Source organism: Alteromonas sp. KS69, assembly GCF_003989595.1.
GTDB lineage: Bacteria > Pseudomonadota > Gammaproteobacteria > Enterobacterales > Alteromonadaceae > Alteromonas > Alteromonas naphthalenivorans.
Window position 1 is genome coordinate 1 of record NZ_PYHU01000003.1, and the last position, 57,671, is coordinate 57,671.

Below are 57,671 nucleotides of genomic sequence, written 5' to 3' on the forward strand. Positions count from 1 at the left end.
ATTCGTGGGGATCCCTCAGGGGCAGAGTACATTATCACCTAAGAGTCAACGTAGCTGACTCCGGCGTGTAAACCTTTGCGTTATAGTCTCCAGATTTACATACGGTTAGCAGAATTAAAGTACTCTGACCCTCATTCCGACCCTAATTCCAAAAAAGGCTTAAACCCTACTTTTGAATTCCTTTATAATTGTGCGTACTAAGGAGAAAGTAAAGTGAGTGAATACGCACGATATTTTAATGGCTACCCACAGACCGTTGTTGAGCAAGCACTGCAACTAATAGCCGAAAATAAGTTAAGCCATTACCTCGTTAAAAAGTACCCCAATGTGCATACTATAACGACCGACAAGTTACTTTATAATTATGCAACCGACCTAAAAAACCGTTACATAAAAAACGCGCCACCTTTTGGGCGGGCGGCGTTTAAAAAGCAAGGTGATATGGTCACGAATGCGTTGGGTACACATACCTATCGAATGCAGGGCAAAACACGTAAGCATGACTTAGCCATTAACAGCGACTTATTGCACGCCCCCGAGCCTTTATTAAAAGCGCTAGTGGTACATGAACTCGCTCACTTTAAAGAAAAAGACCATAACAAAAGTTTCTATCAACTTTGCTGTTATATGGAGCCGCAATACCATCAGTTAGAATTAGATTTGCGATTGTTTTGCGTTGCCGTTGCTATGGGCGAAAACCCTTACCTATAAGTGCTCTCGCTACCGATAAGTGCTCACGCCAGAATGTCGCTATGGTGGAGGTATTTATCCGACGTTGCAGTCATCATATCTTACTAAGGCACCACTCATTTATGTGCATTACAGCACTGACGAAATGTGCAATTACTGTGAAGTTTTCCTTTCATACGATTCAAGTTTAACAGTAACCTATTTAATACCCGTCACCCCAGAATTTCGCTCTGAAGCGTATTATATTCCCACCGTTGGCAGTATCGGTTTAGGTATTAATGGTATTCCAATTAAAGGCGATCCGCCTAGTGTTACGACTGCTGAAGCCGGTATTGGTGGCACGGGTAGCGGAAATATCCCCGCGTTAGATCATTGCGGTGGACATGCCGATCCTGCCGGATATTATCACTGGCACTTTATTCCTCAATCTATCAATACCGTGTTCGATGCACCAGAATACAATTTCACGAATCTGTACGGCATTAGTTGTACCAATACTTATATTGAATATGAAGATCACGCGGCGTTTGCTGGCTTAGCGAAAGACGGTTTTCCTATTTACGCCGCTTACGATTTGATTGACGGCGCCAATACCCTTCCTGCTGATGTAGCCACTACTGATGAGTGTAATGGTCATACTCATGCCACGGAAGAGTTCCCAGATGGCGCATACCACTACCACGCCTTAGAAACGGGGGCGCCAACGGTACCGGTCTGTTTGATGGGAAGTTACGTCGATAGAAACGATTTTACAGTTCAATGACCATGACTGTTCAATCGCCATCACTGTTTAAAACGTAAAGGGTTGATGCCTTATGCCTTTAAATATATCGGCATAAGGCTTATGGGTACTGCATATGCGTAAAAAAGTTAAATTTATCTTATTGGTTGGTGTATTGATGTTTTCAGGCGTAAGTAATGCGCACGATAGCAATATTGCCACTTTTCAAATTCGCCATTTAGATGATGGTCGCTGGATATATGAAGTGATGACGCCATTGTACGGTATAGATCAATCGCTTATTGCCAGCAGTAGCAATAAAGCTAAGCTCAAGGCAATACCAAAAGGCAGCACCGCTTATAAGCAACGTTTAGTGGCCCACATTAAACAAGCCTTTGATGTGAAGGCTTTTAGCCGAGGTGAAAAAACGCAAGAAGTGACCACAAGCCAATTGCGTTTGGGCGAGGGCAAAATAAAACTCGATGATCATTTGTCGGTGTTTATCTTTGAAATTCTGGGCATGCCAGAAAATGTAACGCAGTTGAAGTTTCGTATTAGCAACATGGCTAACAAGGACTCGCAGAACAATATCTTACGATTGATAGATGGCGCGAAGAACAAAAAGTACTTGTTGAACCATAAAAACAATTTTAGTGGGGTAGATAAAGGCTTCTTTTTCGCGCCTTAGTGCTTGTTAAAACGGGTTTAGCCGTAGCAAGTTATCCTTAGCTTACTTGCAACCCAAAGCGGCTAAACCATTTTAAGCAGAGCGTTAGCGTGGGGGAGTACATCGTCTAGTCAATAACATACTCACACGTCACTTCCCTATTTTAAATAATCAAAAACAATGTAGCAGCCGTGGCGGCTGCCATGGTGAAGTTGAAGCGCTTTCTGCGCATGGGCGAGCTAAGCCAAATTTTTATTTTTGCACCAACTGCGACCCAAATAGAAATACACGGAAATCCAATAAGCGCAAAAGCCATAACAATAGCAAGCCCCGATTCTGCGTAGTGTTCACCGGGAACCGAAAATGTGCCTACGCTAGCCAATGCCATCATCCACGCTTTAGGATTAATTAATTGAAACAGTGCGCCCTCCCACCATTTTAGTGGTCCTTGGCGGGTGGTTTTCTTGATTTCAATTTCATCAGTTGGGGCAGTGGCAATTTTAACGGCCAGCCACAACAAATACGCTATGCCTAGTACTTTTAGTACGGTATACAAGGCGGGAAATAATGTGAAAAGTGCGCCCACGCCCATCAGCGTACTTATCATTAAGCCTGCAACGCCCACAACAATACCAAACATATGTGGAAGCGATTTTTTATAACCATACTGCGCCCCAGATGCCAATAGCATTAAGTTATTAGGCCCGGGCGTTACTGTACTAACAAAAGCAAAGGTAGCGAGTGCAAAAAGTAACGAAGTTTCCATGGTGGTCCTTTTCTCTAATCTTCTATTTAAGCCAATAAGCGACGGTTGAGTTGCAAATTTATAGGCGTTACTAAACAACGCTACAGAATGGTACATTTAAAAGTTTGTATGTATTAGGGCCAAAAGCCCTAAAAATATGCCATACAGATGAGAGGAAACAATGACTGTATGCTCATTTATTATTGCAACTGTATGGTAAGTTATAGCGATAGGTTAGGGTATAGTTATCTGTATGGTTTTTGTCTGTATCGAGTAGAATGAATGACACTGTATGAGTCGCTTGCTTGTGAACTAAAAGCGCAAATAGATCGTGGGCTATTTGAACAAGGAGATAGACTTCCCTCGGTAAGGCAATTGTCTAAAGAGCACCACGTTAGTATCGCTACAGTACAAGAAGCCTATCGGGTTCTAGAGTCTCAAATGTACGTTGAAGCGAAGCCTAAATCAGGCTATTTCGTATCGTCAAATACCACATTGAATAACACGCCCAAAATGACTAAGCCGCCGCAACGGCCGATGGATGTGTCTCAGTGGGAAGATGTACTCAACATGCTGTTGAATACGTTTAACAAAGACAGTGGTATTGAAACGCGATGTCAGTTCCAGCACGCCATGCCTAACATGACCGCAAAAACCCTAAAGCCACTAACAAAACGCCTGCATGAGTTAACAAAGAACAGGCCGCTTGATGGCATGGTGTACGGTGATGTGAAAGGTGATCAGAGCCTTAGAAAACAGCTTAGCAGGCTTACTGCTGCCTCGGGCTGTAGACTGCAGTCGGATGAGTTTATCGTTACATCAGGTTGCCAAGAAGCATTATCGGTATGCCTTCGTGCGGTGGCCAATGCAGGGGATGTAATAGTGGTTGAGTCACCGGGCTTTTACGGTGCCATGCAAGCCATAAAAGGTGCGAATTTAAAAGCACTAGAAATACCTACAGACTCTGAAACTGGCCTGAGTTTAGATGCATTGAAACTGGCGCTAGATCAATGGCCGGTAAAAGCCATATTGGTAGCACCAACGGTCAATAATCCTCAGGGCTTTGTTATGCCCGATGATAAGAAAAAAGCACTTTACGATATGGCAAGAGAATACGATGTCGCCATTATTGAAGATGATATTTACGGAGACATCGCGTATTCCTACCCGCGCCCCAAAACGGTTAAATCGTTTGATGAGGATGGTCGGGTTTTATTGTGTTCGTCATTTTCCAAAACCTTAGCACCAGGGTTTAGGGTGGGGTGGATAGCGCCTGGAAGTTTCAGGAACAAAGTACTTCATGCGAAGTATGTTAGCAGCTCCATGTGCCCCACATTGCCTCAGCTCGCCATAGCAAGTTATATCGAACAAGGCGGTTACGATAAGCACATACGGGCAATGCGCCATTATTATTTGAGTGCACGAGACGCACTTCGCGCTGATATTAAACGCTATTTTCCACAAGATACGTGCGTAAGTTATCCGCAAGGCGGATACGTACTGTGGGTTGAATTAAATGCGAAATACGACGCGGTTAAACTGGCTGATAAAGCCAAAGAGCATGGTATTTATGTTGCCCCTGGGCAAATGTTTTCAGCGACTGGAAAATATCGAAATTGTTTGCGGTTCAATTTTATTGATGGCTCGCAGGAAGTTCGTACACAAAGTATAAAGTTGCTTGGCGAATTGATTGAGTCATTAGCTGAATAAGGGGAAAAGCATTGTGCGTTTGGTAAAAAAGTGTAGCAAACACACAATGCTGGGGGCGGTAAGTTAGTCTTTACTATCACACTCGCTTACGTCACCACCCATTTTTTCCTTCATCGCGATACATGCTTCACGCACTTTTTCAGCACCAGCATCCATCATGTCAGCACTTTTTTCTTTACCATCTTCGTACGCGTCAGAGGCCATATCTTTGCCGTCTTCATATGCATCGGAAGCCATGTCTTTGCCGTCTTCATAAGCATCAGAAGCCATGTCTTTACCATCTTCATAGGTACTTGATGCAGAGTCTTTAGTTTCATCCCAAGCATCAGCTGCTTTTTCTTTTCCTTCTTCGTAGCCGTCAGCTGCCTCGTCGCCAGCCTTCTCCATTTCCATCATGGCTTCTTTTTTGGCTTCTTCCGTTGCCTCTTTATTAGACTCAGAACAACCTACTACAGACAGTAATAATGCTAACGCAATTGCTTTGTTTTTCATGGTAAAACTCCTTTTGCCGAATTTAGTGCAAATGTTAAGGTTAGTGAAAATGTTACATTCATCTATTAGCGCTAAACTAGATTATGCTGCTAGCCTATTTATAACTAATATTTGATGGTTCCAGTCTAGCCTAAATATTCGTCAAAGTGTAAAGAGTATTTATGACCCCACTTACTTTTGAACTCACTGATTCATTAAGAGGGTTGAATTTCAATTTGTGGGTCGCAGTTAATTTTATCTACAGTAAATTCCTTGGTTAATTGCGAGCGGTAGGTGTGGTGTACCCAAACATCTAGCGCCAACTCACAGGTGTTTACGTTTACCCAGCCCTTAGTCGTTTTGTATTGCATTTTACCGGTTAACAGAAATGAAACTTTGTCATTTTGCCAGCTTTCCATTTCGAATCTCTGCCCCCGTCCTACATATTCTTCTTTATCACCCGCTCGGCGTGCATGGATCCAGGCAAATTTATAGCCCGCCGGTCCGTGCTTGTGAGCTGATGCAGTTTGATTCAGTAAGATAGTGATCCTCACGTCCCCATCGGCAAAATAACTTTGGGGTATTGATAATATTCCGTTTGAAAAGCCTTTCCCCTCATACTTAAAAAAGTAGGTTTCGCCTTCTGCAGTACCTTCGCCTTCTTTCAGCGTTTGCTCCAATAAATTGTCAGTAAATACTGATAAATTTAAGGTGTAGCTATAAGCTATTTTACGACATTGATCATCATGTTCCATCTGAAGCTCCTTTCAGGGTTTAAGTGTCGTCTTTAGCGCGATTAATTGCGTCTGTTAATTGGGGATGTAAGTACCCTTGCTTTTCCAGACTCAATAGCACATCTCTAGCCGCACTTCGCTTAGATGACACAAGTAAAAAATAGAATTCAGTTAGTGAAGCATTCATATCGTTCGACGGTTTCTCGGTGTTCGCTAACGTAAAATGCGTGAGGGCTAAGCTTTTACGTTCACCTTTCCCAACCTCTTTTCGTATATCCTCACCAATGGTGCAGGGGTGGTTGCGGCATTTTAAATGTAACTCCCACAGTAGACGCGGGGTGGATTCACTATTGAACTCAAGGGATGGTTGGGCAATATCTGTCATCACCTCTGAATTTTCGCGGTTTTCGAAACCCAATTTCACACTGTAAATTTTCTGTTTTATAGGCAGGTTTTTGGTTTTGTTAAAAGCAGCGCGAGTAAGGTTAAGTAGTGCTGGATTAGGGGGGCTGTCTTTTGTGTCGAAGAGCAAATAATAATCCCAATAGAAGAACATTAATGTGGCAACTTTGGTCATCCAGGCTTCATTTTCGGGTTCTTGTTTAGCCAGTTTCTGCGCCAGCATGACACCGTCGGTTATTGTTTTATCAGCACCTGATTTGTTGCCAACGGACATTTGCGCTTGTATTAGCAAATTAGCGGATGACAAAGTTTGATAGATAATGTTGTAGTCGTCAGGATTTTCGAGCAGTAATTTAACCGCAAGGGTATAGGCTTCTTCTGCCAATTTTTCTGCTTCATTGAATTCAAAAGTTTGAAAGGCCACTGCTACTAGTCCTAACAAAGAACCCCGCAGCGAGGCTTGTACTTCACTATGGTTAGGTTGCGAGATTAACATTTTGCGTTTTAAAGCGATGGAGTCACGAAAATTTTGGCTGGCGCTTTCGTACTGGGAAATACGAAGCGCTAAACTACCAATATTGTGTTGAGCCGAACTTACTTCCAACATCCATTTGGGGTTTAGCTCATCAAGCACTAACAGTTGTTGTGAATAGTTAAGGTACTTTGTCCATTCTTCGATGGTAGTGGTATAGTCTTGTTTGAAGTAGGCGATGACGCCAATCCAATAGTGAATGTTCCCTTTTAAGAACAACACTTGCTCGCTAGTTTGCGTTGTACTTTGTGAATACGCGTTTGCTGATGCAATGCCATTCGGTGCTGTTTCTTGTATTTTTAGCTGCTCTGCGTCCTGTTTATTTAAAATATTTAACGCTTGAGATAACTGTTCACCGGCATGTTCAAACTCTCCTCGGTTAATGTTTATCTCGGCTAAAAGCTTCAACGAGTTTGCTTGCCTTAGCCCATCACCGGTTTCAATACCTGCATAATAATCTAATGTTTTCTGCCCAACACCTTCGAGCACGTCCAGTTTCCCTATGGGCTCTAGCTGGCTGCGTAAGTCGCCCAACATGTAATCTACTAAGCTTTCAGCTTTGTTTCGAAGTACCTGTGCTTGGTGGGTTTGTTCAACAGCGAGTTGAGTTTGATTATTGCTATAAATGGCCAACCCCGTTGTGGACACAGCCAATATCGCCAGGGCGGCAATGGCCGACGTTTTATAGCGCTGCGTTTTTTTATGCTGGCCTTCAGAAAGGTGAATGAATAATGTTTCCTGCGGTGTTAAGTGCAAGTGGGGTTGCTTTGCCATCCAGCGAGCGTCGTCTAACTTTCTACCAGAGGGCAGTAACATGTCTTGAGGTTTACCCGCATTTAACCAGCGGCTGCAATCGGTATTGAGCTCCGTTCTTTTTAGTAAAGCCGCACGATTTTTTTGTGCCCAGTCGGTAATGCGATCCCAGTGTTTTAATAAGGCTTCATGGGCAACGCAAACACGCTTATTCCTCTTCGCATCAGGGGCTGATGTATTATAAGTAAGTTCATTTGCACCAAGGTCTGATTCGGTAACGAATAATCGTGCATCAACAAACTGCTGAATAAAGGCTAAATCGTTCTCGTCACTAAACTGCTCAATGGGTACTTTTCTAGCAATTAAGCCGGTTTGATTCACATCGTTAATGGTCACCAATTCGTGCATCACGCTTTTCCAACTTGCTTTAGCCGTTTCGCTCATACCTTGATAAGTGGTTTCGGCCTGTTGTGCTATTGCACCTTCTAAACCGCCAATGTTGGCAAAGGCAGAAAACAGCAACGTGTTCTCTTTGTCGCGGCGCTGGTAGAGCAAGTCTAGAGTGAACTCCATTAAGGGCAGCGCATCGGGGTGACCAATCGCTGCTTCTAGCAAAACCTCATCGAGTTTTTCTCCAGTTTGTACGTTTTCTTCGAAGCTTAGGCCTGCAGAAAGCGCTGGCAGGCGTATCATACGGGCTATATCGGTGGCGTTAGGAGGTTGAAGGTCGTATTGCTGGCCTTCGTCTTTGAGCCGTGCGAATCCTTCTAATTCCATACTGTTGGCATAAAAGTCGTTTCGTAACGACACAATTAGAATAAGGCGTTGAGTTTTTACAAGCACGGTTAAAAAGCTCATTAAGCTAGCCGCGTCTTCTTTCGACAAGCTTGAGTCTTGCAACACTTGCTCAAACTGATCGATAACAATGAGGTTGTGGGGGCGCGCTACTGAGTGAGTTGAGGTCGCGCCATCATTCAATTCAGTTATGCTCTCACTTTCTTTAAGCAGGGCTTTTAGATGGGAAGGGTGCTGGCTTAGGTCACAGGCATGCGCGTCTAAATTCCAAGTATCAACCAGCATGCTCATATCATTAAGGGCACCTAATAGCTGCCTGAATATACTGCTAGCTTTGCCGCGGGTGGGGGTGATAACTGTGTAGTGCTGCACTTTTATACCCGCTAAACCTTCACTTCGGGTAATAAACGGAATAACCCCCGCACGTAACAGTGATGATTTTCCGCTGCCACTTTTTCCCATTAATAGTAAAAAGCTGAAGTTATCATCCATTGCCTGATTAAGATGGTGAACCACTTCTGCGATTGCTTTATTGCGTCCAAAGAATATCGCCGCGTGTTCGGGCTGAAAGGTTTGTAGCCCCCGATAGGGTGAGCCTTGGGTCCATTGGCTGAGTTTTTGAAGATTGCCCCACCGCTGACGCTCGTCTAATAGCACCACATTCGCAATAATGCGATAACCTCGGCGCTGAACGGTTTCTATGTATGAAGGTTGCCTTGAATTATCGCCAAGCTTCTTGCGCAACATGGCGATACATTTCTGGACTGGGGCATCGCCATAAAAAGTGCCCTGCCAAAATTCGATAAGCAATTGTTCGGTACTAATCACCTCGCCTGCATGGGCTGACAGATAGGCAAGCACGTCCATCATCTTAGGTTCAAGGTGAACAGATGTGTTATCACGAGACAGGGAATTTAACGAAGTATTGACTTCCCAGTCACCAAGTTGAAAGGTTTCGCTCATGTCTACAGATATCCCATATCCAAGACAGACTGAACTCCAACCCCTTGATGTTTCATTTTTTCGGGTCTTCAATTTGCCATGTATAAGTCTAAACCGAGCGGGTGAGTTTGCAAGACTATTCATCGATTCTAAGGTTTTAAGTAGGTGGAGCCCTGCCGCAACAGCATTGCGGCAGGGGATAAGACGCCACAGTTAATCTAATTGGGCTACTTCGATACCGCTATTTGTGGGAACGTCTAGGTGATTCAGAATAACGAAGTTGTAGGCGGTGTAACCGCGTTTAATAGACGTATTACATCGAGCAAGCGTTAAGGTGCTTCTGTCTTGAGGCGAAGTAAGGCATTTTCCGCTACGTTGATTTTTAATCTTGCCTGAGCTTGTTATTGTCCAGGTATCGTAACCATCTACACGGCAGGTTTCATAAGTTAATACATTAGTACTCTTACGGTTATGGCCGTATGTCGACAAGCACTTAGTTTGGTCGCTGTTATAAATGACCATCTGGCGGGGCGTATCTAGGTTGTTATTCACAACACCTACTTTGTTCAATTCGTTAAAATTTGCCGCTTGCACAGTAGCGAATAAGAGCACTGCAGGTACTAGGCTAAAGGCAGCTTTTCTAATGACGTTTTTCATTATCGTTTCCTTTTCTATCAATTTTTCGATATTAGATTTAGGGCCTAGGTTAATTTTTTAAGGCCATTAAACTGCGAGCATCAGTGGCGGTCAGGGTGATGCCAAATAACTTAAATGAGGCAAGGCGTTCACGCTTCCCAACGAAATCCAATAAGGTTATTTCGTTACTGTGATTGGCCCACGCAATATGACTGAAATCATCGGCTGACATGGGCAAGGCATAGCTGTGCTTACGTAATGGGGAGTAAACGCGAGGGCGAGCTTCCGTTTGGTTGTGCGAAATAAATAGCAACCAATTTCCTGCGTTTGACCATTGGGGTGAGTATTTGCTTTCAGGTGCTGTGCTTGGCATCGACTCAATAAGCCGAAGCGTGGCAAGGTGTAAATCATATAGCCACAGGTGCTGCTTATGGGTAGTAAAGGTTAGGTAGCGATTGTCATTCGACCAACTAAACTCAGCGGCTTGATGAACTCGGGGCAGGTGAACTTCACGTTTCAAAGTGCTGTTTCCCTGCTCGATAACCAGGGTTTCTGGTTCACTCATGTAGGCAATATAGCCATTGCTTTTATTGGCAGCATAGTGATTGTCTGTTTGTGTAACTGCGCTTACCCAAGCAGGAAACACCAAGATCATTGCACAACAACCTAGCATTAACTGTTTCATGTTCATTCCTTAAAGTAGGGGGGAAATTACCAATCCATCGTGAAGCGACAGCAATCTGCATCTATAGAGCGATTGGTGTTGGAGTGAGTATTGCCGGATCCTACGAAAAAGAACTTACGGAAACTTAACGGTTTAAAAATACGTCATGAAGTGAGACTTACGGGATGGGTAAGTGTATTTAATTCAGTTGGTTAGGTTGTTTCGGTGAGTTTGTAAGATATTGGGTTTAGCTATTGTTTGCGCAACTAAAAGGCGTGTTAAAACTATTCTATAGTGAACTTTTTGCTTTAAGTTTTTTGTTGATTAGCTCTGCTTTCTTGGTATTTATCTAGGTTTTCGTTTAAGTTTAGCGTCTGCGAACGTTAGCCCCTAAGATGGACCCTATCGATGAAAAAACTTTCTAAAGTGCAAATTAAACAACAAGCACTTGTCCTTGATGTCGCGAACATGCTTGAAGAGCAAGGGCGCGCTGAAATTCCTGGCATGGTGCAGTGCTGGTTTGATATGAAATACGAGATGTTCCCAAGTTCTTTATTACTGCGCTTTCAGTTTGAAGATGAACAATCCTTAGCCGCCGCGGAACCGGAATTATTAAAATGGCGAAAGCGATTAAGCGCCGCCATGGTGAAAAAAGGGGTTATTCTAAAAGATATGCGAAGACACCTGGTCTTTACTGTAGAAGGGCCTGATGATTAAATCAGGTTTGCGTTTTTTGTGCGGGTCACATTGCATTAGCCCCCTTCATTTTTAGCCTAAATTGAAGCCAAACTTCCTATACAACGTTAATCATAACCTTCCCCGTTTTTTGCAGTCCTGACGATATTTGATCAATATCAAACGATACTTTATCGGCATCCGCTATATTAAGTACTTTATAGTCACTACGCTGAGCATCATTGAATGGAATTTAAAGATTATTATCAGATCCTTGGTGTTAAAGAAGATGCTGATTTAAAGGAAATAAAAAAAGCCTATCGTAAGCTTGCCCTAAAGCTGCACCCAGATATGCAGCCTGACAGTAATTCCGATGAAGAATTTAAAGAATTAGTTGAAGCTTATGAGGTGCTTAAAGATCCGCAGCGCAGAGCTGAATATGACGAATTGAAAAAATATGGTGCTACTTCACACGATAATTTTCAACCGCCACCAGGCTGGCAGAGCAATAATGATTTCAATGGTGCTCACACTGGCGGGGACTTTTCAGACTTTTTTAATTCCGTATTTGGCGGTGGTTTTAATCAGGGGCCGCGTAGTCATCAAGCAGATGATTTTTCAGGGTTTAGCAATCACGGCCAAGATGCTGAGATTGAAGTGCCAGTATTCCTTGAAGATTTGTTTTCAGAAGCGCCAAAAACAATTCAGTTTTCGGTACCATCACTAGAAAACGGCCAGATAAAACACGTCAATAAAACCCTTAAAGTTAAAATACCAGTCGGCGTGGTTGACTCAGAGCGGATTAGGCTTAAAGGCCAGGGTGGCAAAGGGAAGGGGCAAGGTAGAGATGGCGATCTCTATTTACACATACGTTTAGTACCGCACCCATTGTTTGATGTTGAAGGGCATAACCTTGTTCTAACTGTACCTGTTTTACCGTGGGAAGCAGCACTGGGATGCAAGGTTGAAGTGCCAACGTTGACCGGCAAAATTAGTTTAAATATCAAGCCAAATAGTCAAACAGGCCAAAAATTACGGGTTAAGGGTAAAGGGCTTAAAATGAAAACCGGCGTTGGCGATATGATTGCAGTTTTAAAAATCGTTATACCAAACACATCCAGTGATGAAGACAACGTATTATGGCAACAACTAGCGGAATTAAAACACGACGACCCTCGCTCACAATGGAGTAAAGAAAATGGTTGATACGCTGCTAGTAATATCATTCGAAGAACTTTGCCAAGTTGAACGGTTAAACCAAGAATTGATAGTTGAAGTTATTGATTACGGGATAGCTGAACCTGTTTCTGGCGACGATAAGAACGACTGGATGTTCGATACCAGCAGTGTTCGTTGGGTCAAAAAAGCCATAACGCTATATTCTCAATTAGAGTTGGATTGGGTAGCGGTAGCGATGATTGTTGAGTTACTGAAACAAAAAGAAAAGCTGACGGAAGAAAATGAATATCTTCACCGTCGGCTAACGCGGTTTTAACCTGTTTTTACGTTTGTAGTGCTTCATGGTTTGCCATTTTTTCTGTAAGCCACTCACAGAAATGCGCTATGCGTTGTTGTTTTGGTGAGTTCTTTAGATATACAAAATGAGATTTCCAGCGCACTGGATGGGGAATATCAATGGGTACCACCAATTGCCCTGATTTCAAATACTGACCAATCATAACATCAGAAGCTAACATAACACCCTGGCCTGCCAGTGCTGCGCTAACGGCAAGATCGCTCGAAGATACCACCGTCTTTCTTAGTATCTTATTTGAAAGATTAATTTTGCTGTGTTCAAAGTATGCTTCCCAACTTGCGTTCTCTTCTCCTGCAAGTGCGAGTAGGCGTGCCCCCAACATGTCTTTAACGCTATGCAGCTGCATTTGAGTTTGAAACTCAGGGGAGCAGGCGGGCACTACGCCATTTTCACCGAACCTTTGTACAATAAGGCTGTCATCCTTGGCCGCTGTGCTAGAGGTTGAGAAGCGAATGGCGATATCAATATCACCTTTATGTAAGCTTTCAATGCGATTAGATGCTTGAATATTAATATTTATGGTGGGGTACTGATTAAAAAACTCGAATAAGTTGGGCATAAGCCACAATGCACAAAAAGCCTGAGTGGAGGTAACGGTTAAACTGCCTTCCAAGGGCTCTTCATGTACTTGATTCAAACCACTTACGATTTCACTAAAGCCTTTCTCACAGGATGCATAAAGGGTTCTGCCCGGCCCAGTTAGCAGCATTTTTCGAGCTTGCCTACGAAATAAGCTTACCCCTAAATTAGACTCTAGCTGCCGCATTTGTTGGCTTACCGCGGCTTGCGAGATATACAGCTCTTCTGCCGCTTTGCTGTAGCTTTGATGCCGGGCGGCTACTTCAAAACAAAGCAGGTTATTCAGCCATCGTAATCGTTTGTCCATTAATCATTATTATATAAGTTCAGCTTATCTTTTAAGTTAGTTTTTATCGTTAGTGAAGTAAAGGGTTAATCGCGACACTTACGTTACCGAATGAGGAAAAACTTACGAATTTATGTCGAAAAGGGATTGGCGAAATGAACATGAAAACGAGCAGGGTTGGCGCATGCTTTAGCGCGATAAAAATCAACATGACTAGATTTGTGATTGGTAATTCTCGAGTTGGCAGCACACGTTCAATAGTGGGTGAACAGCCTATAAAGGCTAATAAAGAAATGTCAGAAGAAAACAATGGAAGTGGTACTAAAAAAAGCATGTTGTCAGAAATGGGAGATAAGTTGTGCTTATCAAAGTGGAGTGCATTTAAGTGAGGGTATTTAAGAGAGTGTTTAGGCTTTTCTCAATGATTTAAAAACCAAAAATTGAGGCAGAAATGTTTAAAAAGGTGAGCCTGGAATTTTATTAGATTAAAAACTTTCACAACAGGATTCCCACTTACACTATTTCTTCTACCAAATTGGTCAATGTCGCTATGTAGCTTTCTTGTTTTAAACGGGTAAGGCTTAATACCTAAAGCTTTTATTTTATCTACTGCTAACCATTGAAGTTCAACGTCCAAGGGCCTAGAAAAAGATTCTGTATATTTTAGCAACTTTTCAGCGCCACTATAGGAAATGACTTGTGCAGAAGCGCCAATAGGTAATTTATTATATTTGACCACAGAAACACCTTCAGACATGAAGACGGTTGTCGCAGAACGTTTCTCATGCACTTCGTTAAGGTTTATGTAGTCCCAAGGCTCGTTGATTTTATCTATTACTTTATCTAGTTGTTGAAAGCTATGCTCGAACATCACATCGTCTTCTAGTACTAAGGCGAACGCTAGCTTGTGCTCGACAATAAAAGACCAGGCTTTTCTGTGGCTAAGAAAGCAGCCGATTTCCCCTAAGGTTAATTTTTTATAGTAATTTAGCTTGTTAGCACGCTTTGAATATCCTTGGTGCATAACATTATCTGACGAGCCTTTAATTGCCGTTATGACTGAAAATTCAGCTGAATAGTGCTTTGCGCTTTGCGTAAACAAATTGAGTCGGTCGATGGACTCCGGCAAGTTAATTAGTAGAATTTTCACTTGGATATATATATAGAAGAATCATAATCCATTCATATTATTAGGTATTTATTGCAACATTATGTCGGCCAGATCAGCATCTAACGGCTATCTATTCTGCACCGTTAGAAAAATTACAAATGCTTTTCAATTTCCACTTCTATACATTCGCTCTTGCCAGCGCTTTCGATAGTTAGCCAAATTTGGCCATCTTGCACCGTTACTTGCATTTGCATTGAACGGTCTACGGCATTAGCTAACGAGGTAGAAAGGCTTTCTGGCAAGGTGAAAACCGATAAGTTCTTTCTTGTGCGTAGGCTGTTTTGTTCTTTCTTCCACCAAGCATCGAAGCTGTTATCTGCGTATGCATAAATCATCATCTGCTGGCTTTGATTGCAGCCTTTTTTAATGCGTTGTTCGGACGGTTGGCCCAACTCAATCCACAGTTCTATTACGTCGCTGAAGTCCTTTTGCCAAATGTCTGGCACTTCGTCGTCAGATAACCCTTTTGTAAATTGCAGCTGTTCATGAGCATTCACAATAAAAGCAACAATACGAAGCATCATACGTGCATCGTTTTCAGAGGGATGACGAGCAATCGTTAAATTGTGCTCATTGTAGTAATTGCGATCCATATCGGTAATTGATATATCCGCTTTAAAAATGGTTGCTTTAAGAGCCATGGTAATCCTGAGTATTTTGCTGAGCGCGTTATGTAAGGCCTAACGCTAGTCTTATTAATCTTTATACTTATCTTTATGTAGCGCCCGCACTATTGTTATTTGGTGCTAGCACTTTTAGGTAGCGTTTTTATGCAAGTATACGAATTGGGCGGCGCGGTGTTACTGCGACACGGTGTAACTGCGACACGGTGTAACTGAGACACGGTGTAACTGAGATTATATGCCGCGCATATTTGCCGCGTAGAGTAACAGATATTAGGGATAACAGGTATTAAGGCCTAGCGCCTTCATCTAAAATCTCGGTAACAACGGCTTTCACATCCGCATATCTGCAAAACTCACAACTGCCAAACCCTGCAACTTGCCTTACTTTTAGACGGGTAAATAAAGGCATGGTCATGGCGGTTAAAAAACGGCAATAGATAGATTCAGTGATAGTTTCGTTAAACTTACCTTCAAGGTGTGTATTAAGGGCTGCCATCGCGTGGGCTACTTGTTCTTTATCTGGCTGGGGGATAGGCGTTGAATAGTCTAATTTGGCCACTTTACCATTGCACACACTGCAATGGCCGCATTCTTTTGGCGCCCGTTGGTCATCAAAATACGCCGATAAGTTATAGTTTAAACAGGTGTTAAGCTCGAAGAACCGTACCAGCGCAGCAATACGTTTTACTTCTTTACGTTCATTTTCAGCAAAATAGTGGGCGAGGTTTTCGGCTAGGCTATTGGGTGAATCATCTGCTAACAGTGCGTGCTGATTTACCTCATATACATCGGTAATTAACCGCGACGCTAGCTCGATATGATTATGTTCGTGTAAATATTCTAATGCCGTTACTACTCTTGCGCGTTCAGCCCCGTAGTGCTCAAAAATACTGTCGAAATTCACTACGCCCCATACTTTTTTCATATTGGTATGGGTGAAAACGGCGTTTAGAAAATCGCTTCGCTCTTTGCTAAATAAGTTGAGAATATCGGCTTTATTGGTATTAAAACGGTATTTGAATTCGGCAAAATAGGCGTATAAAGGGCGAATAACCTTGGCGAGTTCTAGTTGTACTAGCAAGGTTTTAAGCGGCAGCTGACGAATATTGCTTAAGGTCGACAAGCTATTTATTTGGGTTTCCCATTGGTACGTACCGCCACTTGGGCCGCCGTGTGAGGCACTAGTACTTTGCTCAGGAGCTTGACTGGCAATGTCTTTAATTACCCGTTCAATAGCGGATTTGTCTGGCGTATCGCCATAAACAAAGTTTTCAATAGTCACTAGGCCATCTAGGTTGGCCAGCACAGTGCAGTTTGCGTTTTGTCCGTCGCGGCCACCTCGACCAATTTCTTGGCTGTAGTTCTCGATAGACTTGGGTAAGTCGTAATGTACAACAAAACGAATATCAGATTTATCAATGCCCATGCCAAAAGCAATAGTGGCCACTACCACTTGTAGCTTGTTCACCATGAAATCTTGTTGAATGTTTTGGCGAATATCGCTGTCTAGTCCGGCATGATAAGCGCTTGCTGCGACCCCATTTTGTTTTAAAAACCGTGCGACTTGTTCGGCGGTTTGTTGCAACGTTACATATACAATACCCGCGCATACAATACCCGCGCCTTGCTGGCGCTGAAGTTCTTCCAGTAAGGCTTGGTTTTTATTCTTCTCAACAACCGGCAGTACATTCAAATTAAGGTTGGGCCGATAGAATCCCGTTTGAACAATATTATCTGTCGCAATATTAAACCGACGTGCCATATCAAGCTTCACTTTTTTAGTGGCCGTCGCAGTCAGCAGTAACACTAAGGGAATGTTTAATTCTTGCTGATAGGCTGGTAGTTTCAAGTAATCAGGACGAAAGTTGTGCCCCCATTCAGAGATACAGTGGGCTTCATCAATTACTAACATTGAAACTTGAATCGACTCTATAAACTGCCTAAAACGTTCGTTCTTAAAGCGCTCTACCGACACCATGAGTATTTTGCATTCACCAGAACGTACGTCGTTCATGACTTGCTTATTTTGTTCAGCGGTTAGTGTTGAATCGATGCTGGCGGCAGCTATGCCTTTACTATGTAAAAAGGCGAGCTGATCTTTCATCAATGCCAACAACGGCGACACTACTAAGGTTAGATGTGGTAGTTGTGTTGCTACAAATTGATAGCACAGCGACTTACCTGAACCCGTGGGAAATATGGCAAGTGATGAGCGCTGATTAAGCAGACTATCTACAACCTCTTGCTGACCACTACGAAACGATGGAAATCCAAAGAGGGTTTGTAACAATGAAGAGTAGTCTGTGGTCATTAAGCTGCACATTCCTGTATTTAATTAGGGGTATGATACCGCAATTAAGCAGGTGCATATTACCTCAATTTATCTATTCTCTTTCAAATCTTCCGGCGTATTATCAGCCACCACGGCATCTCGTTCACCCATAGGCTTGTCTTCACCCACGGTACTGTCTGCGGTAGTTTGAAGCTCGATTGACGAGTTTACTTCAGCGCCAATAAGTATGATGTAGGCGCTTAAGTACAGCCACATGAGTAGAATGATAATGCCACCTACCGAGCCGTAGGTTTTGTTGTAGCTGGCGAATTCATTCAAATAAATAGAAAAGCCATAAGATGCAGCAATCCATAATAAAGTGGCGAACAACGACCCCGGTGTAACCCATCGCCACTGTGCTGAACGTCTATGAGGTGCGTAACGGTATAGTGCAGAAAGTCCAATATTAAAGAGCAACAGCAATACAGGCCAGGTTATCCATGAAGCTTGCTTGAAGCTTATTAAGCCGCCAGAAATCCAACTTATTAATTCCGGAAGAACCGTAATGCAAACTAGCGCAACAATGACGGTGATTATCATGCAAATGGTGCCAGTTATGCGGGCAATTAAGCCTTTAAAAAAGCCTCTGCCATTGTCTTCGATATAGGTAATATTGCATGCGGTAATAAGTGCGTTGGCCCCTTTACTGCTACTCCATAATGATAAGAAAAGCGTTAGGAAGAAGCCCCATCCCAAGGCTGAGCTGGATTTTTGAGTAAGGTTTTTAAGTTGTTCTTCAATAATATAGCTGCTGTCGCTAGGCACTACGTTAACCAGCAAGGCCATATGATTTTGTAACTCTTCGGGTGACACCATTAAGCCATATAAGGAAATGGTGGCACCAAGAAGCGGGAATATCGCTAGTAAGCAGTAAAACGCAACGCCCGCGGCGATAAGAGGGATATTATGGCTTTGGATGTTGGTAAATGTACGTTTAACAATACTCCACCAGTTTTTTAGCGTTAACCCCAAAGCAGACTCTGCCTGAGTAGATTGCGTTGTGCTCATGTAATTCCGTTCACGTTACTTGTCTATGGGTTTATACAGCGCAGAGAACAAGTAAGATTACAAAAAAATACCTGCTAGTTCATTTGTTGTTACAGTTAACACGCGCGATAACCTGTTTAACGCTATTAACGTAGCGTGATAAAGGGGGCTGTTTTACTCTTATTGCATTTCGCAACTTCAGCAGGCGTGCCTTTAGCCACTATGTTTCCTCCAGCATCACCCGCACCTGGGCCAATATCTATAATGTAATCACTAGATGACGCAACTTGCATATTGTGCTCTACCATTACCACGCTGCTGCCTTCATCTACCAATGTATTTAAGTGTTTCATTAATAACGAAATATCCGCAGGATGAAGCCCGGTAGTAGGTTCGTCTAGTACGTAAAGGGTGTGTTTTTTGTCGGCTCGTTTTAGCTCGGTAGCCAGCTTTATTCGCTGTGCTTCTCCCCCTGAAAGTTCGGTGGCGGGTTGGCCTAATCGTAAGTAGCCCAAGCCCACTTTCACCAGCGCATCAAGCGCACGAAAAACAGGGGCTTCATTGGCGAATAGGTTATGTGCCTCTGCAACACTTAGCGACAGTACATCGGCTATCGATAATGAATTCCAGGTAACGTCTAATGTGTCTTGGTTGTAGCGTTTTGTATCGCAAACCGGGCACGGGGAATACACCGATGGCATAAAGAGTAATTCTACCGATACAAAGCCTACCCCCTCGCAGTTGGCGCACCTTCCTTTGGTGGTGTTAAACGAAAATCGACCTGCATCGTAGCGTCGTTTTTTCGCTAATGGTGTGGCGGCGAATAGTTTACGCACATGGTCGAATAGCCCTGTGTAAGTCGCTAAATTCGAACGGGGCGTTCTGCCAATGGGGGATTGGTTTACTACGACTAATCGCTTTATTTGTTCGGCATCGCTTGCTTTGTCGTCTGGGCTGTAACCCTCAATGCCACCTTCACTGCCACTATTAATATTGCTGCTATCTATATAGCCGCTAGCTGGTTGCTCTTCGTTGCTTTCCAGCAACGTGGCTTCGGTAATAACTGCTGCAGGGTTATTGCTAGCGGCGCTTTTGCCAGCAGAGCTATTAGTAGTAGCGTTTTTATCCGGCGCTCTGCTAGTGCCGAGTGACGCTTTCACTAACTCCACCAGTGCATGGCTGACTAAGCTCGATTTACCCGAGCCTGATACGCCGGTTACTGTGGTAATAGTGCCAAGGGGAAACGCGCAGTCGATACTATTAAGGTTGTTTTTAGTAATGGCTTTTAATGATAGCCAGCCTTTCGGGGCACGGTTGTGATGCTTAAGGGCCAAAGCGTTATTGAAAAGATACTGTGAGGTTATTGAATTCGATGCTTTTTCCAATGCATCGACAGGTCCGCTATATACCAACTCACCGCCGTTTAAGCCTGCATTGGGGCCTATATCCACAACCCAGTCAGCGTGTTTAATGACACGGGGATTATGCTCAACCAAAAATACGCTATTGCCTGCTTCTACTAGCATATCAAATGCGTCTAGCAATGCGGTTACATCGTTCGGGTGCAGGCCAGACGATGGCTCATCCATAATATATATCACGCCAAACAATTTCGATTTTATTTGGGTGGCTAGCCGTAACCGCTGTAATTCCCCGGCTGAAATCGACGTGGTGCTCCGCTCTAACGAAAGATACCCCAATCCGAGTGCAATAATGGGTTTGATACGAGCAGCTATGTCTTTAGCAATGTTTTGAATAACCAGTGCCCGTTCGTTGTTTTGGGCTTCGGCTGTTTCAAGTAGCGTATTCAAATGTTCTACCACGTCGCTCAACGAAAGTTGAGAGAAGGCGGATATGTCTAGGCCGCAGAGCGTAACGGAAAGTGAAGCCTGTTTAAGCTTTTTCCCATGGCATTGTGGGCACGTTGAAACAGCAAGATATTGCGCGACTTTTTGCTTTATCTTTTCTTTTTGAGAGGTTTTGAAGGTTTCAAGTACATAGCGTTTAGCGCCAATAAACTTACCGTTATAGCTGGCGGGTTCGCCTTCTTCCCTCGCGGCTTGGGTCTGCGCCAAGTTGTAATTTCTGTAGACCGGTACTTGGGGTGTATCGTCGGTGTATAAAATCCATTCTCGCGTAGATTCGGGTAATTCCCGCCAAGGTATATCGACATCAATATCTAACGACAGTAGAACCCGCACTAAATTTTTACCTTGCCACGCGCCAGGCCAGGCAGCAATGGCTCCTTCACGAATGGTGAGGGTAGGGTCGGGCACCAGTTTGTCTTCGGTTACATCAAACACAGTGCCAATGCCATGGCACTTCTCGCAGGCACCCTCAAAGGTATTTGGCGAGAAGCCATCGGCGTAAATAATCTTTTGATTTACGGGGTAATCACCTGCACGGGAATACAGCATACGCAGGCTGTTTGAAATGGTGGTGATACTACCTACCGATGAACGAATTGAAGGCGTTCCGCGGTTCTGATGCAGCCCAACTGCGGGTGGCAGGCCCTCGATACTATCTACATCGGGCGTTTCAATTTGATCAATCAACCTTCTTGCATAGGGGGAAACCGAATCTAAATAACGATGCTGCGCTTCTGCGTACAAGGTGCCAAAGGCGAGTGAGGACTTACCCGAGCCAGAAATGCCCGTAAAGGCCACAATCTTGTTTCGCGGAATATCAACATCCACGTCTTTTAAGTTGTGAACCCGTGCACCACGAACCTGCAGAAAATTGTCGTTAGTTATTGTCATGCTTCCCTTACCATCCTTAATACTTTTCCACCTTACAAAATAAGGTGAACCTAGAATGAGTAAGCTGCATGCATTTATAACGATCATTTTGGAGGCCATAAAAAGTCACGTTTAGGAAAGGTAAATACGGCTTTTATTTATTTAGCGTGCTAAGTAATGTTATTGTAGTTAGCATGCTAATCAATTTTGAGGTGTGTATGTCTGCACAAAAGCCGTTTCACGAAACGCTAGATTTTACGCTTGTTGGAAAGATGGGCCGAGTACACCGGTTATGCAGAGAAGCTGTTACGTTAACTGTTGAGCCCTTGGGGTTAACGCAATCAAGATGGCTCGCGTTAATGCATATCAATTTAATTGGCGAAGGGGTTACCCAATTAGCGCTAGCGCAAAGTTTAGGCATAGAAATGCCTTCGCTAACCCGCACATTAAAGCAGCTTGAAGAGCTGTCGCTGATTAGCCGCCAAGTTGATAACAACGATAAGCGCAGAAAAAAACTATATTTCACCAAGGAAGGCCATGTTGTTTTGAATTCGCTAAATGAAAAAATAGCAGATGTAAAACAGCAGTTTTATGCGGGACTCACCCATGAACAGCTCGATGCAATGGCGCGGGCATTGTTGCAAATAGAGCAAAACGCCTCAGCCTGCATTTCTCAACAGGAGAAACGAGCTAAAAGTAACACAGAGGAAGATGAATAATGACGCCCGATCAGAAGTTTTCTCGCTACGTAAGGTTATCCTTAGTCAGCTTTGTGTTGATATTTATTTACTACCTCATTGCTGACACCTTTATGCCAGTTACGCCCCAAGCGCGAATTTATCACCCTGTTGTACAAGTAGCGCCTCAATTAAGTGGCGAAGTCACACAGGTTTTTGTTAGCAACAATCAAACGGTAAAAGCCGGCGACGTGCTATTTCAAATTGATAGAGGGCCTTACGACATAGCGCTAACGCAAGCAAAGTTAGCGTTAGATGATGCCAAATTACAAAACAAACGACTTGATACCAATATTAAATCGCTAGAGGCTCAAATTAAGGCTGCTAGTGCCAAGCTGCACGAGCAAAAGTTACTTCAACAACGCAGCACCGCGTTATATAAGCAACGCGCGATTTCAGAGCAAGAACTTGAGGCTATGCGGGCTAACTATGAAGCGAGTGTTGCCAATAAATCAGCCCTTGAAGCGCAGTTATCTGAAGCCTTATTGGCAAGAGGTGATTCGGGTGAAAATAACCTTACTGTTCGCCATGCCGCAAACCAGCTTGCCGAAGCCAAACTAAATTTATCATATACCCAAGTGCGTGCGCGAAATGATGGTGTTGTGTCTAACATGCAGTTACGTGAAGGGGCCTATGCAGTAAAAGGGAATCCGCTACTCGCGATAGTAACCAGCGAGACCGATTTGGTAGCCGATTTTAGAGAAAAGTCGTTAACGCACATGGCCGAAAGCAGTGTTGCTAAAGTGGTGTTCGATAGCTTACCTGGTGAAGTATTTGATGCGCATATTGATTCGTTTGAGGCCGGGGTTAGCGATGGCCAGTTAAGTGCAAATGGTACGTTAAGCGTTACCGAAACAAGTAATCGATGGGTGCGTGATGCTCAGCGTCAACGGGTTCATATTGTCCTGCAAGACAACGAAGCCTTAGTAGAAGGTATGCCAAGTGGTGCCCGTGCCACAGTTCAATTGTTACCTGAATCAACATTAGGCCAGTGGTTTGGTACGTTGCAAATTAACGCCATTAGTTGGCTGCATTACATTTACTAGCGGAGGCTAAATGTCGACAACAGTTAGCCAAGGGCCGCAGTTAGATGCCAACGGTCTGCGCCAAGCATTACGTGTAGCGGGTGGCTGTACCCTTGGCTTTGCCATCAGTAACTTGATGAACTGGCCTTATGGTATTTTCTTTACGGTTTATCCCATGTTGTTGCTGGGGTTAGTACCTGTTATTAGCAAGCCAGTGTTAAAGCAGTTCATCGCCAGCGCGGGGTTTAGCGCCTTTATTGTATTGGTATTGCAAGGGCTGTTTTCCCACATTCCAGTGGTGATGACCCTTATTGTGTTTCTATGCTTTTGTATCTTGTTCTATCAAATGAGCAGTGGCGGCGGCTTTTTGTTTGGAGCGTTAGGTGCAGTAGGGCTTTCAATACAGCTACACTTTTCAAGCTATGTAACCGGCGTAGATACTGTATACCCGTTAATAGTGAGTAACGGTGCAGCTACGCTTTTATCAATTGTTATTGCGGTTCTCATGCATGGCATATTTCCGGATGTTGCACCGCGCATACCTCGTGTTCCACCGCCTAAGGCGAAAGAAAGTATTCGTCACGAAGTGCTGTTATGTGCAAGTGTGGCAACCTTATCGTTTGTGGTGTTTCAAGCGTTGGATCTGCAAGACTCGATATCAGCTCAGGCGTCATCGGTGCTTATTCTATTTTCGCTTTGCTGGAAAGCGGCAAGTCTCGCTGGGTGGCAACGGGCTATTGGTACACTCATTGGTTGTAATTTAGCACTGCTGGCGCAATTGTTTTTGTACAATCACAGTGATTTTTTACTTTTTCCGGTGCTTGTGTTGTGGATTTTAGCATTCATTTTTAGCCGCTATCATATTTTAGGTGGCGGGATGCCGGGCATTGGGTTTGGTGTGCTAACCACGTTTGGTATTTTGTTTGGAAACTCGCTAACACCCAACCAAGATTTAGTTTACAGCGCGCTTTACCGTTTTAGCTCTGTGGCCGTAGCCATTGCCCTTAGTTTGAGTGCCGTTTACGTCATGCATCATATTTTAAATCGCTTTAGCGTTACCCGTCACCATACGTATGAATAGCAAAGTAGAATGACCAAGGGCTTGAGCCGAGTGTTTATCGAAAGCGGAAACTAACGGGTAAATAAGCCATACTTTTTTGCTACTTGGGTGCAAATGAACGTGGTCAAAAAAACGACCACAATCACCAAGAGCGTTTTAGCATTCTCTAAAGGCCAGATCATTTCTACAATCTTTACGGTGGTTACAGTGATAACAATAATACATGCCATTAAAAGGGTATAGCTTATAATCTGTTTAATATTCTTCAGCATATTGGCTCCTAATAAAGGGCCTTAGCCCCTAAAATTACTCATCAGTTGTGGATGTGGTGCGCTCGGACATCTTGTCGCCAACTTTACTACCTGCATATCCTAACCCACCAGAAATAGCACCTATAGCAGCACCAACCCAGCCACCACCACGGACACCGCCTAGAGCTCCTGCTCCCATCGATGCAGCTAATCCTGCTATGCTAAAATCGCCCCAGCAGTGCTCTGCGCACCCGCCTGATACAAGGTCTACCTCATTATTTGTAAGAACTTCCATTATTAATTTCTTCTAAAAGTGTTAACCCAAAAGTGGGAGCACTTAAAATACTCACGCTTGTTAACAAAGGTAACTGATCTTGAGAATAGTTCTTGCCGTGTAAGGAGGTTAAATACAAATTTACCGCATATAATTTTGATGGGAAAAAAGTAGAGCATAAAAATGCCGAATGTTTTCACATCCGGCATTTTTGTTGAGTTTTAACTTACAAGATTAATTAAAAGCTATAAGTCACTTTTCCGTAAACATAACGGCCCGTGAATCCATAGGGCGAGAAGCCCGAGTATGGGAAAATCATCGAGAAGGTCGTTACGTCATCAACTAAATCGCGTGTAGCTTCTGGGTAAACATCGAAGATGTTATTCGCACCAACCGATACCGCTAGGTTGTCAGTAAGGGCTACGCGAACATCTAAATCTGTGATCCACTCAGAAGGTATAATTTCGTTACGTGCTTCAATTGATGATGGGTCTTCTACTTCGCCGTATCGTGTGGTGCGCAATGTTGCATTGTAACGGTCATAAGACCAAGTTACACCAAGGTTCACTTTGCTATCTGGCGAGCTTGTCTCGAAACGACGCAGTTCTACATCGTCAAACAAGTTACTTTGATCGAAGCCTGCGCCTTGGAGCACTTCTGGCGCTTCTAAAATATCGGTCACTTCATTATCGTTGAAGTTAATACCCGCATTGAAGTTAAACGCACCAAAATCAGCTGTGTTTAATGTGTATGTAGAAACAATATCTACCCCTTCAGTACGAGAATTAATCGCGTTCAAGAAGAAGCGAGCCTGGTTAGCACCAGTGCCTTCGAGCAACGCTTCAATAGCATCACCCGATAGGTTGTTCGACAACACGATACGATCGTCAATATCAATACGGTAGAAATCTACGGTTAGGTTGAAATTGGCAGTAGGCGAGTAAGTGAAACCAGCGCTGTAGTTATCAGATTCTTCAGCATCAAGACCTGGGCTACCCAATGCCTGTGCAACATCACTTGAGGCGGCAAACGTACCCGTTTCAGTTGGCTCGCCATCCACGAACACAGTTGCAATAGAAGTAAAGTGCTGTTGTTGCAACGACGGCGCTCTAAAGCCAGTCGATATAGAGGCGCGAAGAGCCAAGGCATCAGTAATGGTTACTCGGTGTGACATTTTCCAGTTAAAGGTACTGCCAAAATCTGAATAGTCTTCATAACGACCTGCTACTGCTACGTTCCAGTTTTCTAGTACATCGGCTTCTACATCTACATAAAAGCTGTAGTTGTGACGTGTGTTTTCACCTGCTGACTCTGGCGTGAAGCCAGGGAAAACTTGTGAGCCAGCTGAGCCAAAAGGGCCATCAACAGGGTCGGTAACTACGCCACCTGGGCCAAACGTACCTTGGACATACGAGTTTTCTTCACCAGCGGTAATCTCATAGCTTTCGTGGCGGTATTCTGCACCCATAGCGAAGTTCATTTCGCTGAAGAAATAGCCTGTATCAACTAAGCGAGATGCATCAGCGTTAATAATGGTAGTGTTGTACTCCAGCTCACCCGCGTTAAAACTAGTTTGGCTTGTTGGTCCAAGCGATGTGTTCAAGCTATTCACTACGCTGTACTCTAAAGCATTGCCACCGTGGGTAAGTGACAAATCGTAGTTCCACACATCGCCGTAACCCTTAATGCCGCCTAGTACCGACATATCTTGAATATCGGTTTGAATAGATGGTAAGAAGCCGTCAGGGTAGATAGAAGTGATGTTACGGCTATCTGATGCTCTGCGGTAAAAACCGCCGCCAATAGAATCACGCGAACTAAAGCCCGCAGTACCGTAAAATTCGACACTGTCGTTAATGGCTTTACCTGCGTTTACAAACAGCGCGTAATCTTCTACTTCACCGTTACCATATACATGGTTGTAGCGGTTAACAGTGAATTCTCTTTCATCTAAATTACCATCAGCGTCACGAGCATAATTTTCGCGAGTATCGAAGTCTGAACGGTTCGACTCACCACGGTCGCGGTATTCAGCTGAAACATTTATAAATCCGTCATCGCCCCACTCAAAGCCCATATTGCCACGAAGGGTAAGGGTTTGTCCGTCGGTCAGTTCACGATCTGAACCTGTATTGATTGCAAGGTTGCCATCTGCATCGGCACTAACGCCCTCAAGGTTAGGCACGCCGTCCATTGTAGTTACGTTTGCACCGTAAGTGGCTGATACTTCACCGCCTTCGCTAGCGTCTTTCAATACAATATTGATAACACCAGCAATGGCGTCTGAACCGTATTGAGCCGCTGCACCATCGCGCAATACTTCAATGCGCTTAATCGCGTTAGCTGGTATAGCATTTAAATCCACAGCAGAAGAGCCGCGGCCCACAGAACCGTTTAGGTTAAGTAGTGCTGAAGTATGGCGGCGCTTACCATTTACTAAAACAAGCGTGTGATCTGGTGCTAAACCGCGAAGCTGTGCTGGGCGAACATGGTCTGTTCCATCAGTAACAGAAGGTTGCGGAAAGTTGAAGCTTGGCAACAACGAATTGAGGATCATGTTGGTTTCGGTTAAACCAGTGGCTTCAATAGAAGACGCATCGATAATATCGATAGGAACCGGAGAGTCATTAACAGTGCGGCCTACGCGGCGCGAACCAACAATTTGGATTTGCTCAACATCTTGCTCGTCGATGTTGGTTTGTTCTTGAGCCATTACCGACGTTGAAAACGGTATAGCCGCTATAGCACCTGCGATCAAGGAAAGCTTGAAAACAGAAGCGTTAAAATTTGCTTGTTGCATTGTGTGTTCCTGAATTTTTATAAGTGTATTTTTAAAGCGAATGAACGTTGCAGTAGCGCAGTGCTTTTGCATGCACGAGTTACACGTATTTTTGGTACGCATACTGCTGTTACTTCTTTTCTGTTGCGGGGTGCAGCTAAAAGCCGTGTTGTCTGATAAGACTTATAATTATTAGATGTGATAAACGAGTTTCGTTTATGGAGCTGAGTTAAGCACAAAATCAATTAGTCATACAATACTAAAGTTGTAAATTTTTAATAGTTTCGATGAGACGTGTATTTCAAGCGGCGGCATGTCGAATTTTCGCGATGAAGCATTTCATTTCAGAAAGCGAAAGAGGACGAAATCTTTCTATAAAGTTTTTTAACTTCTACGTATGGAAGAAATCTCTTAAATTGGCTTTGTCTTTCTTTTAATTGACTTTATTGCTTACCTGCATAATGTAGAACTCGCAAACGCAAATTTCAGCGTCTAAATTGTATAGAACAAATAACAATAACAGGGATACAGATGAAAACTTTCTTTAAATGGTTAGGCATAGGTGTGCTGGTAATTATACTGGGTGCAGCCGCCTGGGGTACACACGAGTGGAATGCTGAAAAGCCATTTTCATTTCGCGTATTTTTAGATAGAACCCTTATTCAGCAGGCATTGAAGAGCCCCCAAACGTTGACCTCAATTGGCGTGTTAGATGGTATGGGCATAAAAGGTCATAACGCCCATTTGGACGATGCCAGTTTAGCGTCTTCACAAGCCACGTTTGATGAGCTTATGCAGGTTAAAAATGTGCTTGTGCAGTATGAAGATTTGGATGAAGATCAGCAATTATCCAAAGACATCGCGCTGTACTTACTCAACACCTTAAGCGGGTTCGAAAAGTACCAATATCATAGTTACCCCTTTAACCAAATGTCAGGGGCACAGAGCAACTTTCCTAGCTTTATGGATGGGCAGCACCCGATTACCGATGTAGAAAGCGTTGATTTCTACATTAGCCGTTTAAGTGAAAGTAAGCGCTATTTCACTCAAATGCTTGAAGGGATGAAGTTGCGCGAAGAGAAGAATATCCTTCCGCCACGCTTTGTTATTCAGCGAGTCATTGACGAAATGCAGGGGTTTATCGATAAGCCAGTAAAAGAAAACATTCTGTATACCTCGGTTCAGCGCCGCATGAAAGAGTCTGATGAAATTGTTGAAGCTGACTACGACGGGCTTTTATCCAACGTTGCGACTGAAATAGAAAATACGGTTTATCCTACTTACCAAATGCTCATCGATTACTTTACAGGCCTTAAGCCAAAAGCGGGAACCGACGATGGCTTATGGCACTTAGAGGGGGGAGGCGAAGCTTATAAACTTGCCCTGCGTTTTTTTACTACCACCGATTATTCTGCCGACTATATTCACAATGTGGGTTTATCAGAGGTTGACCGTATACAAGCTGAGATTCTGGCGATATTAGCGCAAGAAAGATTTGATGTTAGCCAAGGATTTACTGCTGCAATAAATACGCTAGCAGAGGACGAACGCTTTTATTACCCAGATACCGCCGAAGGACGGGAGCAAATTCTAGCCGATTATCAAACTATTCTAGATGAAATTGACGCAGGCCTTGGCGATGCGTTTTTAGTACGCCCAGAAGCGGGTATGGAAGTGAAACGTATTCCACAGTTTAAAGAAAAAACAGCTCCAGGTGCGTATTATGAAGCCCCCGCGTTTGATGGGTCTCGCCCGGGCGTTTTCTTTGCGAATCTTTACGATATTAAAGCAACCCCTACCTACAGCATGCGAACACTTGCTTATCATGAGGGGATACCGGGTCATCACTTTCAAATTGCCATTGCAATGGAGCTAGAAGGTTTACCTATTTTTAGAACGGTCGCTCCCTTCGTGGCCTATATCGAAGGCTGGGCGCTTTATTCAGAACGCTTGGCGTGGGACCTCGGTTTTCAAGATGATCCGTTTGATAATATCGGTCGCTTACAAGCCGAGCTTTTCCGGGCGGTAAGGCTAGTGGTTGATACTGGTATCCATGCGAAACGCTGGACCCGTGAAGAAGCCATTGACTACATGCTAGCTAATACAGGTATGGCCGAGTCTGACGTAACCTCAGAAATCGAGCGCTATATTGTTATGCCAGGGCAAGCAACGTCTTACAAAGTGGGCATGATGAAAATTCTTGAGTTGCGTGAAAAAGCCAAACTAGCGTTAGGTGATAAGTTTGTTTTAGGTGAATTCCATGATGCGGTTCTGAAAAACGGGGCCGTGCCATTAGATGTACTAGAGCAAATTATCGATAAGTATATTGCCGACACGCTTAGTTAAACTGTTGATAATACCAAACTAAGCAATTGGCAGTAGGCTTGCCCGACGATTCCTATTAAAGATGGTTGTTTAACCCGGCTAGGTAAAGCCAAAGTAGCTTAATAACTACGAGGCGTTACTGCTTAGCGTAACGCCTTTTTTATAAGTAGATTTTAATAAGTGTCTGAAGGGAAACAGACTAGGTTAACCCGTTTACAAACTCCTGAATGCAACCGTTCACTGTAGCGTGTTGTTCTGCAAAGACCATATGGGTGCCATTTTCTATAATGTTTAGTTTTGCGTTAGGTAATTGGCCTAACAGGAACTCAGAATATTTCACCGGTGTCATAATATCTTTGTTACCCACAATAAGCTGTACTGGCAATGTAATGCTACCTATCTCCTGCATAACGTCAAAGTTGTCACAAGCCGTAAAGTCTTTCAGCATCACTGCGGCGCCATTGTTAATGATTGCCGAATTTACCTCAGTTCTTAACGGCTCTTGCAGTTGTTGGTTTGAAGCCAATAGGTAATCGGGGAATGCTCCGCCTCCTTCTATAAGCGCTGCTAGTGACGTAAGCAGTTGTGGCATTACTTTTAATTTAGCGCCCGCACCTATTAGCACCAGTGCTTTAAATCTACTTGAATCAAAAGTCGTTAATTCGCTTGAAGCCAGCAGAGCAGCCTGCATGGCTACGGCACTTCCTAAAGAATGACCCACCAACACCACGTCTGTTAAATCTTCTTGTTCAACGGTGTTAAGCACCCATTGAGCAATGGATTTTACATCGCATAATGCTTCGCCATCAGGGTGCCCAGGAAAATTTAAAGCAATGCTGTTGTTGAAAAACGATACTTGGTGCGCCCACACGTTATTCGTGCAACCTGAGCCATGTAAAAATACGAATGTCATCCTAAATGCCTTTTCGAGAGTTCTACTCACTCTATAACGAAAGGAATTAATATTCTACGCTCTAAACGATAAGGCCAGCAATCGATTGCGCGTTATCGCCCTACAGATTTCTCCGAGAGATACATCCGACAGATTCCCCCCAAAGAGACATATTCGATAATGCCTACAATAACCTTGAGTACATATCGGTATAGATATTGTAACGGTATTGATGAAGGTACCTAGAACCGAAGGGTTTGGGCCGTTAATTGTGAGGAATTTACAGCTTCATGAACTATTCGCGTAAGGATTTCACATGACGGATCTCTTCTCGCTATATAATTTAGAGGCAGGTTTGAGTAAAGACGAGTTTGGCGCTTATTGCGACATTAGCTACAACCTTTTCTGTTAGCTATTGGCGCGAGTGAGACTAAGGAGAGCATGATGAGTAAAACTGCAATTTTGTACAGAATGGTGACCGATAATCATATTTGTCCGTTTGGTTTACGTTCCAAAGACTTGCTAGAGAGAGAAGGGTATAACATAGATGATCGTCCCCTCACTTCTAGGGAAGAAACCGACGCGTTCAAGGCAAAGCACAACGTTAAAACAACCCCACAAACGTTTATAAATGATGAGCGTATTGGTGGGTACGACGATCTTCGTGCTTTTTTTAATAAAGGTGAAGCAGGGCAGTCGGGTACCACCTATACCCCAGTAATAGCTATATTTTCGGTAGCTGCGTTATTAGCGTTAGCATTTCAATATACGGTAGCAGGTGCGTATTTTTCCATTCGTACTCTCATGCTGTTTATCGCGTTTTCGATGTCGCTGCTGGCAGTACAAAAACTCAAAGACCTATTCAGCTTTACTAACTCGTTTATTACCTACGATTTGCTAGCAATGAAGTGGCTACGATACGCCTATATTTACCCGTTTGTAGAGGCTTATGCTGGTATTGGTATGGTAGCTCAACTACCCGCGTTAGCGGTGGCGCCGTTCTCCCTATTTATAGGTACGGTGGGAGCGGTTTCAGTGGTCAAAGCGGTATACATCGATAAACGTGAACTCAAGTGTGCCTGTGTAGGGGGCGATAGCAACGTGCCATTGGGCTTTGTTTCGCTAACCGAAAATCTATTCATGATAGCCGGTGCTCTGCTGATGTTTTTCTATATGTAGCTGGGTTTATCCTCATGTAAAACCTTCACAAATGCTGAAAAAGTCGCATGCCAAAGGTTCCGGCTAAAGCACTATAACTTTTTGGCCTGAATGAAAGTTCAGTATAAACAAGTGATTAAGAGGTTTTGGGTGATGGTTTGGTTATTGCAGTCACAAGTTACATATATAAGTTTGTTATTGGAATTGCCAGCTTAGAAGGTGTTCCGCTGATGAGTGTTCATCCGGTTAATCTTCGTTTTTCAGCTTTGCGTTATGCAAACAACTGAATGGGAAGCGGCAATAATGTTGAGTAGAAATAGGAGTTTTACAATGAGCAACCAGCAAAATTTAGAAGGCAAAAAAATCGCTATTTTAGCTACTGATGGTTTTGAGCAAAGTGAACTGGTGCAGCCAAAAGATATGCTTACCGAGCAAGGCGCTACAGTAGAGATACTTTCAATTGATGATCAAAGCAGTATCACTGCATGGAATGAGGGGAATTGGGGTAAACAAATATCGGTAGATGCTCAAGTTTCCTCGGTATCGCCAAGTGATTACGACGCGCTCGTATTGCCTGGCGGCCAAATTAACCCAGATATCTTACGTACTAATAACGATGCGGTTTCATTTATTAAGCAAGCCCACGCAGAGCCTCGCATTAAAGCACTTGCTGCTATATGTCATGGGCCATGGTTACTGGTTGAATCTGAGCTAGCAAGAAACAGTACAGTTACTTCTTTTCCCAGTATCAAAACAGATTTAATTAATGCCGGTGCTACCTGGAAAGATGAGCAAGTGGTACAAGATGGCAAATTGGTAACCAGCAGAAATCCAGATGACATCCCAGCTTTTGTAGAGAAGATTAGTCAACTCATTGCTTAGGTTTGTAAAGTGAGAATATAAACTCACAGGTAGAATTTTAAGCGAGCAAGTAATTAGCGTTAACAGGAGTATGCATGTCTAGTCAGAAAACAGGTTCAAAGGTAATTGTAATAACCGGTGCGTCAAGCGGGATAGGCAAAGCGACTGCACAAGCACTGGTAGATGAAGGTAATAAAGTTGCCTTAATTGCCAGAAGTGAAGACAAGCTTAACGATTTGGTGGCAGATCTTGGCGAGGCTAATGCCTTTGCCGTTACTGCCGATGTGAGCGATTTCAATGATTTAGAGAAAGCATTTAGCAAAGTGGCTCAGCATTATGGCCACGTAGATGGAGTATTTGCAAATGCCGGTACAGGTGCAAAAAGTGCCGGTATTGAGAACGGCGACGTTGCTGAATGGAAAAGTATGTTAGGCGCAAACGTGAACGGCTTGCTGTACACCGCAAAGCTTGGGCTTCCTTTGCTGAAAAAGACTAAAGGTCACTTTATTCTAACAAGCTCGGTGGCAGGGCGTATTGCTTTAAAAGGCTCGGTTTATGGCGCAAGTAAATGGTTTGCCTACGGTTTTGGCCAAAACTTAGCGGAAGAAATGAGAGAGTGGGGCGGTAGATGTACCACAATTTGCCCTGGAATGGTGAACACCCCTTTCTTCGATGAGCCCAAGGAAGACAAACTTCAGCCCGAAGATATAGCAAAGTCGGTTGTGTTTGCCCTTTCAGCTAACGATTCGGCCTGCGTACGAGAAGTGTACGTTATGCCAACATCGTAAATAATGTAACAGGCTCAATTGCCTACAAGTTCGCAGTAGGCATATAGCAGGGGATGTAAGAAATCCCCTGCTATATGCATTGATGATTCAAAGTTTTCACAAGTTTGTCGTTACATTTGCCTCCACTCTTATCTACTCAATCTTCGGTCAAATCCGGAAGTGGAATTTGGGAGTTGAATTTGACAGTTGAATTTGGCAGTTCAACAAACGCCTAGCGTATTTTAAGCGAGAATGAAATTATTCAAACAGCTCAATATTGGTAAGGAATACATATGAAATATTCAAGATTTGCAGCGATGATAGTCACCTCTACCATCGTCATGTTTATCATGATGTACCTAAACACTTATGCCATTTCCCATATTTGGTTTAGCGAAACCCGTACTTATATGGCGTTGTATATGGGCGCGGGAATGGCAATCATCATGCTCTCGTTTATGTTGGGTATGTATACCAATAAGAAACTGAACGCGTCTATATTCATTGCTGCAATCGCCTTGTTTGCGGTGTGTTTATACTTAGTTCGGTCACAAGCAACTGTTTCAGATTCAGCGTATATGAAGGCGATGATCCCTCACCATTCAATTGCAATTCTTACTAGTGAACGGGCAAATATAGAGGATACTCGAGTGCGTGAACTCGCTGACAATATCATCTTAGCGCAGCGCAGAGAGATAAAAGAGATGGAGTGGCTTGTTAAGGATATTGAGAGCAACGGAAAAGTTACTTCGGCAGCTGAAGCTGAAAAGCGTTCTGTGCCGAATTTCGAGGCAAAACTAAATCCAGAGGTTAATTAGGCATGCAACGTGACTAACAATGGAGCGGGGAACACTTGCTCCGACCAATAACGACTAACGCAAGTGGGCGTACAATGCTCTATACGCTAACCGGCAGTATTCGTTAATCACTATGAAAGGGGCGAGCATGCTGTCTAGGTCGCCCTTGATTTAGTGAACTATAGATAAAGCTGAGTCTATGAAGAAGACAGTTAGCGATTACAGATATGTGCAACTACGTTAAGTAGCGGCATTGTTATAGTGTCGTATTCTAAAAACTATTGAATTCTAAAGAGTATTGAATTCTAAAGAGTGTGGGTTGCAAAAATCCACATACCCACCGAAATAAGTATGACTCCACCAAATGTCTCGGCTCGTTTGCCTATTAAAGAGCCCATTAAACTACCCAGCATAATACCTATCGTTACCATCAAAAACGTGGCCAAACCAATTAAGCCGGAGGCCGTCATGATATTTACATCAACAAATGCAAGGCTTGCGCCAACCGCCATTGCGTCTATGCTAGTACCAAACGCAGTCACACATAGCAAAATAAACGACTGCTTTTGCGTTTTACTTTCATCATCAATGGCAGGTTGAAAGCTTTCAAAGACCATATAAACGCCTAAGCCGGTAAGAATAATCAACGCAATCCAATGATCCCACGCTTCTACATAAGAAGAAGCTGCACGCCCTATTATCCAACCTACAATAGGAGTGGTTGCTTCTATTAAACCAAATGTAAAGCCGACTTTGATAGCAAAGCTAAAACGAGGATTCTTTATTTTGACACCCTTACCTATAGCGGCAGCAAAAGCATCAGTAGACATAGCAAAGGCAAGTAAAATGAGAGCAAAGATACTCATACTTCAAAACTCCGGTCAGGCAATATTGAGTCCACGATAAAACCACACGCCTGACCTTAGGGCATGGAAATATCGATGGTCTCGCCAACCAAGTGGTGTTTGTACCATGGTCATGTGACCAATTATGTTGACACAAACTTTTCCATGGATAATGGAAACAGGCTACTCCCCAACGAAGTGTAAATAATAATATAAATTTTGGAACCAAAGCAACTTGATTAAGCACAAGATTTGCTTAGTAATATTTAAGTTAGGTGGCGCGTTGCGATTTTCTCAAAAGAATAAGCGTCTACTAGTCACATCAGACGCGTTAAACCCGCTTGATGCGTATACCGTCAGTTTCCCCTTGGTGATCACACGATATGGGGGCCGAGTATTTACTGTAGACACCACCGGTCCCTATATAAATAATCAAAAAATAAACTGTGCCTGAGAGTGATAATCTACCGCCATAGCAATTGATAACGCAGTAATATTGACGATAGAGAACCCGAACACTTGTCGTGCCCAACCTTCAATATTGATATCGCGGCGATATCCTCGCAGTGCCATAATCAACCACCATAAGCTGGTGGAAAATGCGACTGCCAAAAAGCCCACACCCGTATAACCACTAATTGGCAACAGCAGCGTAACCATGGCATATACCGCAATGTATAATACGATGTGTTGCTTAGCTTTTGCGATGCCTTCTGCCACCGGCAATACCGGTATATTGGCAGCTTCATAATCTTTGAAACGGAAGATAGCGATGGCATAAGAATGGGGCATTTGCCATATACTGAACATCACTAGCAAAATCGCGGCGGCGGTGTCGAACTCAACGGTTACTGCACAGTAACCTACCACGGGCGGTACCGCGCCAGATAAGCTACCAACAAGGGTGCCATACACAGAGTTACGCTTCATGTATAAGCTATACACGCCTACGTAAACCACATAACCTAAGGCAGCGAAAAGCACTGCCGTAAGATTGGTGTAAAAAGCCAGTAAAGCGAAACCAGCAACCCCTAGCACTACACCGTGCCAGAAGGCTGCTTTCAACGACATTTCGCCGGTGACAGTCACTCTAGTGCGTGTTCGCTGCATTTTGGTGTCGATGTCGCTGTCTATGCAATTGTTAACTGCACATCCAGAAGCCACCACTAAAGACAAGCCAATCAAGGTCGCTACCATCAAAGGCCAGTCAACATCCCCGCGGGCGGCAAGTAAAAAACCACCTGCTACGGAAATTAAGTTGCCCATGATGATACCGGGCTTGGTGACCGATAAATAGCGTCGAAATATCGCGTTCATTTTACTGTTTACCTTGTTACTTATGCATAATGAATAGCAATACGCTAATACATCATCATCGCGTTAGACTCGTAAATTATCCAAATAGACAGCCCTACTACCATGAAGATAATAAGTGCGCTGAATAAAAACGAAATGGTACTGGCTCTGCCGTCTTCAGTCACAAAGTTAAGGTGAAGAAAGTACTTCAGGTGAACCCAAATTTGTACAAGTGCGAAAACGACGATGCTCCACAGGGTAGTTACTTTTGAGAAGTCGCCTTCCATAACCATAACAAATGGAATAAGCGTCAATATCACCGATAGCACAAAGCCAATAAGATAAGTTTTTACGCTGCCATGCTCGGCAGCGTGATTGACTGAGTTTGCATTGTCATCGTTAGCACTATTTCCCGCTAAGGCACTGGTGCTAAATTTATTAGAACGATGGCCTGTCATTATATTGCCCCCATTAAATACACCACGGTGAATACGCAAATCCACACAATATCGAGGAAATGCCAGAACAAGCTTAAGCAACTCAGGCGCGTTACGGTTTTTTCAGGTAAGCCTCGGCGGGATACCTCGATGAACAAAATGGTCATCCAGATAAGCCCCGACGTAACATGAAGCCCGTGTAACCCTACTAGCGAGAAAAAGGCGGTAAGAAACGCACTTTCTTGAGGGCCATTGCCATGTACGATTAAGTGATGGAACTCATATACTTCCATGCCGATGAACGTCGCACCCAAAACCCAGGTGATAGCTAACCATGCTAACGCACCGCTTTTGTTTTGCTTGTGCGCACAAATCATGGCGAAGCCGAAGGTGATACTACTAACGAGCAGGGCAGCGGTTTCAACCGCCACAAAGTTTAGTTCGAAAATATCTTTACCAGATACCCCGCCAGCGGTGTTCATAAATAACACCGCATAAGTGGCTAAGAATGAAGCGAATAACAAACAATCGGTCATTAAGTACAGCCAAAAGCCGAATACCGTATTGTTTTCGTGATGTTCGTGGTCGTGGTCTAAAGCGTGCTCTTCGTGAATATCGTGAGCTATATCATTTGCTAGTGCGCTCATACAGACGCTCCTTTCGCATTGGCAGCTAAATGCGCGTGTTCAATTTTTTCAATCTCATCTACCTGAACGTAGTAATCAACATCAGAGGTGTAACAACGCTTAATAAATACACCTATTCCAGCAATAAGCCCAACAGCAGCTAACCACCAAATATGCCAAATAAGCGCAAAGCCCATTACCGTGAAGCTCATACTCATAAATACACCCGCAGAGGTATTCTTCGGCATGTGAATAGGCGCGTATTTCTCAGGCTTTTGATAGGAATCGCCACGTTCTTTTGTGTCTGTCCATGCATCGATATCTTTGATGTGTGGAATATTGGCGAAGTTATAGAATTGAGGCGGAGACGCCGTGGACCATTCCAGTGTGTGTCCATTCCACGGATCGCCTGTGGTATCGTTAAGCTTGTCTTTGTTTTTAAAGCTTATGAACAACTGCAATAATTGGAAGAAAATACCAAGGGCAATAACAAACGCACCTACTGCCGCAATGTAGAGCCATAGGTTCCAGTCAGGGTTATTGGTGTGATTAAGCCTGCGGGTCATGCCCAAGAAGCCCAGCACATACAAAGGCAAGAACGCCATCATGAAACCAATTTGCCAGCACCAAAAGGCGGCCTTACCGGTTCTTTCATCAAGCTTGAAGCCCATGGCTTTCGGGAACCAAAATGCAAAACCCGCTAAGTAACCAAATACTGCACCACCAATAATGGTGTTGTGGAAATGAGCAATCAAAAATAAGCTGTTGTGAAGCACATAGTCGGCACCAGGAATAGCCAATAGCACACCGGTCATTCCACCAATGGTAAAGGTCACCATAAAGCCCAATGCCCAAAGTACAGGCACGCTGAGTACCAATCGGCCACGGTACATGGTGAATAACCAGTTGAATAGTTTCACCCCTGTCGGCACGGCGATGACCATGGTCATAATACCGAAGAACGCATTTACATTGGCGCTTGAGCCCATGGTAAAGAAATGATGTAGCCATACCACAAAGCCTAAAATAGCAATTGCGCCCGATGCATACACCATAGAGGTGTAACCGAATAAGCGTTTTGCCGTAAAGGTTGAAATAACTTCTGAGAAAATACCAAAAGCTGGTAGCACCAAAATATAAACTTCAGGGTGGCCCCAAGCCCAGAATAAATTAATGTACATCATAGAGTTACCACCTGCTTCGTTAGTGAAGAAGTGGAAGTCTAGATAGCGGTCTAGTGTTAGCATGGCTAGCACTGCCGTAAGAATAGGGAACGACGCGGCAATAAGGATATTTGCCCACGTGCATGTCCACGTGAAAATTGGCATTTGCATCAATTTCATGCCCGGTGCACGCATCTTAAATACAGTCACTAAAAAGTTAACCGCAGTAAGTAGCGTGCCGAGCCCTGATATCTGCAAGGCCCATATGTAGTAGTCGACGCCAACCCCCGGGCTTAATTCAAGCCCCGCTATTGGCGGATAAGCTACCCAACCTGTTTTTGCAAATTCACCTATACCTAATGAAATATTAATGAGAATGGCGCCGCCAGCGGTAAGCCAAAAACTTAAATTATTCAAAAAGGGGTAGGCAACATCACGAGCACCAATTTGCAGCGGCAGCACAATGTTCATTAAACCAATCATAAATGGCATGGCCATAAAGATGATCATAATCACGCCGTGGGCGGTGAAAATTTGGTCGTAGTGTTCCGGTGGCAAATAGCCAGGCGCACCATTAGTCGCTACCGCAAGTTGGGTACGCATCATAATGGCGTCGGCAAAACCACGTAGTAACATCACCATAGCCAGCACAATGTACATAATGCCTAGATGTTTGTGATCCACAGACGTGATCCAGTCATTCCACAGTGTGCCCCACTGCTTGTATTTTGTAATGAGTAGCGCAATAGCAATACCCACTACAGCAATCACTGCCAACGTAACCATAATAATAGGTTCGTGGTAAGGCACTGACTCTATAGATAATTTACCTAAAAAAGACATAATTATTCGTTAACCTCTTCATGATGACCCTTGTGAATATCAGGCATAGCTTTTTTCATACCTGTAGCAGCGTTATTAGGCTTGCTGTAAAAATCCATTGAGCCGTGGTCTTTCATATATTTCATTAGTATTTCGTGGAATAACCCATCACTTACATCGCTGTAGTAGGTCACAGGGTGATTTTCGGTCGGTTCTGCGAGTTCTTTGTAAGTGCCAGAAGTTAATACTGTATCTTCTTGCTTAACCTTTTGTACCCAATCGTCGAAATCAGCTTCAGTAGGGGTGGCAATAGCATCGAATTTCATGCCCGAAAAACCAGCGCCACTGTAGTTGGATGAAATGCCTTTAAACGTACCAGGCTCATTTGCAATGAGGTGTAACTTGGTTTCCATTCCGGCCATTGAGTAGATTTGACTGCCCAATTGAGGAATGAAAAATGAGTTCATGGCGTTCTCAGAGGTAATTTTGAAGGCGATGGGTTTGTTAGCAGGAAAAACTAATTCGTTAACCGTAGCAATGCCTTGCTCTGGGTAGATGAATAGCCACTTCCAGTCTAAGGACACCACCTCTACAGTGAGATGCTCACCTTTGCCTTCGAGCGGCGCGTAGGGGTCTAACGCTTGCGTTGAACGCCAAGTAATAACGCCTAGCGCAATAATAATGAGTACCGGAACCGACCATACCAAGGCTTCAATTTTGGTAGAGTGGGCCCATTTCGGGGTGTAAATTTCAAAGTCGCGACTGGCGCGATATTTCCAAGCGAAATAAAGTGTTAGCACAATGACGGGGATCACAACAATGAGCATAAGAATGGTGCAAAGAATGATGAGATTCTTTTCATCCACACCTACTTGCCCTTTAGGATCGAGTACGCCGCCGCTGCAACCGGCCAGCATCAGCACGATTGTGGTAAAAGTTAATTTAAAGAGGTTACGAATAGACAAAAATATTTTTCCTATAACCCGTAAGTTCAAGGGAGTGCGGCAATTAGCCAGCGCAGATAAACAGCACCGACGAGCAGCAAAATAAGCAGCAAATAGAGCATCGATATGTATATCGAAGACAATAGATAGCCGCTGTGCTTAATCCGCAAAGACAAGCACGCAATTTAGCGTTTTCGGGTAACGATTAGTGTTTACACATCGACATCAAAAACGGTTAGCTAAGAGTAGGAGGTGCTCGGCTACCAATTTTTTGAATAAAGGGATGAGGGTATTTGTGAAAAACGAATGGAACAGGTTGGTCATTGCCAACAAATTGAGCTCTAGCGGTGGCACAGGCATGAACTTGAAGGCCAACCAGCACCAATATTATGGTTGGAAGAGAAAACAGGGAAAGCGCTTGGTTAAAAGCCGCAATGAAAAAAGGCTCAATAACAATATTGTCGTGAAGTGCACTAACAAACTCGCCTGAATCGGCCATTGTGCCGCTGGCTATCAATGCTACGTTAAGCAGTAAGGCTGCGTTCGCAATCCATAGGAATACCCCTACACCCGTGGTGTAGCGTTGAAGCTTCTGCACAAATGCTGCGAAAGCAGGCTGCAGAAAAACATCAATGGAAGGGTATGGATTGGCCATGCTTACGTAAGAATCCTCGAAAATTGCAATTGCCTAGACTGAAATTGCCTAGATAATCGAATGAACTTGAGCCGTTATTTGAGCGTGGGAGAGTAATGATTAATTCTATTTATCACAAGGGGGAGCAGGACCACCTTATTAGAAGTCGTCTCAATATAAACTCTCTATTTTCCCTTGTGTTAACAAAAAATTAATTTTTTAAAGGTTGAGAGTGTAAATGCTATTTTTAGCTGAATACTTGATAAATTGGGCCTGTGCATTCTATTTGTATGCTTTGTTCACCGCTAAAGTCTCGTTTTGTTAATTTAATGTTTTATCTTTCTGCATGTTTTAGCTTTCACGAAGTAAGTTAGGATAACCGTTAAGTAAGCCGATTTTTGCGATGAGTAGAAGCACTCAATTTTGGCTTACAACCTAAATATTGATGAATATCAGTCATATTTAATTAAGACGTCATATTATTAAAATCATAAAACGCGCTATTTTTATTAGCCACACTAAAAAGCAGTAGCCTGTTTTCTCCATATTATTGATTTCATGAAGTATCTGAAATTAGCCAAATAAAGTATCTACCCTTACGTCATCAGACTAGTCTACTTGCTGAACAACTCACTATTTCATTATTTATGCTTCGCATTTCGATGGCCTTATATGCATTCGGCCATAGTGATGGCGGCAAACGGCAGTTGCAGCAATTAATTGAGCTGCAGGAATAAAGGCAACAGGAGAGCAGATGTCTCAGTCTAATGAATTTTCAGGTAAAACCGCGGTTATTTCTGGCGCAGCGGGTGGAATTGGCTTAGCCCTAAGTGAAGCATTAGCGGCGCAGGGAATGAATATTGTTATGGCCGATATAGATGCCGCAGCGCTTGCACAGTCTAGCGAAGACTTGCGCTCAAAAGGCTACAAGGTAATCACGTGTTCACTTGATGTCACCGATTATGCCCAATGGGAAGGTGTTGTAGCTGAAGCCAAAGAGGCATTTGGCAAAATCCATATGGTCATCAATAACGCAGGTGTGGGTGGTTCTCCTGGAAAAATTGAAGACTCTGAAGCTGAAACTTGGCGCTGGGTAATGGACGTGAATGTGATGGGCGTTTTGTATGGTGCTCAAGCTTGTGTTCCTGCCATTAAAGAACATGGTGAAGGGGGCTGGGTGTTAAACGTGGCATCGATGGCTGGCTTGATGGGTATGCCATACGCGGGCGCATACTGTGCCTCTAAGGCAGCAGTAGTATCTATGACTGAAAGCTGGATGCCAGAGCTAGAGCCATTTAATATCCACACGTCGGTGTTATGCCCTGCATTTGTAAAAACCCGTATTCATGAGTCTTATCGCAACAGACAAGAAAAATATGCGGTAGCCACAGAAAAGCGTATCGATAAAGAAAAACTAAAAGCAGGGGCCAAAGCGGCCACGATGGCGGTGGAGTCTGGTATTCCTGTATCTATGTTGGCAGAACGTGTGTTAGAAGCATTACGTTCAAAGCAAACTTATATTTATACCCACCCTAACTATCGCAAAGTAACTCGCGGCCGTGCTAAAGCTATCGACAACGGGTTTGTCGACGCTGAAAACAGTTCTGTAGTAGGGCATTTAATTAACGATGACATCGTCACTTTTTAATAAGATACATTTGCTTATTTTGAGCTACTTATTGTGAGCTGCTTATCAAGTGCTGCGCTTTTTATAAGCGCCGTACTTCTTAACCGTTATTTTAGCGGTTAAAAAAGCATAGCTATTACCCCTAAAACCAGACATACAAATCAAACATGCCAGCCATAATTTGGGGGGAGTATAAAAATTTTCCCTTACAATGCCTATCCACTGACGACCATTTTTTAACCTCTATATTCAGTGGTTGGTCGTGTGTTTATTGAAACTTTATAGGTTTGTTAGTAACTCTATATAGTGTTAATACCTATAATTCTAAATTCAAATAAACACTCTGTGGATAATAATAATGAAAAAGCTTCTTAAAGCTGCAGTAGCTGTATCTCTTGCACTCTCAAGCTCGACTGTTTTTGCAGAAAAACCTAACGACGACAAACCTATTTTTAGCAGTTCAACTTTTAAAGCCATGGAGCTGAGAAATATTGGCCCTGCTTATATGTCTGGCCGAATAGCAGATATTGCTATCGATCAAAATAACCCTTCAACATGGTATACCGCGGTAGGTTCTGGTGGCGTGTGGAAAACCACAAACGCAGGTAATACGTGGACGCCTATTTTCGATAAACAAGCGGTTTACTCTATTGGCGATGTGACTATTGCACCTAGTAACTCAAACATTATTTGGGTAGGTACTGGTGAGAACAACGGCGGGCGTCATATTAGCTTTGGTGACGGCGTATATAAGTCTGTAGATGGCGGTCAAACATGGAATAATGTGGGGCTAGAGAAGTCTGAACATATCTCTGACATTATTATTCACCCTACCAACCCTGATATTGTGTGGGTGTCTGCTCAAGGGCCGCTATGGTCTGGTGGCGGTGAACGCGGTCTTTACAAAACCACTGACGGTGGCGACACATGGAAGCAAGTACTCACGCCTGCTGACAAATGGACGGGCGTAACCTCCTTACTTATCGATCCGCGTAACCCAGATAAACTTTATGCAGCCACATGGGCTCGCCAACGTTCTATTGCCGTATATGTAGGGACTAACGAAGGGGCAGGCATTCATACGTCTGACGATGGCGGTGAAACCTGGACCGAACTTAAAACCGGTTTGCCAGAAGGTAACATGGGTAAAATAGGCATGGCGATATCACCTATGAACCCAGACGTGCTTTACGCCACTATCGAAACTGACAATCGCAAAGGCGGTTTCTATCGTTCAGCCGACCAAGGCGCAAGTTGGACCAAGGTCTCTGATGAAATAGGTGCAGGTACAGGCCCTCACTATTACCAAGAAATCTTTGCTGATCAACACCAGTTTGACCGTGTTTATATTGCCAGTAACTACAGCAAAGTGTCGGACGATGGCGGCAAAACATGGACGCCAATCAATACTAAGCGCAAGCACGTAGATGACCATGCTATGGCATTCCACCCGACTGATCCTGATTTTGTATTGATGGGATCAGATGGCGGCATTTATATGTCTCATGACAGAATGGCGAATTGGCGTTTTATGGCGAACTTGCCGTTAACGCAGTTTTATAAAGTGGCGCCGGATGATTCAAAACCCTTCTACATGATTTATGCGGGCGCACAAGATAACTCTACCCAAGGTGGGCCATCGCGCACAATGCGCGAAGAAGGTATTAAGAACAAAGATTGGTTCTTAACCCTAGGCGGCGATGGGCATCAGCCAGCGGTTGAGCCGGGCAACCCAGATATTATGTATTCTCAGTGGCAACAGGGTAACCTTACCCGCGTAGACATGACCACCAAAGAAGGGGTTTATGTTAAGCCGCAGCCATTACCGGGCGACCCTGCTGAGCGCTATAATTGGGATGCACCTATTAATGTGTCTAGCCACGACCCTGCTCGTATTTATTTTGCATCACAGCGCGTATGGCGTTCTGATAACCGTGGCGATAGCTGGACAGCCGTTTCTGGCGACCTTACCAAAAACGGAAACCGTATGCATATGCCTATGATGGGCAGAACGTGGTCGGTAGAAGCGGGCTGGGATTTGTACGCCATGACAGAATTCCACACCATTGCTAACTTCTCTGAAAGCCCAGTAGATGAAAACATTCTGTGGGCTGGTACCGACGATGGCATCATTCAAGTCACTACCAACGGCGGTGAGTCGTGGAAAAAGATTGAATTAGACGCTATTAAAGGTATTCCTGCTACCGCTTATGTAAATGATATCCGTGCTGATTTATACGATCCGAATACCGTATATGTTGCTCTAGACAACCATAAATATGGCGACTTCAAACCCTATTTGATCAAGTCGACGAACCTAGGTAAAAAGTGGACGTCACTTGCTGACGACCTACCTGCAAAACACCTTGTTTGGCGTATTGTGCAGGATCATGTGAACAAAGATTTGATGTTCATTGGTACTGAGTTTGGTGTTTTCTTTACGGTGAATGGCGGTAAAAAGTGGGTTGAACTTGATGGCGGTATACCAACCATTTCTACTCGCGATGTGAAAATTCAGCGCAGAGAAAACGACTTGGTGGCCGGTACATTTGGCCGTGGTATTTATATTCTAGATGATTACGCACCACTTCGCGCATTAACTGAAAAATCGATGCAACAAGACGCGCTTTTATTTGCGCCCAGCCGCCCAGTTAAATGGTTTAAGTTAGACACTAGGCACTCTGACTCGGACGGTGATGATCGCTTTGTAGCTGAAAACCCAGCACATGGCGCTACGTTAACCTATTTCTTAAAAGACAGTTTGTTAACCGCGAAGGGTAAGCGTCAAGAAGCTGAGAAAAAGCTACTTGAAGATGACAAATATCCTAAATACCCAAGTTGGGAAGCGATAGAAGCTGAACTTCAAGAGCCAGAACCTGCTGTTTATGTCGAGATTCGTGACAATGCGGGCGACGTAATAAATCGCGTATCGGGCAGCACCAAGAAAGGGCTTCACCGCATTACGTGGGATATGAAGTATTCGAATACTACGCCGCTTACTAAGAAAGACAGCAAAAATAACGGCTTAATGGCATTGCCGGGAACCTATAGTGCGACGTTATTTAAGCGTGAAGGTGCAACAGTTACTCAATTAGCTGAGCCTGTTCAGTTTACGTTGGAATCTATCTATGAAGGTGCGCTTGAAGGGGCATCTGCTGAAGAAATTACAACTTATGGGAACGCCTTAACTAAAGCGCAGAAACGTGCAATGTCTTCAACCACTGTGCTTAAACAGGTAAAAGACACTATGGCGTTGCTTCGTGTGGCAATTGACCGCACACCAAGTAATGTAACCCAATTTGAAGCACAATTTGCGAGTATTCAAAGTGAAATAAACGATATTAATAAAGCGTTTACTGGCTTAGAGTCGCGCAATCGCAAAGGGATTAAACCGGCTAATATTATGAGCCGTTTGCGCTATGCACGTTCGGCATTAAATTCATCTTATGGGCCGACTCAACAGCATAAAGACCAACTTGGTTACGCTGAAGATGAATTAAGCCAAGTAATTGCGCGTATTAAAACGTTGCATGAAACCACGCTGCCTGCGCTTCAGCAAGCGGTGGTGAATGAAGGTGGTCCGTGGACCGCTGGCATTCCGGTTATTGCAAACTAACGGGCGTTAGTGCAAACAGATGCGGCAGCGTTACGCTGCCGCGTTTTTTATTTTCACCCTTCTTTTTTAGCTTTACTACCGTAGCAAGACCCAATGAAAAGCCTGTCGTATTCTTTCTGTTTTTTATCTTCCGCTAAGTTTTCGCGTTTTGGATTAGCCCCTTTTAGACTATTGTTAACCGTTTCTTTTTTAGCCGTCCCCGTTTTTTGTGCCAGTGCTACTGATGCTCAAGGCGCTGATAGTGAAGGTGTTGATGCTGAAGGGGCTAACAATGCAAGCTCCAACGATATTAGCGCTAAGGAAGTCGAGCGGTACACTGTCACCGCAGAGCGCGCCTATTACAATCAAACCTTAAACAGCATCTTCCCCCAATATACTTACGATAAATCGAATCTTGTGGGTAGCCCCCACATTAATGACATTTTGCTCCAATCGCCTTCAGTTAACTTAAATGGGCAAGGTGGGCAAATTCAAAATATCAATATTAGGGGCTTTTCTCGCTGGCGAATACAAACCTTGCTTGATGGCGTACCTATTGTGAGTGATCGCCGCGCAGGGGCGAGTGTTGGGTTTGTTCCTCCCTCATTTATTCAAGGTGTTGCCGTCATTCCTGGCGCTGCCTCTACCTATTTAGGTTCGGGCGCTATAGGTGGCGCTGTGGATTTGTTACTACCGTACAACACTAAATCTAACCTTCAAATAGGGTGGAGCAGTAACCAGCAGGCACAAGACTACAGTTATGCCGATTATGCAGGCAATACCGACTGGAACCTGTCGTATCGTAAAGGCAATAACGGCTCTGACGCACAAGGCAATACCCTGTTCGATAAGTTTGAACAAACCGCCTTGTTTTTAAGGCATCGGCCGGATAATGGTGTGCTGAAAGAAGCCTGGACGTTGTATTCAGACAACCGTGATATCGGTAAATCCAGTAGCGACTTTCCAGAAGATAGAGTAACAACCTACCCAGAAAATACGCACTGGCTAGGCAAAATGACGTTTGCATTCTCTAATATATTTAGCAGCCTTTGGTGGCACCAATCCACATTGGACACCCACATTTTAAGACCCGAGGATCGGATAAACGAAAGTGAAAGCGAGGCGTTAGACTTCGGATTTGATGTTGGCAGTAACGCACGTATCAATAACTGGCAGGTAAACTGGCAAGTTCAGTTGTTGGGACGGGAGGGGGTAACTATTGATGAAAGGGAGCTTACCTTGGTTTCCTCTGCTAGTGGCTCGCTTGTAGGTGAATCTCTTTTAAATGAGACATTAAGCTCGACCGGCTCATCTTTTATCTCTGAATTAGCTTACGAGCTTCGTACATTGGATGCCAGTGAAACCACAATTGCCGGTATTGCTGATGCAACACGCTCTTTTGGTGATACCTCGCTAGCGTTTGGAGGTAGGTTAGATTGGCAGCAACAGTCTAACAATGCTGTCGATATTGAAAATGCTAACATCAGCGGTTTTATTGGCGCTAGCCATATACTTTCGCCGCAATGGACGGCTAGTGTTTACTTATCTAGCGCCTTTAGGAATCCGTCATTAACTGAACGCTATTTCTCCGGTGAAACCCCTCGGGGTACCGTGTTAGGTGATGTCGATTTAGACACAGAGCAGGCCACAAATATACAGGCTTCGTTATCGTATAACAGCAACGGCTTAACAGCTTCAGTTGAAGTGTTTCGGCAGAAAATCAACCACTATATTGAGCGTACTACGGTATCTGAAGATGTTCAGGTTTACAGTAATTTAGACAGTGCGACCATTCAAGGCATAAGCTATCAGCTAGATTGGCAACAGTCACAAGCTGCAAATAGATCGCAAAATAACACACCCGATCAAGGATATTGGTTCGCGCAGTTAAATGGCGCGTGGATTGAGGGCGAAGATAATATAGGTAGCGCTATTGCTGATATTCCGCCACATAGTCAGCGACTAACATTAGGGTATGAGCTAGAGGATGTACGGCTATTTTCAACGCTTGTTTATCGCGCCAGCAAGCGGGATATTGGCGATGGTGAAAAAGAACTCGATAATGTAACGACATTAGATATTGGCGCGGCTTGGCAATTCAACCAACGTACTTCACTGCAAGCTAGCTGGCGTAATCTTACTAATCAGCAATATTATGTAAGCGCCGACGACAAAGCGGCATTTGCGCAAGGTGAAAGTGTACAGCTAGCGTTAACCTTTTTGCTGTGAACGATAGTAACGTTTTCGATATTTACTCTTTAATGTAGTAAATAACATCACTAAGCCCGTCAGCCATAAAATGAATAGCAAAATGGCGGCGGGCAAGAATAGCCATAACTTTGCGCCTTCAAAAAACCAGCTGCCATCGTGAATAGCTTCAATGGTATCGGTACGCCGATAAGCAACCTGCAGCACTTCGCCATTGGTTGCATTCAACTGTACTTCCCAATGATTCTTTCCGCGTACTTTTATAATGCCTTTGTCGGGCCTAACGTCTAAACGGTCGATGTCGCTCCAACTGTTTAATTCGGCTTCAGGGACGAGCTGAATTGCCTCAATAATACTATCGAAACTAATAGATGGGGCGTTACCAGCGGCTTTTTGGGTAGGCGGTTGTAGCCAGTCGAACTCTTTTTTTACCTGCAACAAAAGACCACTGCCAATCACAACAACGACAGGAATAAAAATGGCCAAAGAGAGCCACAAGTGAAAATTGCGGCTTGTTTTACGCAGGTTAATCGACATGCACTTACTACCTAAAAATGGACACTCACTATACTGCATCTAATTTAGCGAGTAAAAAATGTGAGCCCATACTAAGATTTCAAGCGACGAATAAATGGGTTAAAACCGCTTGGTAATCACCGTAATATTGATAGTCTTATAGAAAGTAGAATAACCACTGAGCAAACTCATGAAATACAGGCTTCTTGTATCACTATTTACCTTGCTGTCGTCTACCTTGCTGCCAACTGCCCTAAACGCCGAAGCACTTGAATCCCCAGAACCGCTTGAAATACATAAAGGGCTTCAAACAATAAAAGTAGCCACGTTTAATGTGAGCATGGAGTCGACTAACTACAAAGCGCTTGGGTTAGCGCCTAGTGCGAAGGTTTTACAGAAGGTGCTATCTAATGGTGAGAATTCGCAAGTTAAGAATATTGCTGAAATAATTCAACGTGTTAACCCCGACATTCTGTTACTCAATGAGTTTGATTATATCGCCGACCAGTCGGTAGGTATTGATTACTTTATAAAGCATTACCTGAATGTATCTCAGGGGGGGCAAAAAGCGGTGGATTATGGCTATGTTTATACAAATACCGTCAACACTGGTGAGCCGACCAATTTTGATTTAGACAATAATGGCAAAAAAGAACAATTCGGCGGTGATGCTTATGGATACGGCTTATACCCAGGCCAATATGGCATGGTGGTATTGTCTAAGTACCCGATTGAACAGGCGAATGCGCGCACTTTTCAAACCTTCAAATGGCAAGATATGCCTAATGCACAACAGCCGATTTTACCTGCTGCCAGTACTGATGAAAAGGGAACGCCTTGGTATTCAAAAGAAGAGTGGCAAGCCTTTCGCCTAAGTTCTAAATCTCACTGGGATATTCCGGTAAATGTGAACGGAAAAATAGTGCACATATTGGCTATGCACCCCACACCGCCAAATTTCGACGGCGCTGAAGACAGAAATGGTACGCGCAATCACGATGAAATTCGTCTAATGGCAGATTACTTAACACCTGAACGTGGTGGCTATATTTATGACGATGCTGGCGAGCAGGTTAGCTTAAAAGAGAACGACCGGTTCGTATTAGTTGGCGATTTTAATGCCGCTGATATTGGCGATAAACACAGACCTGATGTGATAGAGCAATTAACCGAAAGCCCGTTGGTGAACAATCGCCTTATTCCAACAAGTGCTGGTGGCGCAGCAGCCTCAAGCGAAGCCTTCAGTAGCCGTTTCACTGCCTATTGGGGGGCAAGAGCCGATTATGTACTGCCTTCACAGTATGGCTTTGACGTAAAAGACGCTGGCGTATTTTGGCCTACCAAAGACAGTGACTTGTATAGGTTAGTTAATGACAGACAAGCAAGTTCTGACCACAGAATGGTTTGGGTCACGCTTTTAGTAAAATGAATCTGCTGAAGTTTGGTTTTATAAGTTCCTGTATATATATGATTTAACTAATCTTTTTAACGTTACGGTTCAAGAATATTTCACCAAAAATTCATAAATGTTCAGCCCTTACTTCATAGGTTTTCTCTATTGTTTTCACGAACAATAGGTTAAATCTATAACACAAAAGGAAAAGGCTTTATGAAGATACAGTGGCGAACGCTAATCTTTTTTACCCCGCTTTTGTTACTCACCGGGTGTAATGACGATGAAACCGTTGAAGTAGAGGTTCCCGTAGAGGTACCAGTAGTAGTTAATCCTGAACATGAAATGCTCACAGACCCATTTTTGCAACTCCCTACACCGAGCACTGTGAACGTTGTGTGGTTTACGAATTTTAAGGCAGTGAGCACGAATTGTCCTTTGGAAGTTCATCAACCTCGGAAATTACTACGACCAAATTAAACCGAATGATGGAAGATACTTCTTCTTCATTGGGAGACATTAATTATGATGCTTTAACCTACCGTGATGTTTATCGTCATGAGGCAACAGCAACAGGTCTTGTTCAAGGTGAAAGAGTAGATTATTTCGTTACCAGTACCGATGAAGACGGATTTGAATTTAAGAGTAATAGCTTCACGCTAGCACCTGCACCATCAGAAGGTCAGGCGTTGAAAATATTGTTAACCTCGGATCTTCAGTCTAAGAAAAACGTGGTAGCAAATTATCAAAAAGTGGTTGAAACCGTGGGCGTACCAGATGCCGTATTGTTTGCAGGAGATTTCGTAAACGTCCCTGACCGAGCATCAGAATGGTTCGACCAAGTAAAAGAAGACTCTCCCGCTTTTTTCCCCGCATTGCAAGGCCACTATCAGGCTTATGTACCAGGTTTTCCCTATAATGGAGGCGAAATTCTTCAGCATGCTCCGTTATTTGGTACTATCGGAAATCACGAAGTCATGGGACGTTATACCCCTGAAAAAGAGGGATATTCTTTAAACGGAAGCTTCAACGATCCTCAGCCTGCTTGGTATGCTGAAGTAGCTTATGATCAAGTAGCTGAAACGGTTAATCCTGACGGCGATGAAAGTATAAAAGCGCAGTGGATAGCGGATAATTCACATAATCAGCAGAGCTTTCTAGACATTTTTAGTTTTCCGGATGATGGGCCATCAGGAGAAGATTATTATGCTGCTTCGTTTGGTGATGTATTCATTATCTCTATGAATGTCTCTCGAATATGGCGCTCTTGGAGCGTTTCAGGTACCAGTAAAACAAAGTTTGTTGAAAGTATAGATACCCTTGACTCGCCTTCTGAATGGGGATTTGGAGAGTTTCTTTTCGAGCGATTCGATGCTCAATCAGATCAATACGCATGGCTGCAGGGCGTAATGGAAACCGATGCTTTTAAAGAGGCTAAATACAAAGTGGTTATGGCACATCAAGGCGTCTTTGGATTAGGTGATAATACGGTTCCCGTTTTAGCACAGCCTGTAATGCAAGTTGTTACAACTGATGAGAATCAGAACGAAACTATCACCGAATATACTTTTCCAATCGCCCCTGAAACGTGGACATCCGAAGTCGCTCCTTTGCTTGGAACAGCGGAAGAAATACGCTATCAATACCCACTGGCGCAAGATGTTTGGCTAAATGATATTGAACCCTTATTGATTGAAAATGATGTTGATTTGGTCCACATAGGGCACTCACATCTATGGAACAGAGCAGAGGTTGAAGGCTTAAATTACCTTGAAAGCTCGAATGTGGGCAATAGTTATGGCGCGTATTACATAGATTCAACCGGATCTTATACGGCAGATGTAAGGGCGAGTTATTCAGACTTTTGGGAAGATGTAAATTCTGCGGCACCTCGCTGGGATATTGAAAATTATCCTCCGAACGGTGATCCCCAGGATAGAGTGATGAGCTTTCCAACCTTATTCAGCCCGATGAGCATGGAAAATGAAAGTTATCCAAATTTGCCGTTTGTAACCAGTAATAACCTTTCGGTATTTTCAGTGTTGGATACGCAGTCTGGCAGCGTGAAAAGTTATGTTTTCGATCCTTCGGACTTAAACTCTGAAGTAATACTATTCGATGAATTTTTATTAGATTAGCCTTCAGTGCTTTTACTCCAAGACGGGCTTCAATAATGAAAAATACTCCCATTGAGGTGCTTTAGAACGCTTGGGTAGCTGGGACACTCACAAATTAATTTATTGATAATGTGGGTGTCCTATTTTAAGAAGCTATTGAATAGCATCGACTTGCCAATTTTAAATATCTACCATCAACGTTAAAAAAATTTAATGAACTGCTAATCTGTTCTGCTCTGTTGTCCGTTTATAACCTCATACACCTTCGCTTATGTCACTTGATGTAGGCCTTGTTTAAGAGGAGATGCAGGTTTTTATGGACGATCCTACGCTAATTATCCTAATGTATTTCATCATTCCCATCTGGTTTGTGGCGGGCATAGTCGACTGGTTTTGCCACAGGCGAAGTAATATTTCTGGTACGAGCGGCGCAAAAGAATCTCTTATCCATTTACTTATGTTCGCTGAAGTGGGCATTCCACTTTTCATGGTGCTGATATTCGAAGTAAACAGCCTAATTATCGCTATCAGTATCTTGCTCTTTTTTGTGCATGAAGCAACGGCAATGTGGGATGTATCTTATGCTGTAACTAAGCGCCGTGTAGGCCCAATTGAGCAGCATGTTCATAGTTTTTTAGAAATGATCCCGCTGCTAGCCTTAGTGTTAGTAGTGGGTCGTCATTGGCCGCATTTTATTGCGCTGTTTGGTTTCGGCGACATTCCTGCTGACTTCGCGCTACAACTTAAAGAAGACCCTTTACCCACATGGTATTTAGTTACCGTACTATTGATAGCACTAGCCTTAGAATTTGTACCCTACTTGGAGGAATTAATGCGTGGCTTGAAAGATAAAAATCAAAACAAGGAGGGCGAGACCACTGGCTCTCGTACCAGAAACGTCACCCCCATTTCAGATGAGGAAGCTGAAGCAGCTAGCCCCTATGCTACGTCAGTGGCTGGGGAAGAAGACCCAGGTGTGGCATTAGAAGAACTGGTAGAGAGTAGTAAGGTGGTTACTCCCATTTCCAAGAAGCGATAGAACGGCAACGGGGTATCAATGGGTTCGTTTTACCAACCTCAATTAGCGCATATTTAAGGGAGCTTTTTAAGCTCCCTGCTTTAAGCTTATTTTTCGGTCTGCTTTTTCCTCATTTCAGCTTGCGCTTCCTGCCAGGCTTTATAATCCTCGAATCGCTGTTCGTAGCGAAGCACCTTACTATTAGGATCGGCAACCACCACATCGTATTCGGTTACCATTAAACTGGTTTGGTTTTGCATATCAAGCGTAGTTACTTTACCGTTTACGCTAACCTCTAGGGGCATAGGGAAGGGCAAGTCACCTTCTGTTTTCCACGTAAAGGTGACTTCATTTTCTGTACGGGCTACATCTAATATAGGTAAGGCCGCGCTGAATATATACACGTCAAAAAACCAATCTAAATTGTGCTCGCTGTTTTTATTGACGATATCGATAAAGTCTTGAGTATTGGCGAAAATAGGTTCGAAATTGCCTGGTTGTGGGTCAACACGGCCATACACAAGTTCGGTTACAGAACGGAAAAAGGGTTCATCACCCATTAGCCCTCTAAGTGTATGAATAACCCATGAACCTTTGGCATAAATATCACCTGCTGGGCCTTTTTCATACACATCTTCTTCAGACATCAATTCGTTGCTAACGATAGGGTGAGCATTAGCCAACCCTTTTCGCTGTGCGTTAAGCTTCACAAAATAGGCTTCATTGCCGTGTAAGTATTGTGCATATAACGGTTGCATGTAGGTGCCAAACCCTTCGTGTAACCACATGTGATCCCAGTTGTCGTTGGTTAGCTGATTACCAAACCATTCATGGGCAAACTCGTGCTGCATTAACCAATCATATCCAGCGTCATCTTTTCTATATTCATTGCCATAGGCGTTAATGGTTTGGTGTTCCATACCCAGGTGAGGTGTTTGTACTATGCCCACTTTCTCGTTGGCAAACGGGTAGGGGCCAATCATCCGCTCGAAAAAGGTTATCATTTCAGGAAGTTCGGCAAATAATGCCTCGGCTTTTTCTTCGTTTTCTGGAAGATGGTAGTAGGTTAACGGGTAGGTGTTACCGTATATGCTGGTAAAACTTTTGGTCAGCTTTTCATAAGGCGCTATGTTTAAGGCAATGCCATAAGTATTGTGCATCGACTTGGTTTGCCAATGAAAAGTGCGGTCATTACCTTTTTCTTCAGTAGCAACCAATACGCCGTTACTGGCGGCCACAAGCGGCTTAGGTACGGTAATGAAAAGCTCGGTGTTAGCAGGTTCACCATAAGGTTGATCAATACACGGCCAGAAAATGTCGCACCCTTCACCTTGCACTGCTGTTGCCAACCATGGATGTCCATCCGGTGTTTCTTCCCACATCACTCCGCCATCCCAAGGGGCTCTGATTGGCGTGCGTGGATGTCCGGAATAGACAATGCGGAGCGTTACAGGAAAAGACACACTGCTATTTGGCGAAACAATAAGCTCGCCTTCAAGGTTACTAAATTGCTGTGCAGGTAGCTCGGTACCATTGAGCCAAACGCTTTCAATGGTAAAACGTGTGTCTAAATCCACAGAGATTTCTTGTTGTGGTAAAGGCGCTTGCAGCGTAAGTGTGGTATCGCCAAACACTATCTCTTTGTCGAAATCGAAGGAAAAGGCAAGCTTTGCATGACTAATGGATAAATGCTTTTGTCTTTCAGAAATCTCTCCGCCAGACTTTAACGTGTATGGTGTTGATAGCTCGGCAGCTGGTGCTTGATTGACTGAAGAAGTGTGTTGAGTGGCACACCCAACTACAAATGTTGAGGCACACGCTAAGGCAAGCGTTTTTAATTTCATGTGTTTTCCGTTTTTATTATTACATTCTAAGGAACTTATAAATCAATGGGTTATGATTTGCAAAAGTCTCTTCATAGTGCAATGGCTAAACGGTTAACGTGAGCATTCGTGCGGTGAAAAGCTATAAGGGTATGCTTACCCGAATAGCATATTTGCTACTCGGGTGAGCAGTTGGGTTAATGTTTAACTAAATATCCGCAAATTATGGTAGATGTTGACCACCTGTTACGCCCGTAATTTCAGCAGTAACATAGCTAGATTCTTGAGATGCAAGGTATACATAGACTGGTGCTAGCTCGGCAGGTTGGCCTGGTCTCTTTAAAGGCACGTTTTCACCAAACTTAGGGAGCTTCTCTTCAGGCTGGCCGCCACTTTGTTGAATGGGTGTCCAAATAGGGCCGGGCGCTACGCCATTCACTCGTATCCCTTTTTCAATTAACATCTTCGCTAGGCTTTTTGTGAAGCTGGTTATAGCACCTTTTGTAGAAGCATAGTCGAGTAAACCAGCAGAAGGTTGATAGCATTGAATAGATGTAGTGTTGATAATGCTCGAACCTGCGGGCATATGTTTCACTGCGGCTTTTGTTATCCAAAACATAGCAAATACATTGGTTTGATAAGTTTTACAAAACTGTTCTGTGGTTAAATCTTCTAGCTCAGCCACAAATTGCTGTTTACCCGCGTTGTTCACCAAGATATCTATAGAGCCAAGTTTTGTTGCGGTTTGACTAACCAACTCCTCACAGAAGCTCTCATCAGAAATATCGCCGGGAATACCATGTGCCGAGATACCACAGTCTGACAAATACGTTAGCGTGTCTTGCGCATCTTTTTCCTCACTAGGAAGGTAATTAATCACTACATCGGCACCTTCTCTTGCAAATGCGATGGCCACCGCACGGCCAATGCCAGAGTCTCCGCCCGTAACTAGGGCTTTGCGCCCTTTCAATCTACCTGAACCTTCATAGGTCTTCTCACCATGGTCCGATTTAGGCGACAGAATTTCATCTAACCCAGGGTCTGGCTGATCATCATTCTTGTGAGTATCTGAAACATCATACTGATAACGGGGATCCTGCATAGTAAATTGATTAATCTTTGACATGCTTTTCTCCTATACGGTTTGCAAATGCTATTGATGAATTATTAACGGAACCGTTTTTGCGCATAAATATAAAAAGGTTCGAATTAATATTTACGTTCGTGTTTTTAAATTTTTAGCACTTATGACGTATATAGAGAAAAGCAAAGTACATGCCATGCATATTTTAAAATAATCTATTTAATGTGAAGTGAAATATTATTTTTATAGCAAGAAAAAAAGCCCCTATAGCAAATGCTAAAGGAGCCTTGTTCTCTATTTGAAAGCTATTATTTAATAGCCTTTTTTACTCTCTAATCTATTGGAGTCTAAGCTGCTTGGAAAATAAGCTCGTTAAAGAGTGAGAGTAAAAAAACATGTATCTATAGTCTTCCAGTTAGGAAAAGAAGCAGCACCACAAGTAGAAGTAAACCGCCAATTCCACCAATAGCTACGTTTTGAACTAACGCTGCTACTATCAACACTACAATGACTAAACTTAGTAAACCCATTCTCATAATATCTTCCTCAATTATTTTCACTTAATGTGTACGCAACGGTGATATCGCTTTTTGTTACGCTACCGCATAAACTTTACGTACAGCGCCAGCACCAAGGTGACCGCCGATTAAGCCGGCTATTAGGCCAAGTGCAGAGGCGATAAAGGCTGTCCATAGAACCGCTTGGGTATAAGTACCTACCGTTTCCGATACTTTGTTTAATTCAGCTTTTGCTTCTGATACTAGTTGCTTAGCTTCTTTTTCTGCGCCACTAACAATGGCTTCAATTTCTTGTTCAGATAAGCTGGTATTGACGGCTAATACATCTTTCGCCATCTCAGGTTTACCAGTAATTAAATACTGACCCGCTTCAACCAATGTATCTGAATCTAAATCTTTCAATGCTTGGCTAACTTCTTGTGAAGACACTTCACTACCTGCCATGCCACCTACCGATTGGCTCACCGAACTTTCAATATCAGCCATTTTCTGGCCTAACCAATTTTTAGCTTCGTTAGATTCACTTGAGTTACTCCACGATTCAGCCTTTTCTTGAGCACCGGTGATAATCGAGTCGATTTCGTCATCTGATAAGCTAGTTCGCTGCGTTAATTCATTACGGGCTTTTTCTGTGTCGCCTGAAATAAGTGCACTGGTAATTGCACCTGTATCTTCAGCATTTAAAG

General features: G+C 43.6%; 50 protein-coding genes and 1 riboswitch (1 of these 51 running past the window's edge). Of the genes, 22 read left to right on the forward strand and 28 right to left on the reverse strand.

Annotated features, from left to right (window positions below; translation table 11 throughout):
• The first annotated feature begins 213 nt into the window (after positions 1-213).
• The 3 genes from C7Y69_RS01455 to C7Y69_RS01465 all read left to right on the forward strand — a co-directional run bounded on the left by C7Y69_RS01455 (position 214) and on the right by C7Y69_RS01465 (position 2,099).
• On the forward strand, positions 214-711 hold the full coding sequence (locus C7Y69_RS01455) for a M48 family metallopeptidase (protein ID WP_013783041.1): 498 nt from the start codon (positions 214-216) through the stop codon (positions 709-711).
• A 103-nt stretch (positions 712-814) separates the two neighbouring features.
• Positions 815-1,453 carry a YHYH protein gene (locus tag C7Y69_RS01460; protein WP_126871567.1) on the forward strand — a complete coding sequence of 213 codons (639 nt, stop codon included), beginning with the start codon at positions 815-817 and terminating at the stop codon, positions 1,451-1,453.
• 94 nt (positions 1,454-1,547) lie between these two features.
• Entirely contained in the window at positions 1,548-2,099 is a 552-nt protein-coding gene (locus C7Y69_RS01465) for a hypothetical protein (RefSeq protein WP_013783043.1), read from the forward strand.
• A gap of 142 nt (positions 2,100-2,241) precedes the next feature.
• Here C7Y69_RS01465 and C7Y69_RS01470 read toward each other — a convergent pair whose 3' ends face one another.
• The gene (locus C7Y69_RS01470; protein ID WP_041452715.1) at positions 2,242-2,844 is read right to left on the reverse strand and encodes a LysE family translocator; all 603 of its coding nucleotides are present in this window, start codon (positions 2,842-2,844) and stop codon (positions 2,242-2,244) included.
• Between the two features lie 261 nt (positions 2,845-3,105).
• Here C7Y69_RS01470 and C7Y69_RS01475 point away from each other — a divergent pair, with 261 nt between their 5' ends.
• Complete coding sequence (locus tag C7Y69_RS01475) at positions 3,106-4,533, forward strand: PLP-dependent aminotransferase family protein (RefSeq protein ID WP_126871568.1); 1,428 nt, start codon at positions 3,106-3,108, stop codon at positions 4,531-4,533.
• Positions 4,534-4,596: 63 nt separating this feature from the next.
• Here the strand turns inward: C7Y69_RS01475 and C7Y69_RS01480 are convergent, their stop codons facing one another.
• From C7Y69_RS01480 to C7Y69_RS01500, 5 genes are all read right to left on the reverse strand, one after another.
• Positions 4,597-5,025, reverse strand: a complete 429-nt coding sequence (locus tag C7Y69_RS01480) for a hypothetical protein (RefSeq protein ID WP_013783046.1) — start codon at positions 5,023-5,025, stop codon at positions 4,597-4,599.
• Between the two features lie 194 nt (positions 5,026-5,219).
• The gene (locus tag C7Y69_RS01485; RefSeq protein ID WP_013783047.1) at positions 5,220-5,759 is read right to left on the reverse strand and encodes a hypothetical protein; all 540 of its coding nucleotides are present in this window, start codon (positions 5,757-5,759) and stop codon (positions 5,220-5,222) included.
• A 19-nt stretch (positions 5,760-5,778) separates the two neighbouring features.
• Complete coding sequence (locus C7Y69_RS01490; protein WP_185864117.1) at positions 5,779-9,183, reverse strand: winged helix-turn-helix domain-containing protein; 3,405 nt, start codon at positions 9,181-9,183, stop codon at positions 5,779-5,781.
• Positions 9,184-9,375: 192 nt separating this feature from the next.
• Positions 9,376-9,819 (reverse strand): ricin-type beta-trefoil lectin domain protein, encoded by a 444-nt coding sequence (locus tag C7Y69_RS01495; protein WP_126871570.1) that lies wholly within the window; start codon positions 9,817-9,819, stop codon positions 9,376-9,378.
• Between the two features lie 49 nt (positions 9,820-9,868).
• Positions 9,869-10,483 (reverse strand): hypothetical protein, encoded by a 615-nt coding sequence (locus C7Y69_RS01500; protein WP_013783050.1) that lies wholly within the window; start codon positions 10,481-10,483, stop codon positions 9,869-9,871.
• A gap of 387 nt (positions 10,484-10,870) precedes the next feature.
• Between C7Y69_RS01500 and C7Y69_RS01505 the strand changes: the two genes are divergently transcribed.
• The 3 genes from C7Y69_RS01505 (at position 10,871) to C7Y69_RS01515 (ending at position 12,632) form a co-directional block, all read left to right on the forward strand.
• The gene (locus tag C7Y69_RS01505; protein WP_013783051.1) at positions 10,871-11,179 is read left to right on the forward strand and encodes a hypothetical protein; all 309 of its coding nucleotides are present in this window, start codon (positions 10,871-10,873) and stop codon (positions 11,177-11,179) included.
• A gap of 204 nt (positions 11,180-11,383) precedes the next feature.
• Entirely contained in the window at positions 11,384-12,343 is a 960-nt protein-coding gene (locus C7Y69_RS01510) for a DnaJ C-terminal domain-containing protein (protein ID WP_126871571.1), read from the forward strand.
• A complete protein-coding gene (locus C7Y69_RS01515; RefSeq protein ID WP_013783053.1) occupies positions 12,336-12,632 on the forward strand; it encodes a chaperone modulator CbpM in 297 nt (98 codons plus the stop codon). The genes C7Y69_RS01510 and C7Y69_RS01515 overlap by 8 nt, the downstream gene beginning before the upstream one ends.
• A gap of 7 nt (positions 12,633-12,639) precedes the next feature.
• Here C7Y69_RS01515 and C7Y69_RS01520 read toward each other — a convergent pair whose 3' ends face one another.
• Positions 12,640-13,560 carry a LysR substrate-binding domain-containing protein gene (locus C7Y69_RS01520; protein WP_126871572.1) on the reverse strand — a complete coding sequence of 307 codons (921 nt, stop codon included), beginning with the start codon at positions 13,558-13,560 and terminating at the stop codon, positions 12,640-12,642.
• A gap of 134 nt (positions 13,561-13,694) precedes the next feature.
• Between C7Y69_RS01520 and C7Y69_RS01525 the strand changes: the two genes are divergently transcribed.
• Entirely contained in the window at positions 13,695-13,928 is a 234-nt protein-coding gene (locus C7Y69_RS01525) for a hypothetical protein (protein ID WP_126871573.1), read from the forward strand.
• Between the two features lie 29 nt (positions 13,929-13,957).
• On the opposite strand, the gene C7Y69_RS01530 is transcribed toward C7Y69_RS01525, so the two are convergent.
• The 5 genes from C7Y69_RS01530 to C7Y69_RS01550 form a co-directional block, all read right to left on the reverse strand.
• Complete coding sequence (locus tag C7Y69_RS01530) at positions 13,958-14,689, reverse strand: glycosyltransferase family 25 protein (RefSeq protein WP_185864118.1); 732 nt, start codon at positions 14,687-14,689, stop codon at positions 13,958-13,960.
• A 113-nt stretch (positions 14,690-14,802) separates the two neighbouring features.
• Positions 14,803-15,351, reverse strand: coding sequence for a YaeQ family protein (locus C7Y69_RS01535; protein ID WP_126871575.1), 549 nt, complete (start codon positions 15,349-15,351; stop codon positions 14,803-14,805).
• A 271-nt stretch (positions 15,352-15,622) separates the two neighbouring features.
• Positions 15,623-17,647 (reverse strand): ATP-dependent DNA helicase RecQ, encoded by a 2,025-nt coding sequence (locus tag C7Y69_RS01540; protein WP_126871576.1) that lies wholly within the window; start codon positions 17,645-17,647, stop codon positions 15,623-15,625.
• Between the two features lie 69 nt (positions 17,648-17,716).
• A complete protein-coding gene (locus tag C7Y69_RS01545; RefSeq protein WP_126871577.1) occupies positions 17,717-18,676 on the reverse strand; it encodes a YihY/virulence factor BrkB family protein in 960 nt (319 codons plus the stop codon).
• Positions 18,677-18,801: 125 nt separating this feature from the next.
• Positions 18,802-21,414: an excinuclease ABC subunit UvrA gene (locus tag C7Y69_RS01550; RefSeq protein ID WP_126871578.1), complete on the reverse strand. Its 2,613-nt coding sequence runs from the start codon at positions 21,412-21,414 to the stop codon at positions 18,802-18,804.
• A 197-nt stretch (positions 21,415-21,611) separates the two neighbouring features.
• Between C7Y69_RS01550 and C7Y69_RS01555 the strand changes: the two genes are divergently transcribed.
• The 3 genes from C7Y69_RS01555 to C7Y69_RS01565 are packed head-to-tail and all read left to right on the forward strand — an operon-like array spanning position 21,612 to position 24,236.
• Positions 21,612-22,112: a MarR family transcriptional regulator gene (locus C7Y69_RS01555; RefSeq protein WP_126871579.1), complete on the forward strand. Its 501-nt coding sequence runs from the start codon at positions 21,612-21,614 to the stop codon at positions 22,110-22,112.
• Complete coding sequence (locus tag C7Y69_RS01560) at positions 22,112-23,176, forward strand: HlyD family secretion protein (RefSeq protein WP_126871580.1); 1,065 nt, start codon at positions 22,112-22,114, stop codon at positions 23,174-23,176. The genes C7Y69_RS01555 and C7Y69_RS01560 overlap by 1 nt, the downstream gene beginning before the upstream one ends.
• A gap of 10 nt (positions 23,177-23,186) precedes the next feature.
• Positions 23,187-24,236, forward strand: a complete 1,050-nt coding sequence (locus C7Y69_RS01565; RefSeq protein ID WP_013783063.1) for a DUF2955 domain-containing protein — start codon at positions 23,187-23,189, stop codon at positions 24,234-24,236.
• 50 nt (positions 24,237-24,286) lie between these two features.
• Here C7Y69_RS01565 and C7Y69_RS01570 read toward each other — a convergent pair whose 3' ends face one another.
• The 3 genes from C7Y69_RS01570 to C7Y69_RS01580 all read right to left on the reverse strand — a co-directional run bounded on the left by C7Y69_RS01570 (position 24,287) and on the right by C7Y69_RS01580 (position 27,540).
• Positions 24,287-24,487 carry a hypothetical protein gene (locus tag C7Y69_RS01570; protein WP_013783064.1) on the reverse strand — a complete coding sequence of 67 codons (201 nt, stop codon included), beginning with the start codon at positions 24,485-24,487 and terminating at the stop codon, positions 24,287-24,289.
• A gap of 34 nt (positions 24,488-24,521) precedes the next feature.
• Positions 24,522-24,761, reverse strand: a complete 240-nt coding sequence (locus C7Y69_RS01575; protein ID WP_013783065.1) for a hypothetical protein — start codon at positions 24,759-24,761, stop codon at positions 24,522-24,524.
• A 217-nt stretch (positions 24,762-24,978) separates the two neighbouring features.
• Complete coding sequence (locus tag C7Y69_RS01580; RefSeq protein WP_126871581.1) at positions 24,979-27,540, reverse strand: TonB-dependent receptor plug domain-containing protein; 2,562 nt, start codon at positions 27,538-27,540, stop codon at positions 24,979-24,981.
• A 510-nt stretch (positions 27,541-28,050) separates the two neighbouring features.
• On the opposite strand from C7Y69_RS01580, the gene C7Y69_RS01585 reads away from it, so the two are divergent.
• A complete protein-coding gene (locus C7Y69_RS01585; RefSeq protein WP_013783067.1) occupies positions 28,051-29,865 on the forward strand; it encodes a DUF885 domain-containing protein in 1,815 nt (604 codons plus the stop codon).
• A 178-nt stretch (positions 29,866-30,043) separates the two neighbouring features.
• Here the strand turns inward: C7Y69_RS01585 and C7Y69_RS01590 are convergent, their stop codons facing one another.
• Complete coding sequence (locus tag C7Y69_RS01590; protein ID WP_013783068.1) at positions 30,044-30,757, reverse strand: alpha/beta fold hydrolase; 714 nt, start codon at positions 30,755-30,757, stop codon at positions 30,044-30,046.
• Between the two features lie 423 nt (positions 30,758-31,180).
• On the opposite strand from C7Y69_RS01590, the gene C7Y69_RS01595 reads away from it, so the two are divergent.
• The 4 genes from C7Y69_RS01595 (at position 31,181) to C7Y69_RS01610 (ending at position 34,340) form a co-directional block, all read left to right on the forward strand.
• Entirely contained in the window at positions 31,181-31,915 is a 735-nt protein-coding gene (locus C7Y69_RS01595) for a MauE/DoxX family redox-associated membrane protein (protein ID WP_013783069.1), read from the forward strand.
• Between the two features lie 309 nt (positions 31,916-32,224).
• A complete protein-coding gene (locus tag C7Y69_RS01600) occupies positions 32,225-32,776 on the forward strand; it encodes a type 1 glutamine amidotransferase domain-containing protein (RefSeq protein WP_013783070.1) in 552 nt (183 codons plus the stop codon).
• Between the two features lie 74 nt (positions 32,777-32,850).
• Complete coding sequence (locus C7Y69_RS01605) at positions 32,851-33,543, forward strand: SDR family oxidoreductase (RefSeq protein ID WP_013783071.1); 693 nt, start codon at positions 32,851-32,853, stop codon at positions 33,541-33,543.
• Between the two features lie 272 nt (positions 33,544-33,815).
• A complete protein-coding gene (locus C7Y69_RS01610; RefSeq protein ID WP_013783072.1) occupies positions 33,816-34,340 on the forward strand; it encodes a DUF305 domain-containing protein in 525 nt (174 codons plus the stop codon).
• Positions 34,341-34,624: 284 nt separating this feature from the next.
• Here C7Y69_RS01610 and C7Y69_RS01615 read toward each other — a convergent pair whose 3' ends face one another.
• The 7 genes from C7Y69_RS01615 to C7Y69_RS01645 all read right to left on the reverse strand — a co-directional run bounded on the left by C7Y69_RS01615 (position 34,625) and on the right by C7Y69_RS01645 (position 41,107).
• A complete protein-coding gene (locus C7Y69_RS01615; protein WP_013783073.1) occupies positions 34,625-35,185 on the reverse strand; it encodes a manganese efflux pump MntP family protein in 561 nt (186 codons plus the stop codon).
• A 41-nt stretch (positions 35,186-35,226) separates the two neighbouring features.
• Positions 35,227-35,368: riboswitch (yybP-ykoY riboswitch) on the reverse strand.
• Positions 35,369-35,596: 228 nt separating this feature from the next.
• Entirely contained in the window at positions 35,597-36,472 is an 876-nt protein-coding gene (cyoE, locus tag C7Y69_RS01620) for a heme o synthase (protein WP_202945453.1), read from the reverse strand.
• Between the two features lie 53 nt (positions 36,473-36,525).
• Positions 36,526-36,918, reverse strand: coding sequence for a cytochrome o ubiquinol oxidase subunit IV (cyoD, locus tag C7Y69_RS01625; protein WP_013783075.1), 393 nt, complete (start codon positions 36,916-36,918; stop codon positions 36,526-36,528).
• Entirely contained in the window at positions 36,918-37,544 is a 627-nt protein-coding gene (cyoC, locus tag C7Y69_RS01630; protein WP_126871582.1) for a cytochrome o ubiquinol oxidase subunit III, read from the reverse strand. The genes cyoD and cyoC overlap by 1 nt, the downstream gene beginning before the upstream one ends.
• Positions 37,541-39,529 carry a cytochrome o ubiquinol oxidase subunit I gene (cyoB, locus tag C7Y69_RS01635; protein WP_126871583.1) on the reverse strand — a complete coding sequence of 663 codons (1,989 nt, stop codon included), beginning with the start codon at positions 39,527-39,529 and terminating at the stop codon, positions 37,541-37,543. Before cyoB ends, cyoC begins: the two co-directional genes overlap by 4 nt.
• Positions 39,530-39,531: 2 nt before the next feature.
• Complete coding sequence (cyoA, locus tag C7Y69_RS01640; RefSeq protein WP_013783078.1) at positions 39,532-40,473, reverse strand: ubiquinol oxidase subunit II; 942 nt, start codon at positions 40,471-40,473, stop codon at positions 39,532-39,534.
• A 214-nt stretch (positions 40,474-40,687) separates the two neighbouring features.
• A complete protein-coding gene (locus C7Y69_RS01645; protein ID WP_013783079.1) occupies positions 40,688-41,107 on the reverse strand; it encodes a hypothetical protein in 420 nt (139 codons plus the stop codon).
• Positions 41,108-41,840: 733 nt separating this feature from the next.
• Between C7Y69_RS01645 and C7Y69_RS01650 the strand changes: the two genes are divergently transcribed.
• The 3 genes from C7Y69_RS01650 to C7Y69_RS01660 all read left to right on the forward strand — a co-directional run bounded on the left by C7Y69_RS01650 (position 41,841) and on the right by C7Y69_RS01660 (position 48,537).
• The gene (locus C7Y69_RS01650; protein WP_013783080.1) at positions 41,841-42,734 is read left to right on the forward strand and encodes an SDR family NAD(P)-dependent oxidoreductase; all 894 of its coding nucleotides are present in this window, start codon (positions 41,841-41,843) and stop codon (positions 42,732-42,734) included.
• Between the two features lie 337 nt (positions 42,735-43,071).
• Positions 43,072-46,329: a WD40/YVTN/BNR-like repeat-containing protein gene (locus tag C7Y69_RS01655; RefSeq protein ID WP_013783081.1), complete on the forward strand. Its 3,258-nt coding sequence runs from the start codon at positions 43,072-43,074 to the stop codon at positions 46,327-46,329.
• A gap of 93 nt (positions 46,330-46,422) precedes the next feature.
• Positions 46,423-48,537 (forward strand): TonB-dependent receptor plug domain-containing protein, encoded by a 2,115-nt coding sequence (locus C7Y69_RS01660; protein ID WP_126871584.1) that lies wholly within the window; start codon positions 46,423-46,425, stop codon positions 48,535-48,537.
• Here the strand turns inward: C7Y69_RS01660 and C7Y69_RS01665 are convergent.
• A complete protein-coding gene (locus tag C7Y69_RS01665; RefSeq protein WP_013783083.1) occupies positions 48,520-49,053 on the reverse strand; it encodes a PepSY-associated TM helix domain-containing protein in 534 nt (177 codons plus the stop codon). The genes C7Y69_RS01660 and C7Y69_RS01665 overlap by 18 nt on opposite strands.
• A gap of 169 nt (positions 49,054-49,222) precedes the next feature.
• Here C7Y69_RS01665 and C7Y69_RS01670 point away from each other — a divergent pair, with 169 nt between their 5' ends.
• The 3 genes from C7Y69_RS01670 (at position 49,223) to C7Y69_RS01680 (ending at position 53,581) form a co-directional block, all read left to right on the forward strand.
• Positions 49,223-50,461 carry an endonuclease/exonuclease/phosphatase family protein gene (locus C7Y69_RS01670; protein WP_013783084.1) on the forward strand — a complete coding sequence of 413 codons (1,239 nt, stop codon included), beginning with the start codon at positions 49,223-49,225 and terminating at the stop codon, positions 50,459-50,461.
• A gap of 395 nt (positions 50,462-50,856) precedes the next feature.
• Complete coding sequence (locus C7Y69_RS01675; RefSeq protein ID WP_244361088.1) at positions 50,857-52,563, forward strand: metallophosphoesterase; 1,707 nt, start codon at positions 50,857-50,859, stop codon at positions 52,561-52,563.
• Positions 52,564-52,858: 295 nt separating this feature from the next.
• On the forward strand, positions 52,859-53,581 hold the full coding sequence (locus C7Y69_RS01680; RefSeq protein ID WP_013783086.1) for a hypothetical protein: 723 nt from the start codon (positions 52,859-52,861) through the stop codon (positions 53,579-53,581).
• An 86-nt stretch (positions 53,582-53,667) separates the two neighbouring features.
• On the opposite strand, the gene C7Y69_RS01685 is transcribed toward C7Y69_RS01680, so the two are convergent.
• The 4 genes from C7Y69_RS01685 to C7Y69_RS01695 all read right to left on the reverse strand — a co-directional run.
• Positions 53,668-55,404 (reverse strand): M1 family metallopeptidase, encoded by a 1,737-nt coding sequence (locus tag C7Y69_RS01685; RefSeq protein ID WP_013783087.1) that lies wholly within the window; start codon positions 55,402-55,404, stop codon positions 53,668-53,670.
• A gap of 202 nt (positions 55,405-55,606) precedes the next feature.
• A complete protein-coding gene (locus C7Y69_RS01690; RefSeq protein ID WP_126871585.1) occupies positions 55,607-56,509 on the reverse strand; it encodes an SDR family oxidoreductase in 903 nt (300 codons plus the stop codon).
• 359 nt (positions 56,510-56,868) lie between these two features.
• Positions 56,869-57,003 carry a hypothetical protein gene (locus C7Y69_RS21755; protein ID WP_013783089.1) on the reverse strand — a complete coding sequence of 45 codons (135 nt, stop codon included), beginning with the start codon at positions 57,001-57,003 and terminating at the stop codon, positions 56,869-56,871.
• 57 nt (positions 57,004-57,060) lie between these two features.
• Positions 57,061-57,671: the 3' portion of a hypothetical protein gene (locus C7Y69_RS01695; RefSeq protein WP_013783090.1), read on the reverse strand. 592 nt of this gene lie beyond the right edge of the window; 611 of the gene's 1,203 nt are visible here — the last part of the coding sequence; the start codon falls outside the window, past its right edge; the stop codon is at positions 57,061-57,063.

What these genes read in the sequence shown, in the direction of transcription:
- C7Y69_RS01570 (WP_013783064.1), bottom strand. Translation starts at nt 24,487, where the DNA reads ATGCTGAAGAATATTAAACAGATTATAAGCTATACCCTTTTAATGGCA.
- C7Y69_RS01650 (WP_013783080.1), top strand. Translation starts at nt 41,841, where the DNA reads ATGTCTCAGTCTAATGAATTTTCAGGTAAAACCGCGGTTATTTCTGGC.
- C7Y69_RS01685 (WP_013783087.1), bottom strand. Translation starts at nt 55,404, where the DNA reads ATGAAATTAAAAACGCTTGCCTTAGCGTGTGCCTCAACATTTGTAGTT.
- C7Y69_RS01510 (WP_126871571.1), top strand. Translation starts at nt 11,384, where the DNA reads ATGGAATTTAAAGATTATTATCAGATCCTTGGTGTTAAAGAAGATGCT.
- C7Y69_RS01680 (WP_013783086.1), top strand. Translation starts at nt 52,859, where the DNA reads ATGGACGATCCTACGCTAATTATCCTAATGTATTTCATCATTCCCATC.
- C7Y69_RS01605 (WP_013783071.1), top strand. Translation starts at nt 32,851, where the DNA reads ATGTCTAGTCAGAAAACAGGTTCAAAGGTAATTGTAATAACCGGTGCG.
- C7Y69_RS01485 (WP_013783047.1), bottom strand. Translation starts at nt 5,759, where the DNA reads ATGGAACATGATGATCAATGTCGTAAAATAGCTTATAGCTACACCTTA.
- C7Y69_RS01480 (WP_013783046.1), bottom strand. Translation starts at nt 5,025, where the DNA reads ATGAAAAACAAAGCAATTGCGTTAGCATTATTACTGTCTGTAGTAGGT.
- C7Y69_RS01590 (WP_013783068.1), bottom strand. Translation starts at nt 30,757, where the DNA reads ATGACATTCGTATTTTTACATGGCTCAGGTTGCACGAATAACGTGTGG.
- C7Y69_RS01555 (WP_126871579.1), top strand. Translation starts at nt 21,612, where the DNA reads ATGTCTGCACAAAAGCCGTTTCACGAAACGCTAGATTTTACGCTTGTT.
- C7Y69_RS01535 (WP_126871575.1), bottom strand. Translation starts at nt 15,351, where the DNA reads ATGGCTCTTAAAGCAACCATTTTTAAAGCGGATATATCAATTACCGAT.
- C7Y69_RS21755 (WP_013783089.1), bottom strand. Translation starts at nt 57,003, where the DNA reads ATGAGAATGGGTTTACTAAGTTTAGTCATTGTAGTGTTGATAGTAGCA.
- C7Y69_RS01615 (WP_013783073.1), bottom strand. Translation starts at nt 35,185, where the DNA reads ATGAGTATCTTTGCTCTCATTTTACTTGCCTTTGCTATGTCTACTGAT.
- C7Y69_RS01520 (WP_126871572.1), bottom strand. Translation starts at nt 13,560, where the DNA reads ATGGACAAACGATTACGATGGCTGAATAACCTGCTTTGTTTTGAAGTA.
- C7Y69_RS01505 (WP_013783051.1), top strand. Translation starts at nt 10,871, where the DNA reads ATGAAAAAACTTTCTAAAGTGCAAATTAAACAACAAGCACTTGTCCTT.
- C7Y69_RS01610 (WP_013783072.1), top strand. Translation starts at nt 33,816, where the DNA reads ATGAAATATTCAAGATTTGCAGCGATGATAGTCACCTCTACCATCGTC.
- C7Y69_RS01550 (WP_126871578.1), bottom strand. Translation starts at nt 21,414, where the DNA reads ATGACAATAACTAACGACAATTTTCTGCAGGTTCGTGGTGCACGGGTT.
- C7Y69_RS01580 (WP_126871581.1), bottom strand. Translation starts at nt 27,540, where the DNA reads ATGCAACAAGCAAATTTTAACGCTTCTGTTTTCAAGCTTTCCTTGATC.
- C7Y69_RS01600 (WP_013783070.1), top strand. Translation starts at nt 32,225, where the DNA reads ATGAGCAACCAGCAAAATTTAGAAGGCAAAAAAATCGCTATTTTAGCT.
- C7Y69_RS01655 (WP_013783081.1), top strand. Translation starts at nt 43,072, where the DNA reads ATGAAAAAGCTTCTTAAAGCTGCAGTAGCTGTATCTCTTGCACTCTCA.
- cyoD (WP_013783075.1), bottom strand. Translation starts at nt 36,918, where the DNA reads ATGACAGGCCATCGTTCTAATAAATTTAGCACCAGTGCCTTAGCGGGA.
- C7Y69_RS01690 (WP_126871585.1), bottom strand. Translation starts at nt 56,509, where the DNA reads ATGTCAAAGATTAATCAATTTACTATGCAGGATCCCCGTTATCAGTAT.
- C7Y69_RS01560 (WP_126871580.1), top strand. Translation starts at nt 22,112, where the DNA reads ATGACGCCCGATCAGAAGTTTTCTCGCTACGTAAGGTTATCCTTAGTC.
- C7Y69_RS01670 (WP_013783084.1), top strand. Translation starts at nt 49,223, where the DNA reads ATGAAATACAGGCTTCTTGTATCACTATTTACCTTGCTGTCGTCTACC.
- C7Y69_RS01515 (WP_013783053.1), top strand. Translation starts at nt 12,336, where the DNA reads ATGGTTGATACGCTGCTAGTAATATCATTCGAAGAACTTTGCCAAGTT.
- C7Y69_RS01645 (WP_013783079.1), bottom strand. Translation starts at nt 41,107, where the DNA reads ATGGCCAATCCATACCCTTCCATTGATGTTTTTCTGCAGCCTGCTTTC.
- C7Y69_RS01565 (WP_013783063.1), top strand. Translation starts at nt 23,187, where the DNA reads ATGTCGACAACAGTTAGCCAAGGGCCGCAGTTAGATGCCAACGGTCTG.
- C7Y69_RS01665 (WP_013783083.1), bottom strand. Translation starts at nt 49,053, where the DNA reads ATGTCGATTAACCTGCGTAAAACAAGCCGCAATTTTCACTTGTGGCTC.
- C7Y69_RS01470 (WP_041452715.1), bottom strand. Translation starts at nt 2,844, where the DNA reads ATGGAAACTTCGTTACTTTTTGCACTCGCTACCTTTGCTTTTGTTAGT.
- C7Y69_RS01575 (WP_013783065.1), bottom strand. Translation starts at nt 24,761, where the DNA reads ATGGAAGTTCTTACAAATAATGAGGTAGACCTTGTATCAGGCGGGTGC.
- C7Y69_RS01595 (WP_013783069.1), top strand. Translation starts at nt 31,181, where the DNA reads ATGAGTAAAACTGCAATTTTGTACAGAATGGTGACCGATAATCATATT.
- C7Y69_RS01660 (WP_126871584.1), top strand. Translation starts at nt 46,423, where the DNA reads ATGAAAAGCCTGTCGTATTCTTTCTGTTTTTTATCTTCCGCTAAGTTT.
- C7Y69_RS01495 (WP_126871570.1), bottom strand. Translation starts at nt 9,819, where the DNA reads ATGAAAAACGTCATTAGAAAAGCTGCCTTTAGCCTAGTACCTGCAGTG.
- cyoC (WP_126871582.1), bottom strand. Translation starts at nt 37,544, where the DNA reads ATGAGCGCACTAGCAAATGATATAGCTCACGATATTCACGAAGAGCAC.
- C7Y69_RS01475 (WP_126871568.1), top strand. Translation starts at nt 3,106, where the DNA reads ATGACACTGTATGAGTCGCTTGCTTGTGAACTAAAAGCGCAAATAGAT.
- cyoB (WP_126871583.1), bottom strand. Translation starts at nt 39,529, where the DNA reads ATGTCTTTTTTAGGTAAATTATCTATAGAGTCAGTGCCTTACCACGAA.
- C7Y69_RS01540 (WP_126871576.1), bottom strand. Translation starts at nt 17,647, where the DNA reads ATGACCACAGACTACTCTTCATTGTTACAAACCCTCTTTGGATTTCCA.
- C7Y69_RS01545 (WP_126871577.1), bottom strand. Translation starts at nt 18,676, where the DNA reads ATGAGCACAACGCAATCTACTCAGGCAGAGTCTGCTTTGGGGTTAACG.
- C7Y69_RS01465 (WP_013783043.1), top strand. Translation starts at nt 1,548, where the DNA reads ATGCGTAAAAAAGTTAAATTTATCTTATTGGTTGGTGTATTGATGTTT.
- C7Y69_RS01525 (WP_126871573.1), top strand. Translation starts at nt 13,695, where the DNA reads ATGAACATGAAAACGAGCAGGGTTGGCGCATGCTTTAGCGCGATAAAA.
- C7Y69_RS01585 (WP_013783067.1), top strand. Translation starts at nt 28,051, where the DNA reads ATGAAAACTTTCTTTAAATGGTTAGGCATAGGTGTGCTGGTAATTATA.
- C7Y69_RS01500 (WP_013783050.1), bottom strand. Translation starts at nt 10,483, where the DNA reads ATGAAACAGTTAATGCTAGGTTGTTGTGCAATGATCTTGGTGTTTCCT.
- C7Y69_RS01490 (WP_185864117.1), bottom strand. Translation starts at nt 9,183, where the DNA reads ATGAGCGAAACCTTTCAACTTGGTGACTGGGAAGTCAATACTTCGTTA.